The following is a 57,671-nucleotide window of genomic DNA, read 5'->3' as shown; positions in this document are numbered from 1 at the left end:
GGCCATGCCATTGGCACCATCAAAGATACGCAGGCTGAACGTATTCTTACCGAGAATGCCAAGGTTCAGCTTCGGACGTATGATGAAGAAACCGATGCGTTCATGGATCTGGCAAACGGACGCACGGATGCCATTCTGATTGATGGCCCCATTGCCAAATATTACGGTGATACCAACCCAGCCCTGCAGGTGGTGGGTGAACCCATTGGCCGTGTTGAATATGGCATTGCTTTTGCCAAAGGGCAGAATGCCGCTCTGCGCACAAAAGTAAATGCAGCACTGGCAACCATGCAGCATGATGGCACGCTTCATCGTGTTTTGCTGCGGTGGGATCTGTGGACGCCAGAAATGGCGCAACTGACCAATGATCACACCACGTTAAACGTTACACCAGCGGCGTGGAACGCATATGTGGCGGAGCTGGAAGGTAAGGGCGGCTGGCGCATTAAGCTGGAACGCTATATCGGCTTTCTGCCGCAACTGGCAAAAGCCGCATGGCTGACTTTGCTGGTTTCCCTGTGTGCAATGGTGCTGGCTGTTGGTGCAGGTTTGGCTTTGGCGCTTCTGCGTTTGTATGGCCCTACACCGCTGCGGTGGGCGGCGACCACATATGTGGAAGTGGTGCGTGGCACCCCATTGCTGATTCAGGTTCTGTTCATTTTCTACGGTCTGCCTGAATTTGGCATCAGTCTTACCCCCTTTCTGGCCGGTGTTGTCAGCTTGGGTATGAACTATGCGGCATACGAGGCCGAAAACTATCGTGCCGGTCTGCAATCTGTTGCGCATGGGCAGATGGAAGCTGCATTGGCCTTGAACATGACGCACGCTCAGGCACTGCGTTATGTTGTGGTACCACAGGCTTTCCGTCTGGTTATGCCTGTCATGACGAACGATTTTATCTCGTTGTTGAAAGATTCGTCACTGGTCAGCGTGATTACGCTGACAGAATTGACCCAGACTTATATCCGTCTGTCCTCTTCCTATTTCGATTATTTTGGAACAGGGCTGATGGTTGGTGCGGCTTATCTGCTGCTGGGGCTGCCTTTTGTGCGTTTGGCACGTATGGCAGAAAAAAAGTTGGCACAGCCGCATATGCGGCGCCGGTAAAACCTGTTTGGGATATCTGTTCCGTCTTGCGAGACAAATGCAAGTGCATCTGTCACATGGCGGAACAGAGCCTGACGGATGTTGTGCGACCAGCCAGCTTGTTCCAAAATTGTCGATAAATCAGGAATACGCGCAACATTAGATACACTTCTTGCTGGTAAGGAGTTGTAATGTAATGTGCGCGTGTTCGCAGGGACAGTGCTGGACTTCAATGGATCTTCTTTCCGCGCTTCACAGCTTTGTTCGCGTTGCGGCTACAGGCTCGTTTTCTGCCGTCTCGCGTGAGACAGGTGTTAGTCAGCCTACAATTTCCCGCCATATTGCGTTGTTAGAGGCGCATTACGGCACAACGCTGTTTGCGCGCACCACACGCAGCCTTACCATGACAGAAGATGGCAGAAGCCTTCTTCCGCATGCTTATGAAGTGCTGGAAATTCTGGAAACCGCAGAAACAGTGCTGGGCCGCCGGCGGGCTTCTGTTTCTGGCTTGGTGCGTCTGGGCGTAACCACAGCTTTCGGTCTGTGCTTGACTCGGCGGATCGGGGAGTTGCTGGAACGGCACCCTGATCTGGCTATTGAAGTGGTTATGCGCGATGCGTTTGGTGATCTGGTAGAAGAAGGGCTGGATCTGGCTGTGCGCGTAGGGGATATAGCCGAGGGTTCTCTTATCGCCCGTAAGTTGGGTGTTGTGCGCAAATGGTTGGTGGCTGCACCATCTTGCCTCAACCGTTGTGGCACGCCCATGCACCCGCGTGATCTACCGGAATACCCGGGAGTCGTCTATAATTACGGTTCCAGCAGGCTGGACTGGAATTTTGAACGGGATGGCGAAGAAAGCGTTATTGCCCCTTCTGCTGTTTTCCGTGCCAATAGCAGTGAAGCTGTGCTGTATGCGGTGGAATCTGGGTTAGGCATCGGCTTGCTACCAGAGTTTCAGGTGCGTGAGGCTGTTGCCAGTGGTCGGCTTACGCGCCTGTTTGCAGACTGGAACATTCCTTCTCTGCCGTTCTATGCCGTGCATACTGGCCCACGTACACTACCTTTGCGTACCCGGACAGTTCTGGATTTCTTGATAGAAGTTTCCGCAGATCTTCTGCGTGAAGGTAAGCTTCATCAGGCTGTTTAACGGCCTCCGATACCTTACAGAAAGCGTTCTAACGGGTGCTCAACCGTGGAACGCAGGATCTGCCGATACAGTGGTGGGCAGCGCAGTATCGGGAAGCTTGCTATCAAACCCTTGGCGCAGGTAAGGGCCCCATCCGCGTAGCCATGCGTTGGTGCGGTGGACAAAATCTGACACTGCAGACGAATCGGACATACCTGCGCGGGACCAGTTTTCTGGCGCACCCGGTACGGTTTTGCTGCCCGCTTCTGCCGGGCTTGTCAGCATGTGAACACTCATGAAATCCACACCTGGGCCGGATTTGCTTTTTTCAATCCGGTTCCATCCCGCGTCTACCAAAACTGGTGGCAGATCAAAGCCCATGCCTGTCAGGCGTTGCACTGCTGGGGGAATAAACATGGGGCTGCCCAGCAAGGCCTGTAATGCAGGGTTGGATGTCAGGAAAACGTTGTTCACAACCCGAATAGGGGATGTCATCCAGCATTCTGTATGCGTGCCATCCTGTGGCAAGGCTTCGGACATAAAGTTGAAGTTGCTGTGGCATTCATCTTGCACCAACTGCGTATCCGTAATGGGTAAGGATTGCGTGGTGGCCTGTGCAACCAAGAGGCCTGTGACAATGCCTTGTTCGGAACGCACATAAAGGGATGTCAGAATTTCCCCATGCGCAACATCATCCTGATAATTCAAAAGCGGGTGCCACTTGCCAGCGGGCAAGGGGAGCTGGCGGCCTGCAAAGGATAATGTGCCTTCAAATTGTGCATCCATAGGGGGTGCAGAAACGGTGCGCCGGTCTTCATCCGGCCGCAACGCATCTTCTGACGAATCGGTAGATGATGCACCGCTAGGCAGCATATGGCTGATTTTGGAGGTAAGCTTTGCATAGGCTGGCAGGCGTGATGTCAGCCAAGGGGCCGGAAACATCACGGAAAACACACTGCATGCGCCAGCGGTAAATAGTGCTACACGCCAAACAGGAGCGCGTTGCCACAATCGGGTAAAAGCAGACATGCAGAACAGCCTTGTGCCGGAAGAATAAACAGTAAGGGGCCGCTTATGGGATCAGGCGCGCATGAATGCCATCGCCTTCATCCGTGCGGTTATCCGCCACTTTTGCAACCACTGCGCCATCATCTTCCTTCACCAACCGCACCATATTGGCACCCTGCTGGCGGGCCACAATCAGGGATTCGCTGATCATATCTTCAATGGAGCGCACCAGATCGCGGGCAGAAGCTGCATCCCCCATGCGGCTCTGGCGGCGCATCACATCCATCAGCAGGGTGGCATCAATCCCGCCGGTTTCTACCTTCAGGCCGTAGCTTTCAATCATGGTTTCAATTTCCAGCGCAGCCACGCGGGCAATATCCAGCCCCTGTAGCGGACGGAAGACGAAAATGCGATCCAACCGGTTTAGAACTTCCGGGGCAAATCCGGCCTGACGCAGGGCTTCTACCGATTCGGCACGCATACGGTCCGGGTCATCATGCAGGCGGTCTGCAATTTCTGTGAGCGCATCCGTGGCGATGTTGGATGTCAGCACAAAAATGGCGCGTACGGTGGAAATCTGCTGCCCGGTAGAGGCTTCGGTAATGTGTCCGTCGTTCCAGGCTGTCAGGAACTTTTTGAACACATCAGGATGTGCTTTTTCAATTTCGTCCAGCAATACAACGGCATCGGGTTTTTCCTTCAGGCCACCAGTCAGCTTCCCGTAAGTATCTGAACCCACATAACCTTTGGGAGAGCCAAACAGTTGGGTTGCAGCGTGGGGGCTGCTCATCTGTGTCATGTCAAAATGCAGCAGGGGGCGTTCAAGCTGGCGGGCAAGCTGCTTGGCCAGATAGGTTTTGCCTGTGCCCGGGGGGCCAGCCAGCAGAAAAATGCCTACTGGTTTACCACGCACCTGCAAGGCAAGGCGGCGGCGCAACTGCACAGCCACATCCTCACATACCTGATCCTGCCCAATAACGCGGGCGCGCAGGTTGGCTGCCAGTTCTTCCGCATCAATGGTGGTTTCACGCTGCTCGCGCGCCATCATTTCTTCCAGTGCGGCGCGGTTGGTCAGTCTGGCAAGAACGTCCATGATGAATCCCCGTCGGCGTAAAAGCCCTTTGCGCGCCAGCTTTTCGGCGCGTGTTTCAAACAGCAGCCCTGCTACTGTAAGTATAATGCCACTTACGGCTAAAATCGGCCATGCTGGAGCGCACCACTGCAAAACATGCGTAATGGAATGCAGGGAAAGATGCAGGCTGAGGGCAATCTGAATACTGGCAAGCACCAGAAAGATGACCATCATCAACGGCATCAGCCGGTTTAGGGCGGGTAGCAGTCCCTTCATTGCGCAATCACCGTTAGTGGCAAAGTATCCCCTTTATACATAATCGGCAGTGTTTGTGGGCCAAATACCGTAATGGCACCGCTACCAATACCCGCAGGCCCGGGGTCTGATGCTGGTATGATATCAACATTGCCACTTATCGTAATGGGTAGAATGACGGTTTGCGGAGTAGGGGACAAATGCACAGTTTGGTGCCATGCTCCGCAAATAAGCGTAATGGTGCCACCAGCGCCTGTGGCATCGTAAACAGGCATGGCTACCAAACGAATATCCCGCCGCTTTATGCCTGCCAGAATATCCGCCTGTTCCTGATCCGTGTAATTGGATTTGGCTAAGGTTTGGGCCGCTTTTTGCGAGGCAATCAGCGTGAGGGGAATCCCCATTCGGTTCGCGCTGTTATCATGGTCTTGCGTATTGTTTTCTGCAGCAGGCGTGGCGGTATTTCCATGCCCGCCTCCCATAAAATGCACGCCAGCTCCGGCCATGATCACGCATGTTGCCAGCCCTATAAGAGCCATGCGCACGCCAGAGGGTTTATCTGCAGCCTGAGGTTGCGGCTGTGGCTTCCACGCGGGTTCTGGCTCTTTGTGCATCTTCGAAGGTCAGCCCTTGCAGTGTGGAGGATGGCAAATATGTCGCAATAGAGTTAATAAAAGCATGTCCGGCGTGCCCTGCAATGTGCAATTTGCATCCAGCCTGTAAAATTGTTTTTTATAAAGGATAAAGATTTGCATGGCGGGCAGCAGCTTTATTCTGCCCTTGCGGTTTCAGTCTGCATACCTTACATAAAGAGCCATCCTTCTCAATTTGTTTTACGTTTCGGGGGGTGGCCTTGACGGCCGCCTTTTTTGCATTGGATACAGACCTTTCTACTCACTCTGGCCTAGAAGCCCGCGTTGCTGCGCTGATAGCCCCTGCCGTTGAGGATATGGGTTATGAGATCGTACGTGTTGCTGTGCTGGGGCGTGAGCGTCCGACCGTGCAGATCATGGCGGACCGTAAAGATGGCTCCCTGATCAATGTGGAAGATTGTGAACGGATCAGCCACGCGGTAGGTGCCGTGCTGGATGTTGAAGACCCTATTCCCGGGGCGTGGACGCTGGAAGTTTCCTCTGCCGGGATAGATCGGCCCCTTACCCGTGCGAAGGACTGGAACCGCTTTGCCGGGCACCAGGCCAAGGCAGAAGTTCTGCTGCTGGTAAATGGGCGCCGCCGCTTTTCCGGCACGGTTCTGGGGTCTGATGGAACTGTTGCGCGGATGCGTCTGGATGATGGCACGGAAGTTGCCTTGCCGCTGGAAGAACTCCGGCGTGCACGGCTGGTGCTGACAGATGCTCTGATTGAAGCTAGTGCCCGTATGGTGCAATCTGCGCCCGGCACTGATCCCGCCCAGAAGAATGACGACGATTCTTCCGGGCCCAAGGTGCATTGATAAAGCTGCCTGTTTTGGAGAGCTGAGAGTATGGATACCTCTGTTTCCCGTCCTGAACTTTTGCTGGTTGCAGACGCTGTCTCGCGCGAGAAAGGTATCGAGCGTGAAGAAGTGCTGGAAGCCATGGAACAGGCGATCCAGAAAGCCGGACGCGCCAAATATGGGCACGAAAAGGACATTCGTGCCACCATCGACCGCAAGACAGGCGATGTGCGCCTGTCCCGCTGGACGGAAGTGGTGGACGAAGTGGAAAATGAAGATACGCAGATTGCGCTCTCCATTGCCCGCAAGTTTCGCCCTGAAATTCAGGCAGGCGAATACCTGATCGATCCACTGCCCCCGATCGATTTTGGCCGTATTGCCGCGCAAACCGCCAAGCAGGTGATTGTGCAGCGCGTGCGTGAATATGAACGCAAGCGCCAGTATAACGAATTCAAGGATCGCGTTGGCGAAATCGTAAACGGCACCGTCAAGCGGACCGAATACGGCAATCTGCTGGTTGAAATTGGTTCGGCAGAAGCACTGCTTCGGCGTGATGAGCTGATCCCGCGCGAAACGTTCCGTAACTCAGACCGCGTGCGTGCTTACATCTACGATGTGCGTGATGAGCCGCGTGGTCCGCAGATTTTCCTTTCCCGCACGCATCCGGCCTTTTTGGCCAAGCTGTTTGCGCAGGAAGTGCCGGAAATTTACGATGGCATTATTGAAATTAAAGCCGTTGCGCGTGACCCGGGTTCTCGCGCCAAAATGGCTGTGATTTCTCGTGATGCTTCTATTGATCCTGTTGGGGCTTGCGTAGGTATGCGCGGTTCCCGTGTGCAGGCCGTTGTGGCCGAACTGCAGGGTGAAAAGATTGATATCATCCCATGGAGCCCGCAGGCCGCTACTTTTGTGGTGAATGCGCTAGCACCTGCTGAAGTCAGCAAGGTGGTGATGGATGAAGAAGCTGGCCGCGTAGAAGTGGTTGTGCCGGATGAGCAGCTTTCTCTTGCTATTGGCCGCCGTGGGCAGAACGTCCGTCTGGCGAGCCAGTTGACGCGTTGGGATATTGATATCCTGACAGAAGCAGAAGAATCCGAACGTCGTCAGGAAGAGTTCCGTCGTCGGACAGCGCTGTTCGTTGAAGCGCTGGATGTGGATGATGTGATTGCAGGTCTGCTGGTCACAGAAGGTTTCCATTCTATCGAAGAACTGGCTTTTGCAGATCCGGATGAGCTGATCGGCATTGAAGGTTTTGACGAGTCGGTGGTTCAGGAGCTGGTGCAGCGCGCAGAATCTTACCTCGTTCAGCAGGAACAAAAGCTGGATGATCGGCGGAAAGAGCTGGGTGTTGTGGACGATATTGCCGATATGGGCGTGTTTACAAACCAGATGCTTGTGACATTGGGTGAAAAAGGTGTAAAAACCTTAGACGACCTTGCAGATCTGGCTGGCGATGAGCTGGTTGAGATCTTGGGCACCGATGCCATTGAGGAAGATGCCGCCAATGAAATTATCATGGCAGCACGTGCTCATTGGTTTGAGGATGAAAATCAGCAGCCTTCCGATACCAAGGAAGGTGAGGCCAACGCCTGAGGCCTGATATAAAGTGGGTGGTGATTTCTTGCCAGAAACAGAAGAGAAAGGCAGCCTTCGGAGGTGCGCGGTAACGCGTGAAGAAGGCGAACCTTCTTTAATGATCCGGTTTGTAATTTCACCATCTGGTGAAGTGGTGCCTGATCTGGATGCACGTCTGCCGGGGCGGGGAATATGGTTGAGCCCCCGCCGGGATGTGATAGAACAGGCGCGTGCTCGGGGCGTTTTTTCACGCGCCGCACGCCAGCAGGTTAAGGTGCCGGAAGATATAGTGGCCCGTGTAGAAACGGGGCTGCTCCGGCGGATGAGTGAACTTGTAGGGCTGGCTCGCAGAGCTGGTCAGGCTACAAGTGGATTTATGAAGGTGCGGGAATGGCTGGTGCAGCGTAAAGCTGCCATTGTTGTTCATGCGCTGGATGGAAGCAGGGAAGAGCGGGAGAGGCTGGTTTCCGGCCAACGCGATATTCCTGTCGTTGAGGCGTTGTCATCTGAAGATCTGGCAAAGATTTTTGGGCGGGAGCGAGTGGTGAACGTAGCGCTTTCAGCCGGTGGGCTGGCACAGCGCTTACGTTGTGAGAATAAGCGTTTTACGGGGGTTGCTGAAGGCGGCCCTCGCATGCCCCGGACCTTTCCGGCGCATGGGTGTGAACAGGCGGGTCAATGAGCGAAGGCAAGGATCAGGATCAGGGTAAGGGGCGTTTGTCCCTTCGGCCGGCAGGGCGTTCGGAGGTCGGACGGACGGTTGATGCCGGGTCCGTGCGGCAGAGTTTCAGTCATGGCCGCTCCAAGGTTGTGCAGGTTGAAGTGCGCAAAAAACGTGGTGCCGGGCCGGGTGGCTCTGGTGGACGTGCCGGTGGAGCGCGCGGTGGCGGTCGTACGCTAACAGCCGCTGAACTGGCCATGCGTCAGCGTGTGCTGGCGGAACAGAAAAAAGCAGCGGAAGAAGCCGCCCGGCGTGAAGCCGAGCAGCGTGAAGCTGAAAAAATTCGTATTCTTTCTGCTGCTGAAGAAGCACGCCGGAAGGAAGAGGAAGATAAGCGCGCGGCTGAAGAAGCCGAAGCCGCAAAGGCTGCGGCTGAAGAGGATGAGCGCAAATCGCGCATTGAATCCATTCAGCCTATCGCCGTGAAAGAGCCAGTTGTTTCTGCTGTGCCCATTCCGGGTGAAGTAACGCTGGCTCCGCCGGTCGGGCGTCTGCGTCCGTTGGCTGAACGTGCGATTATGCCAGCCAAGCCGCTGAAACCTGTTCCTTCACGCTCTCAGCCTGCTGAAGCCAAGGAAAAAGAACCAGCGGCTGCGCAAACCCTGCGTCTGCGCAGTGGCCGTGACATGGAAAGTGACGATGCGCCGCGCCGTGGTGCATCTCGCAAGGCACCTCCTGGCAACCATCGCAAAAGCGGTGGTGGGCGTAAGTCCGATGTTGGTGGTGGCCGCCGTGCAGGCCGTATTGACGTGCAGGCCGCGATTGAAGGTGATGACGACAAGACGCGTTCACTCGCATCTGTCCGTCGCCAGCGCGAACGTGAACGCCGTCAGGCTGAACTGGAACGTCTGCGTTCCGATCAGGTGAAGGTCGTACGTGATGTGATTCTGCCGGAAAACATTACCGTGCAGGAACTGGCCAACCGTATGGCAGCCCGTCAGGGTGAAGTTATCAAAGCGCTGATGAAAATGGGCGTGATGGCAACTGTTACCCAGACCATTGATGCTGATACGGCTGAACTGATTGTTGAAGAATTCGGCCACCGCGTGCGCCGCGTTTCTGAAGCAGACGTTGAACTGGGGATTGAAGGTGTGGAAGACGCACCAGAAGCTCTGCGTCCGCGTCCGCCAGTTGTGACAATCATGGGCCACGTTGACCACGGTAAGACATCCCTGCTGGATGCTCTACGCACAACAGACGTTGCGGGTGGAGAAGCCGGCGGTATTACCCAGCATATCGGCGCTTATCAGGTTACTCTGCCTTCTGGTTCCAAGATCACATTCCTGGATACCCCGGGCCATGAAGCCTTTACGGCCATGCGTGCTCGCGGCGCATCCATTACGGACGTGGTGGTGCTGGTTGTGGCGGCTGATGATGGTGTTATGCCTCAGACGGTTGAAGCCATTAAACACGCCAAGGCTGCAAACGTGCCGATGATTGTTGCTATCAACAAGATCGACAAGCCGGGTGCCAAGCCTGATCGGGTGCGTCAGGAACTTCTGAGCCACGAAATTGTGGTGGAATCCATGGGCGGTGACGTTCAGGATATCGAAGTTTCCGCGCTTAAGCGTATTGGTCTGGACAAGCTGGAAGAAGCTATTCTTCTGCAGGCAGAAATTCTGGAACTGAAAGCAAACCCGGATCGGGCTGCCGAAGGTGCCGTTATTGAAAGCCGTCTGGATCGTGGCCGCGGTTCTGTTGCTTCTGTGCTGGTGCAAAAAGGCACGCTGCATAAGGGCGACATCGTGGTGGCTGGCACTGAATGGGGCCGGGTACGTGCTCTGCTGGATGATCGTGGCCGCCAGGTTACGGATGCAGGGCCTTCCATGCCGGTTGAAGTGCTGGGTCTTTCTGGTGTGCCATCTGCCGGTGCTCCGTTCGTGGTGGTTGAAAACGAAAACCGCGCCCGTGAGATTTCCGAGTTCCGTCAGCGTAAGCTGAAAGAACATCAGGTGGCTGGTCAGGTTGCTGCTCGTGGCACGCTGGATCAGATGCTAGCCCGTATTCAGGCGGGTGATCAGAAAGAAGTTTCTGTTCTGATCAAGGCAGACGTTCAGGGTTCTGCAGAAGCTATCCAGACAACCGTGCTCAAGCTGGCAAATGAAGAAGTGGGCGTTCGCGTTCTCAATGCTTCTGTTGGTCAGATCACGGAAAGCGATGTGCAGCTTGGCAAGGCATCGGATGCAGTGATTATTGCATTCAATGTGCGTGCTACAGCGCAGGCGCGTCAGTTGGCGCAGCGCGAAGGTGTTGATATCCGCTACTATTCCATCATCTATCAGGTTGCTGATGATGTGGAACAGCTTGTGCGCGGTAAGCAGGCACCTAAGCATCGTGAAAAGTTCCTTGGCTACGCCGAAATCCGCCGTGTTTTCGAAATCAGCAAGGTGGGCAAGGTGGCTGGTTGTTACGTTACGGAAGGCGTTGTCAAACGCGGCTGTGGCGTGCGTCTGCTGCGTGATGGCGTAGTGGTTCATGAAGGTGACTTGAGCCAGCTCAAGCGCTTCAAGGACGATGTGAAGGAAGTCAGCAAGGGTTACGAATGTGGCCTTTCCTTTGCAGGCTATAATGATCTGCGCGAAGGCGACGTGGTGGAATGCTTTGAAAGTGAGCTGGTTCCAGCATGAGCCGTAAGAACGGATCAGGCAGTAAAGTAGCAGGGCCGGCGGGGTATCTCGCCGGTCTTGCTCCATCTGGCCCCTCTCAGCGTCAGTTGCGGGTAGGGGAAGAAGTGCGGCGGGTGCTGGCAGAAGTTTTTGCACGCACCACGTTTCGTGATCCGGATCTGGTAGATGTTGACCTTACGGTAACAGAAGTTCGGCTTTCTCCAGATTTTCGTCATGCAACGGTTTTTATTACCCGTTTGGGGCGTAGCGATGTTGCGGAACTTCTGCCCGCTTTAAAGCGTGTGGCTCCGTGGTTGAGAACACAGCTTGCGCATAAAATACGTGCGCGTACTGTGCCGGAACTGCATTTCCAGCCAGATACAGCACTGGATACGGCCATGCATATGGATACACTGCTGCGTTCTCCGGAAGTGCAGCGTGATCTCAATGCGGTATCAGAAGATGAAGAGTCGGAAGACTAGGTAGTCAGCTACATTTGCCCTGTTGTACAACGGGGCGAATGGCAAAATTGCTTTGAATACGCACTACACCCGGCATGCGGGATAATTCTTCTTTGTGGATACGCTCGTAATCCTGCATGTCTCGGGCTTCTACACGTAGTAGATAATCTGCATCACCTGTCATCAGGTAACATTCCTTAACATCAGCACATTCTTTAATGCGGCTTTCAAAACGCCGAAGGCATTCCTCTGTCTGCTTTTCTAGCGTGATCTGCACAATAATGGTGGCAACTGCCGGGCTTTTCTGCCGGGCAATAATGGCGTGGTAGCCTTGTATGGTACCCTGCTGTTCAAGCATGCGCACACGGCGCAGGCAGGCGGATGGAGAAAGGCCAACTTTTGCAGCCAGTTCCGCATTGCTAAGGCGGCCATTGTGTTCAAGCTGTCGCAAAATGGCTTCGGTTACACGATCTGGCATAATCTGTCTTTTGCGGTCTAATATTGAAATTTTATTCTAAAATACAGGAAAAATAGTATGTTCTGCAACACACAGGCAGGATATCTTATAAAATACCTGCTAAAATTTTGGAATCGAAACAAATAAGGGTGGCGGTTGTGAATACTGTTTCGTCCTCAGCCAGAACATTGTGGCCGGCATCTCGCGCGGGGGCTGTTCTTACAGTCAACCTGTCTGCCATTGCTGAAAATTACCGCTATCTTAAAAGCCGACTAGGCAAAACAGCGTGTGCCGCAGTGGTTAAGGCAGATGCCTATGGGCTGGGTGTTGCGCAGGTGGCGCCTGTTTTGGAGAAAGCAGGTGCAGAACATTTTTTTGTTGCGCATGTAGATGAAGGACTTGCCCTCAGGCCATTTCTCTCTCCTCACACATCGGTAACAGTGTTGCATGGGCCTAGGCCTGATGCTGCTGAGGTATGTGTACGCAACAATTTGCGGCCTGTTCTGAACAGTTTGGAACAAGTTGCTGTTTTGCGAGATCTGGCAGCCAAAATGGATAAGCCTCTGGATGTGGCTATTCAGCTTGATACGGGCATGTCTCGTTTTGGGCTTTCAGAGGCGGATATTCATAAACTGGTGGCGTATCCAGAGCTTCTGAAAGGCTTATCTGTCAGTCTGGTGATGAGTCATCTGGCTTGCGCAGATACACCGCAAAATCCAGCAAACACCATGCAGCGCGAACGGTTTGAGGCATATGCCCACATGCTGCCGCAAGCGGCATTAAGCCTTTCTGCATCATCCGGCATTTTTCTGGGGCCGCAATTTCATTTTGATCTCGTGCGCCCCGGTGCTGCTTTATATGGCGTGGCACCACAGAATGAGGGTGATAACCCGCTTAAGCCTGTGGTTGGCCTGCAAGCGCATATTCTACAAATTCGTCATTTATCCAAAGGAGACCGGATCGGTTACGGGCTGACATGGCAGGCTCATGGTCCATGCCGTGTTGCCACTATTGCTACCGGTTATGCAGATGGTTTTGTCCGTGCCGGGGCTGCCGCTGGGTGCGCTTGGTATAAGGGCTATAGGCTGCCAATTCTGGGCCGAATTTCCATGGATTCCATGACTGTTGATCTTTCTGCAGTGCCCGAGGGTCTGTTGGAAGAAGACAGCATGGTGGAACTTCTGAATGAGTCGTACGGCGTAGATGCTGTGGCCAAAGCAGAAGGCACAATTGGCTACGAAGTACTGACATCTCTGGGGCGGCGTTATCATCGCGTTTACGCAGCGGCTGCCTGAACAGTTTACCCAACAGAAAGATAAGCAGAAATGAAAATTCTGGTTCTGGGAAGTGGTGTTGTAGGGGTTACATCTGCCTGGTATCTGGCTAAGGCCGGGCATGAAGTTACAGTGGTCGACCGCCAGCCGGAAGCTGGCATGGAAACCAGTTTTGCCAATGCGGGGCAGGTTTCCCCCGGTTATTCTGCGCCTTGGGCCGGGCCGGGTGTGCCGCTTAAATCCATTAGCTGGCTGCTGATGAAATATCGGCCATTTGTGTTTTGGCCAATGCCAGACCCGCATTTGTGGAAATGGCTTTTTCAGATGCTGGAAAACTGCACGGCTGCTGCGTATGATCGCAACAAGGGCCGTATGGTGCGTTTGGCTGAATATAGCCGTGATGTCATGCAGGATTTACGTGCGACAACAGGTATCACGTATGATGACCGCCAGCAGGGCACGCTACAGGTTTTTAGAACCCAGAAGCAGCTTGATGCAACAGCCAAGGATATTGCTGTTCTTAAACAGTATAATGTGCCCTACGAACTTTTGGATGTAGATGGCTGCGTAGCGGCAGAACCGGGTCTTGCAGCATCTCGCCAAAAGATTGTTGGTGGTTTGCGTTTGCCGGGTGATGAAACGGGAGATGCCTTTAAATTCACACAGCGTCTGGCCAGTATGGCGCAGGAAGCTGGTGTAAAATTTCTGTATGATACAGTTGTGCGTCGCATTCGCTCAGAAAGTGGACGGGTGACGGGTGTAGAAACCTCTCGCGGCGTATTGACGGCAGATTCCTATGTGCTGTCATTGGGCAGTTTTTCTCCCGCACTGCTACGGCCCTTGGGGATTGATCTTCCAGTTTATCCTGTAAAAGGTTATTCGCTTACAGCATCTATTCAAAATGCGGATGCAGCACCTGTTTCTACCATTATGGATGAAACCTTCAAAATTGGTATCACCCGCTTGGGGGATAGGGTGCGTATTGGGGGCACGGCAGAACTGGCTGGTTTTAGCCGCCGTTTGCGTAAACCCCGGCGTGAAACACTGGAACACTCTGTAACAGATCTGTTCCCCGGCTGTTGCGATGTAGAGCAGGCACTTTTCTGGACAGGCCTGCGCCCAATGACTCCAGATGGCACGCCGGTTATTGGGCGCACAGGTTTGGATAATCTGTTCCTTAATACCGGGCACGGTACGCTTGGGTGGACCATGGCATGTGGTTCCGGCAAAGTTCTGGCAGATCTTATGTCCAACAAAAAGCCTGATATTGATACGGCAGATTTGAATATCTTCCGGTATCGTCAGTCATAATTCTATCATCCAGAATTATTTTCAGGTGCGGGCGGAAAGCGCTATATGCGTTTTCCGCTTGTGCGCACCGCAAAAAATCTACCCTCAAAAGCATTGTTTTTGCATACGCTGTGTTTCATGCTCACATTTGTGGGAACTTTACACAGTTGCTGGAATGTTTTCATGCGTCTTGCATACAAGCCGTGGCAGTGCGGTTTTGTAACGTAATGGTCGGGACGGTCTGGGGTAACAATCGGATTTTTGGCGGTTATGAAAACAAAGTGCGTGCCTGATGTATGGAAAAACAAGAAGCCGGATCTTTCAGAAAAAAGAAAATCCTTTCTAAAAACAGGGGCTTTGCTTCTTGCCGGAAGCCTCTTTCTGGGTGTTGCCAATATCAGTGGGCAGGCTTATGCGCTTGCACCCTCTGCGCAGGCACCGCAGGCTTATACGCCCACCCCGGCAGATGTGGCGATGGTATCGGATCTGGAACAACGGACATTCCAGTGGTTCTGGGATTCAGCAGATCCGGCCACAGGGCTTATCCCAGATCGTTATCCATCAGATCAGAAGCAGGATAGTGTTGCTTCCGTAGGTTTTGGTCTTACAGCTTACGGTATAGGTGTTAAGCGCCATTATATTACGCGCCAGCAGGCAGTAGAACGTACGCTTACAACGCTGCGTTATATGTGGAAATTGCCGCAAAATGAGAGTGCGGATAAAGCCTCTGGCTATCACGGGTTTTTCTATCATTTTCTTGATAACCGCACAGGTTTGCGCCTGAACCCGGATATTGAACTTTCCAGTATTGATACCGCATTATTAATGCAGGGTGTGCTGTTCTGTCGTAATTTTTATACGCAGGATACAGCACAGGAAAAAGAAATTCGTCAGCTTTCAGACCAGCTTTTCAATAGGGTGGACTGGAAATGGATGGAACGTCCAGACCATCGGTTGAGCATGGGGTGGTCACCCGAGCATGGCTTTCTTCCTAATTATTGGGAAGGCTACAGCGAAGGGATGATGCTGTACATTCTTGCTTTGGGTGCTCCCGAGCATGGGTTACAGCCTGTTTCCTGGCAAGCCTGGCTGGCAACAAATGATAAGCGCTGGGGTGACGAATACGGGCAGACATTCCTGAACTTTGCACCATTGTTTGGGCATCAGTATTCCCACGCATGGATAGATTTCCGAGGGATTCAGGATAACTGGATCAGCAGCAAGGGCATTGATTATTTTGAAAACAGCCGGCGTGCTGTGTATGCGCAACGTAATTATGCTGTGTCCAACCCCGGAAAATGGCAAGGTTACGATGCCAATACATGGGGTCTAACAGCCAGTGATGGCCCTGGTGATGTGACCAAAACAGAAAATGGGCAGACGCGTCACTTCCTGTCTTACAGTGCGCGTGGTGTTGGGCGTGATTATACGCAGGACGATGGCACCATTGCCCCAACGGCCGCTGGTGGCTCTGTGGCGTTTGCGCCGGAAATTGCCATTCCGGCACTGCGCACCATGAAAAGCAAATACGGAAACCATATTTACGGCAAATATGGTTTTGCAGATTCGTTCAACCCCAGCTTTCATGATGAGAAGCAGGATTACTGGGCCGATAATACTTACTTGGGTATCGACCAAGGGCCCATTTTGCTGATGGTGGAAAACTGGCGCAGCGGCCTTGTGTGGGACACAATGCGGCAAAGCGCTGTTATTCGCCGTGGACTGCTTCAGGCTGGTTTTCATGGAGGGTGGTTGCAACAGGTCGCGCAGCAGCCCTCATCAGTTGTGCGGCGTAAGGGCTGAAAGTAAAAAGCCTCCCTCTTTTATAAATTTTAAAGAGGGAGGCTTTTTTTTAACCTTGATAAGATGCAATTTCGATCAGATTTTCATCCGGATCATGGCAGTAAACGGATGTAATGGGACCTAGTGCACCAAGGCGTGCCACAGGGCCTTCTACAATTGTTACGCCGCAGGTTTTAAGGTGTTCGCAAACATCTTCACTGGTAATGGCGGTTACAAAGCATAAATCGTTTCCGCCGGGCAGGGCGTGCGTGGCTGTTTCCCACCCTTCGGCATTGTAAGCACGCAGGTTCAGCTTCTGGCCCCCAAAACGCAGCGCAGTGCGATTGTTGCGGCCGTATTCTTCCCGGTCCATCCCCAGCACGCGCTGGAACCATGAAGCGGAAATTTCTACATCCCTTACAGTCAGCACCACATGGTCTAACCGATCTACTGTAAAACGCATGAAACCGCATCGCTCCCTTGCTGTTGGCCCCTTTGCAGCAAAGGGGCCAAGGCTGCTGTCTTACAGCTCAGCGTAGAAGTCGTTGCCCTTATCATCAATAACAATAAACGCAGGAAAATCTTCTACCTCAATTTTCCATACGGCTTCCATGCCCAGTTCAGGGTATTCCAGCACTTCCACCTTGCGGATGCAGTCTTTGGCAAGCCGTGCGGCAGGCCCACCAACAGACCCCAGATAGAAGCCCCCATATTTCTGGCAGGCATCTTTTACAGCCTTGGAGCGGTTACCCTTGGCCAACATAACGTAGGAACCACCATTGGCCTGAAGTTCCGCCACGTAAGAATCCATACGGCCAGCCGTTGTAGGGCCAAAGGAACCTGTAGGCATGCCAGCAGGCGTTTTGGCCGGTCCAGCGTAATAGACGGGATGATCTTTCAGATACTGCGGCAGACCTTCACCTTTTTGCAGGCGTTCGCGGAACTTGGCATGGGCAATATCACGTGCAACTACCACTGTGCCCGTAAGGGCCAGACGGGTTTTGACAGGATATTTGGAAAGCTCTTTGCGGATTTCATCCATCGGCCGGTTCAGGTCGATCTTGATGGCTTCGCCTTCCAGATGTTCATCTGTAGTTTCTGGCAGGAAGCGGGCAGGGTCATGCTCCAGTTGTTCCAGAAAGAAGCCCTCCGCCGTTACACGTGCCTTGATCTGCCGATCTGCCGAGCAGGAAACCCCAATACCAACCGGCAGTGATGCACCGTGCCGGGGCAGGCGAATAACGCGCACATCGTGGCAGAAATATTTACCGCCAAACTGTGCACCAATTCCCAGCTTGCGGGTAAGTTCCAGCACCTTCTGTTCCATCTCAACATCACGGAAGGCGTGGCCTGTCATATCCCCTTTGGTCGGCAGGGAATCATACCAGTGGGTAGATGCCAGCTTAACTGTTTTGAGCGTCTGTTCAGCAGACATGCCGCCAATAACAATGGCCAGATGGTAAGGTGGGCAAGCGGATGTGCCGAGTGTCTTGATCTTGGTGTCCAGCCAGTCCAGCAACTGCTGTTCAGACCCCAGAAGAGCGCGTGTTTCCTGAAACAGGAACGTTTTGTTGGCAGAGCCACCACCCTTGGCCACGAACATCAGGTCCATCTGCTCATCGTGCTCACCAGCGGGGCTGGCAAAAAGATCGCACTGAACGGGCAGGTTGGTGCCGGTGTTCTTTTCCTCAAACATGGTCAGCGGCGCCATTTGGGAATAGCGCAGATTGGTGCGTGTATAGGTTTCATACACGCCCTTGGAGAAGGCAACTTCCTCGTTCCCTTCCACCCAGACACGCTGGCCTTTTTTGCCGAACACAATGGCAGTGCCGGTATCTTGGCACATGGGCAGCACGCCACCAGCGGCAATGCAGGCGTTTTTCAGCAGATCAAGCGCCACAAAGCGATCGTTATCTGAAGCTTCGGGGTCTTTCAGAATAGAAGCGAGCTGCGTCAGATGTGCGGGACGCAGAAAATGCGCCACTTCATGAAAAGCCTGCGCTGTGAGTTCGGTAAGGGATTCGGGCGTAACGTGCAGCACGGTTTTGCCACCGCACTGTGATGTGCTCACACCTGCAAGATCCAGCTTGCGGTAGGTGGTTTTATCCTCCCCCATCGGGAACAGGGGAGAATAGGCAAATTCCGGCACCGGGGGGCGAGGGGGCTGGCTGGTCATTTCTTCGTGTCTTCTCCGTCAACCTGGTCCCGTTTGCACCGGGGCTTCAGGCGGGTGATGGTCCTTTCTTGCGGAAAGCGTCAAGACTCACGACCTGTGAGGACGAGTCGCTTTCCTCCGGCCCGTCCTGTTCGGGCTGGCCAGTGGTGGGTTCTTCCGGCGCGGGTTCCTCCGTTGGCTCCATGGCAGCAAAATGCAGGCTGAACCTTATGGCAGGATCAGCAAACCCAGTAATAGCCTGCACAGGAATAACCAGTATGGAGCCAACACCCCCAAAGGAAAGGCCGACAGAAACAGTTTTTGCTTTCCGGTCTACCTTCAGATCCCAGAACTGGTGCTGGAGCACGATGGTCATTTCATGCGGATACTGGGCGCGAAGTCGGGCAGGAATATCCACGCCGGGAAAATCCGTAAGGAAAGTCAGATAGAAATGGTGCTCTCCTGCAAGCCCTTCACGGCTCACATGTTCGAGCGCATTCAACATCACACTGCGTGAGGCCTCATTCAGCCAGCGTTCATAAGGCAGCAGGCTGGGAGCCGGAAAAAGAGAGTCGTCCTGTGTGGGGTCGTGGTCATCAGCCATATTATTTGCTCCTTGCCGCCACCGGGGTTAGCCCGGCTTTTTGATCAGTACTTATATAACGCAGGGATGCGCGAAAGATCACGCAAGCGCAAGCACGCCGGGCATGTTTGTTGCAACACCAGCCATGCAGGCCGGAGTATAACGTTTTAATACGAAGCTGAGCTTGGAAAATGAGGTGGGAGGGCTTCTGTTGCCCGGTGCCCTCCCGAACCGCGCTTATCGCTTATGCAGCGACAGCGAGCACCTCAGTGTTATCATTGGCACTTGTAAAAATAGCCCGATAACGGTGGTACAATACCGGGCAAAAAGAACATCTTTACTGCGCGTGTCGAGCCTATTTCGTCCCCATCTGTCCAAACCTTTGCAAGGCCGGATGATTGGTGGAGACGCCGGGTACCGCCCCCGGGTCCACTACGCCTATTCCATATCCCGTTTATTGCCATAGTCAGAAGCGAACTTCTCACACCCCAAACATAGGCAGGAGTGTAAGGCTGCGCAAGGTGTTTACGCCAAGAAAATTACAACGTGTGGCAGTGGTATCTGCGGGCTGGCATCCAAGGGGCGCTATGGAGTATGGAGGTCTGAATTCAGACCACGGTTAGGAATAAGGCGGCATGGCACTTACGGAAGAACAGCGGGCGGAAATAGCAGCTCACGGGCAGGAAACCTTTGCCACGCGCAGGCCTACCGTGCCGGCGCTGGAAGCTATGCTGTATGAACCGCAGGAAGTGCTGGATCATGGGTTCTTGCGCGTTATTGACTATATGGGGGATGATGCCGCCATTGTGCAGGCGGCCCGTGTTTCATACGGTCGGGGCACTCGCAAGGTTTCAGAAGATGCGGGGCTGATCCGCTATCTGATGCGCCATCGCCATTCCTCACCGTTTGAAATGTGCGAGATGAAATTTCACGTCAAACTGCCCATCTTTGTGGCACGACAGTGGATTCGCCATCGTATGGCCAGCGTGAATGAATATTCTGCACGTTATTCCATTCTGGACAGTGAATTTTATCTACCCGCCCCAGAACATATGGCCGCACAGAGTGAAGTAAACCGTCAGGGCCGGGGGCAGATTCTGGCTCCAGAACAGGCAGCCGAGGTTCTGGATATTCTGCGCGATGATGCCATGCGGACGTATCGTGATTACGAAAAAATGCTGGATGCAGAAAACGGGTATGGGCTGGCGCGTGAACTGGGCCGTATTAACCTGACCCTGAATACCTATACCCAGTGGTACTGGAAAATAGATCTTCATAACCTCATGCACTTTCTGGCCCTGCGGATCGACCCGCATGCGCAGTATGAAATCCGGGTTTATGCAGAAATCATGCTGAAAATTCTGCATGCATGGGTGCCGGTAACAGCCAGCGCTTTTGAAGAATATCGCCGTGGCGCAGTCACATTCTCTGCAACTATGATGCAGGTTCTGCGTCGTATGTTGGCCGGAGAGAATGTGGAGCAGAAAGGCTCTGGCCTGAGCCGTCGTGAATGGGATGAAATGTTGGCGAGCCTGAAAGGCTGATTGCTAGAGCGTTATCCTGACCATGACAAACAAGCCGGATGAAACAAACGCATTCAAAGGGGAAACACCCCTCTTTGAGCAAATTGTGCAGAAAGGTTCACACGGTAAAAAGTTACGGCAACCTTTTAAGCCTACATATTTGCCGCCATTGTGGCCTTTCGTGGTTGTTGCTGTTGTGCTGGTGGTTATATGGGGTGTTTTGTTTTTGAATGCCCCAGCCACCAAAGATAATTGGCATTTTCAATTCTGTGATAAGGCGCAGGGTGGAATGAAAAACATTTGCCCTAAGCTCGACCCGTAAGAGCAGCTTGTTACAGATAATTGGCAATTTCTGAAATTTAATGGGGGATAGAATGACAAATTTTATGCAACGTATCTCTATAGTGTTTTCTGGGGTGGCTATGATCGGTCTGGCGTATCCTGCTCATGCTGACACATTGCGGGAAAAGCAGACAGAAGCTTGCAAAGGGGATGCTCTACGTCTTTGTGCGCTGGCTATTCCCAATGAAAAGAAAATCACACAATGCATGGAGCGTAAGCAGGATAAGCTCAGCCCCAAATGTCGTGCTTTTTTCAAAAAAGGTACAAAAGCACCTCCGGCACATAAGCCAAAATCCAAATAACCACGTGTTCAATGTGTAAGAAAACCGGTCTCCCGTTGCATAAAGGGAATGACCGGTTTTTCTGTTAAAATTGTTTACTTTTGCAGTTGTGGCCGCAGCATTTCTGCAACTGTATGTGCAATGTGGCGCCATGCTTTGGCACCTTCACCATCCGGGTTTTCAATAATACCGGGCACGCCTTTGTCTCCGCTTGCGCGAATGTCTGCCAATAGTGGAACTTCGCCGAGGAAAGGCACACCCATGGCTTCGGCTTCTTTCTTGGCGCCGCCATGGCCAAACAGTTCTGTATTGTGTCCGCAATTCGGGCAACAGAAGTAGGACATGTTTTCAATAAGGCCCAATACGGGCACATTTACTTTTTCAAACATTGTCACGCCGCGGCGCGCATCAATCAGTGCGATATCCTGCGGGGTAGAAACAATAACCGCGCCGGTTAAAGGCACTTTTTGTGTAAGAGAAAGCTGTGCATCACCGGTGCCGGGCGGCAGATCCACCACCATCACATCCAGATCTCCCCAGGTTACATCCGTCAGCAGCTGATTGATGGCGCCCATCACCATGGGGCCGCGCCAGATCATGGCGGCTTTTTCATCTACCAGCATGCCGAGGGAAACTGCCTTGATGCCCCATGTTTCAACAGGTTGCAGCTTGCCCTCTATAACTTCAGGTTTGCCCGTTGCGCCCAACATGCGGTGCAGGGAAGGACCATGAATATCTGCATCCAGCAGACCAACTTTTAGGCCTTCCAAACCAAGCCCAACGGCCAGATTGGTTGCTGTGGTGGATTTGCCCACACCGCCTTTGCCCGAGGCCACGGCAATAATGGTTTTTACACCGGGAAGAATGGGGGCATTGCCATCAGCCGGTGCCACACCTCCTAAAGGACGATGCCCACCAGTTGCGGCCTTGGGTTTTGCTGCAGCTCCGGCTGGGCGATGTGCGGTAAGAATAATACTGGCACTTTGCACACCCGGAAGGGTTTCGAGCTGACGGGCCGCATCATCACATAAAGCAGAAATGGTTTGGGCGTGTTCCCGCGCGACTGCAAAGGCCACGGAAAGTTTGCCCTCCGTAAGTGAACAGCCTTCCAGATGCCCATAAGCCAGCAGGTTTTTGCCCGTTTGTGGGTCTTTTACATTTTCCAGAACACGCGCGATGTCCTGAGAGGAAACGGAGGGAGGCTGGGCCACAATTTTGCTCCTGTTAAAGGTGATGAGGTCTGTTGTGTTGGCAACAGCAAGTATGGCTTGCCGTCAAGGGGAGGGCCTGCGCGGGACGTTGTGCAGGTTTGGCGTGGTTTCTGTGTGTGACAGATTTTTTCTGGCACAGAACAGACGAGGCCGGTAGATGACGCACATGGTAAATGCAGTGGCGGATGGCCGGGTGGAAAAAATGACCTCACAGGCTGAAAAAACTTCAGGATCTGGTGTTGTCTTTGCACAGCCACCCAAGCCTGTTGCAGGCCGAGGGCGAGATCATCGGATTGATGCCATGCGTGGTGTGGCGCTGCTGATGATGTTTATAGACCACATCCCTCAAAACCTGCTCAACCGTTTTACCATGCGCAATGTCGGGTTTGCAGATGCAGCGGAAGTGTTTGTGCTGCTTGCGGGCTATGCATCATGGTTGGCATATGGGCGCGGCTTTAGAAAATATGGTGTGCCCACAATTCTAAAGCGGATTTTCCGCCGGTGTGTGCAGCTTTACATTGGCCAAACCATTATGGTGGCGGCTTACGTCTTCACCGTGCGGGCATGGCGCCATTTTACGCCAGTTTCAGTCGATTATCTGGAGCCAGAACTGGCGCATGGCATGGGCTGGGTCTGGCGTGTGATGATGTTTGATGCCTTGCCCAGCAACCTTAATATTTTGCCCCTGTATATTGTTCTGCTGGGTGGGTTTCCGCTTTTTTATGTGCTGATGCGCGTGCATCGTTCCCTTGCGCTCGTGCTGTCTGGCGCTGTGTGGCTGTTTGTCAATTTTGATCCGGAAATCAACTTTCCCAACTGGCTGGACCCAGACGGATGGTATTTTAATCCATTTGCATGGCAGTTTCTGTTTGCGCTGGGGCTGACGGCTTCTGCCGAAACCGAACGGCGCGGGGGTGATCTGCCACAGAAGCGGTTACTGGTGATCGCCAGCATTTTGTATCTGGTGTTTTCTGCCATTCAGGCATTCCCCTGGACGTTGTGGGGGTTGCCAGATTTCCGCCCGTTTGGAGATTCCATAGCGCCTGCCAAAACATGGCTTTCTCCGTTTCGTCTGCTGGATGTTGTGGCCATTTTTTATCTTGTTCAGTCTTCAGATAAAGCGCGGCAGTGGGCAGCAGAAAGCAAACTGGGGCAAATTCTGGCACGGGTTGGCCGTCATTCCCTGGAAATCTTTGTGGTGGGCACGGTGCTGGATTTATACGCACGGCTCATTTTCAGCACGTTTGGTGAAGGTTGGGGTTTGCAGGTGGCGGTCAACATTGTGGGGCTGGCTGTATTGTTCTGGCTGGCCGCTTGGTTGGATGCCCGCCGCACACGCCAACGTGCTGCGTTGGCGGCCAGTAAGTAACGCAGAGTTGGTTGCATCATAAAGGAAACATCATGCCCTTAACGAAGCTTTCTACCCTGCCGCATGTGGCCCGACTTTTGCAGTATAAAAAGCCTGTAAAAATTACGTTGTTTGGCTCTTCCTCTACGGAAGGCGTGGGCGCTTCATCCATTGCGACCAGTTACGCAGGCGTTTTTGAGCAAACATTGCGTGCTGCCGTGCCGGATAAGCTGGAAGTCATTAATCGTGGTATTGGTGGGCAGGGGGCTGTGCAGATGCATGACCGCTTGGCGCAGGTTCTGGCAGACAAGGCCGATCTTGTAATCTGGCAAGGCGGTGTAAATGACCCGCTAACAGGCGTAAATCTGACAGATTTTGAGCAGATAACGCGCGATGATCTGCGAGCGCTGCGCGAAAGCGGAGCAGACGTTGCACTCATGGATTTGCAATGGTGCCGTTTGCTGGATGAATGCCCTGTGGCACCGGCTTTTCAGGCTTCTGTGCACGCACTGGGGCAGGAGCTGGAAATGCCAGTATTCCCACGTTTTGAGATGATGAAGCAGTGGAGCAAAACATACGGTTTAGGGCGCGAAGACCTTTCGCCCGATGGTATCCATATGGGGGATACTGGTTACCAATTGTTAGGTGAGGCCGTTGCGACGTGGGTGCTGGAACTGGCGGAGGGGTAACGGCTTTAAATTAGGCTGATATGGGCAGAACAAAAACCGCATGTGTAAAGCGGGCTGACCTTTCAGCACGTTCATGCCATAAACTCAGAATACATTTTCCTGCCGCTGTCTGACAGAAAGACTGTTTCTTCATGCGTATATCTGTCCGTTTTGCCCGTGTTTTTTCTCTGTCTGGCCTTTTGCTGGCGGGTGCAAGTTTTGTGCATCCTGCACGGGCAGATCAGGCTGCTACGGCTACACCGCCTGTAGTGGTGGCGCAGCGCGTGCCGGAAAGCTTTGCAGATCTGGCGGCAAAGCTTTTGCCCGCTGTGGTGAATGTGTCCACCACCCAGACCGTGCGGGCAGATTCGGACGATGATGATGAAGATGACCAACTGCCACAGATGCCCAATTTTCCGCAGGGCTCTCCGTTCGAGAAATTCTTTCATGATTTCATGAACAGGCAGACCGAGCCAGATGCACCACCTCGGCGGATGCAGGCACTGGGTTCTGGCTTTATTATTGACCCTACCGGCTACATTGTGACCAACAACCACGTTATCCGTAAGGCAGACCGCATTACGGTCACCTTGCAGGATAATACGGTGCTAACGGCCAAGGCTGTTGGCCATGATGACAGAACAGATCTTGCCCTGCTGAAGGTGGAAAGCAAAAAGCCGCTGCCTTTTGTGCAGTTCGGTAATAGTGACAGCCACCGGGTAGGGGATTGGGTGCTGGCTATTGGCAACCCGTTTGGTTTGTCCGGCACCGTTACGGCCGGTATTATTTCCTCACGCGGGCGCAATATTGACCAAGGCCCGTATGATGATTTTATCCAGACAGATGCGCCCATCAACAAGGGCAATTCCGGTGGCCCGCTGTTTGATATGAATGGGCAGGTTATTGGCGTAAATACAGCCATTTATTCGCCCTCTGGCGGCTCTGTTGGTATCGGGTTTGCCATTCCTTCCAACGAGGCCCGCAATGTGGTCGAACAACTGCGTAAAACCGGAAAGGTTTCACGCGGGTGGCTGGGTGTAAGAATCCAGAATGTCACGCAGGATATTGCTGATGGTCTGGGGCTTACACCTGCACGCGGCGCTTTGGTGGCCGGTGTGGAAAAAAATGGCCCAGCAGCCAAAGCCGGATTGCAGACTGGGGACGTCATTCAGTCACTGAACGCACAGCCCATTGAAGGCAAAGCATTGCCGCGTCTTTCTGCCCAACTGCCCGTAGGAAGTGTGGCGCATCTTGGCGTATGGCGGCATGGCAAAACTCTGGATCTGCCAGTTACCATTGCAGCTTTGCCAGAACCTGCGGATGAAACGCCTCAGAAAACAACGGCTCCATCTAAAACCAAAGAAACCGTCAGTTTTGCAGATTTTGGTTTTTCTGTTGGCATCATTGATACGGCAGCCCGGCAGAAATACGGCCTGTCTGCCAATCAGAAAGGGGTGCTGGTTACATCTGTGCAGGAGGATGGTCTTGCCGCAGACCGAGGGTTAAAGCCCGGAGATGTGATTACCGAAGTGCAGCAGGCCGAGGTGAACACACCGGCAGATCTGAAAAAACGGATTGAAGCAGCCAAGAAGGACAAAAAGCGTTCTGTTCTGCTGCTTGTGCATGATTCAGATGGGTTGCGTTGGATTCCGTTTTCCTTAACGGGTGAAGATACGTCTCAATAAATGATTCCATTTTCTATTCAGGCGCCATGGCTGAACAACGCTGTGGCGCGGCAGACCGTACGGCTGCTGAGTGCCGTCGGCCTTTCTGGTTTTATGGTGTGGCTGACCAATCTGCAGGAACCAGGTTGGGCCATTATTACGTCCGTTATTGTCACGCAAAACAGTATTACGGATACCATTTCCAAAGGGCGAGATCAGATTGTTGGCACCCTTATTGGTGCAGTTGCCAGTATTGTGCCCATTACGCTGATGATGTTTTTGCGCTGGCCGTTGTGGGAGGCCTTTGCAATTGCCTTTATTCCATTGGCCGTGTTGGTCAGTTGGAAGCCCGAAGCACGCATGGGTGTGGTCACACTCATGATTGCCACTTTGTTTCCCTCAGAGGGAGATCCGTACCTCCGTCCTATTGAGCGTGTGCTGGCTATTTTGATCGGGGTAGGGGTTTCCACATTGGTGACATACGTTGTGCTGCATGAACAGGCACGGCGGGATGCCTTCCGCAACGCAGCGGAAACAGTGACGCAAATTGTGGCCATGTTGCAAAAAGCCCGTTCTGGAGACACAGATTGGGTGACCATTCAGGACATGAATGATGAGTGCGCGGCGTCTTTGCGCAAGGTTCAGGCCGCGTTGGAAGAGGCACGGCGTGAACATTGGAAGCCGCTAGAGCAACGAGACCCCATGCTGGCGCAACTTCCCAAGGAAGTGCGGCAATTGCAGATGGATGCATTGGTGGTGGCACGTGCCATGCTGCGTTTTCCACATTCCGGCGCCACTATTCCCCCACAACAGGTGGCCACAATTAGCGCGGGCCTTCTGCGTGGGTTTCAATGGGTTATTCAGCGTTGCAATGATGAAGCCACGGCCCGTTCAGGGGATGACAGCCGCGTGGCAGCAGAAGTTATTTCAGCCCTTCCGGCAGAAGATGAAACGGCAGACCCGATTATACGTTTTGTTGTGGGAATCCTGCTGACTGATCTGAAGCATATTATCAGTTTTCTGGGTGAGGATGACGCAGACAGGCCCTGACTTTCAGGAAGGTAGGGCCGACATGTTTGGAGCATTGTAAACCTGTCTGGCTGCCGTTGTGCTTGGGAAGATGACGGAGGGCTATGCAGCGGACAGCAGAAAATGAGGCAAGAAATGGCAAGCGATCTCAACACAGTCGTGCGTGTGCATCATACAGGCCCACCGGATGTATTATGTGTTGAAACTCTTCCTGTTCCCCAGCCTCAAAAAGGGGAAGTGCTTCTGCGGCAGGAAGCCATAGGCGTTAATTTTATAGATACCTATTTTCGCTCTGGCCTGTATCCGTTTCCCGCTTTGCCAGCCATTCCCGGAAACGAGGGAGCGGGCGTGGTGGAAAAAGTGGGCGAAGGTGTGCAGCATCTTCAGCCAGGTATGCGGGTTGCCTACGCAGGAGTTTTGGGGGCTTATGCCCGTTATCGCACCATTGCGGCAGACAGGCTGGTGGTGCTGCCTGATACTATTCCATTTGATATTGCGGCTGCTGTCACTTTACGGGGCCTTACAGCCCATATGTTGTTGCGCCAAGTGTACCATGTGCGTGCAGGGCAGGATATTCTGGTTTATGCCCCGGCCGGAGGGGTCGGGCAGCTTATCTGCCAGTGGGCACGGCGTTTGGGCGCGCGTGTAATAGGTGTGACATCTACAGAAGAAAAAGCAGCTATTGCCAAGGCTTGCGGGGCTACGGATGTTGTTATTGGTACATCAGATTTACCTGCGCGGATAAGAGATCTGACTGACGGGAAAATGGTGCCCGTTGTGTATGACAGCATTGGGCGAGATACTTTTGAAACCAGCCTGAACTGCCTTGCCCCACGTGGGCTTATGGTCAGTTATGGAAATGCATCCGGGCCGGTTACGGGTGTATCCGTAGGAACTTTAAGTGCACATGGCAGCTTGTATCTGACACGTCCTTCTCTGACGACATATATTGCAGATCGCAAGGAACTGGAGGCCAGTGCGCAGGAACTGTTTGCAATGGTAGAGCAAGGGGTGTTGAAACCCGAAATTGGTCAACACTTTTTGCTAAAAGAAGCCGAACAAGCGCATAGGGCGCTGGAATCGCGCCGCACAACCGGCAGCACGATTCTAACAGTTTAGCTTTTTGCGCAGCTGTCATGAACATATGCCAACATGCGTTTCAATGGCATGACGTGCAGGCCCGTATAGGGTAGGATAACGTATCTGCCTGATTGTAACGGGTGGAATAGATCAAGGATAACAGAACATGTCCAAGTGTGCGGTTAAGTGCCCGAAATCTCCGTGTGTGCGTGGCCTTCTGGTTGCCGGACTGATTGCAACAGTGGTGTATTTCCTGCGTAAGAAGAAGTCCTGCGCATAAAATTTGCTTCTTGCAGATTTCATGCAGCAAAGCCCGTCTGGTCTGCCAGACGGGCTTTCTGTTTTCTGATCGCGTCGTTGTCAGACCCCATAACATGGCGTCATGGCTTGTGTTATGGTGAAACCATTGTATCACGGGCATTAAAATAACCCAGTGTCTGGCGCATGGCTGCATCAGACTGATGTTGGAAAGGATTAAGAGCGTTGCATCCTCTCGTTTCCCGTATGTCTTCTTTGGTCACAGGTTCAGTGGCCGTGTGCACGCTCGCTGTAGCTGGCTTGGCTGCTGCTCCTTCCGCAGCTCATGCTCAGGCTTCCGTGCTTCTGAAAAACCAGACCGCAACCGCTGTGGTTGAAACAGTGGACCGTGATGCGCGTGAAGTGCTGCTGCGTGAAGGCAATGGGCATCTGATCACCGTTGAATACGGTAGCGCTGTGCGTGACCTGCCGCACCTGCATGAGGGTGATCACCTCAAGATTCGGTTTGTAGAAACACTGGGCGCACAGATGGCGCCGCCTGATAGCCCGCTGCCCGAATCCACGCTTACAACAGCACGTGGTTATGCGCATGGTCATCCACGCGGCGTGATTGCAGCTTTCAACCGTGAACGTGGCACCATTAAGGCGATTGACCTGAATACCCACACGGCTTCCTTTGTTACGGACGACGGCGCGTTGCATGTTGCTGTTCTGCGTACCCAGGCCATGCAGGATTTTCTGGCGACCCTGAAAATTGGCGATGTGGTGGATATTACGCGTGCGGAATCCATCTCCTACGTTATCACCAATGAAAACGTGCTGCAGCCGCCAACCAATGGGCAGCAGCTTGCTGTTCCGGCTGGTGATAGCGTAGCCGCTACTCCTGCTCCGGCAACACAGACAGCTCCTCCGGCAGCTCCGCTTGAAGCGCCTCCAGTAGCTGGTCAGTAAGATTTTAGCTGCTTGGATATCATCTTTTTGGGGTGATATCCGGCACGGTTAAAACGCAACAAAAAGCCCCGGTGGAAAATATCCACCGGGGCTTTTTGTTATTTGATGTGTTGAGAAACCGTGTCTTAACGAGGCGTCCGCCGCGTAAGCTGGCTAACATCTCTTACGGCACCACGGGCAGCACTGGTGGTGAGGGCTGCATAGGCCTTCAGCGCGTTGGAAACCACGCGGTCACGCTTGGGCTGCCATGCCTGATCCCCCAGATCATCCATACGGGCGCGGCGGTCAGACAGTTCGCTTTCTGGCACCGCTACAGCCAGTTTACGGTTCGGGATATCAATTTCAATAATATCACCTTCCTCAACCAAGCCGATCACGCCACCTTCGGCGGCTTCGGGGGAGATATGGCCAATGGAAAGGCCAGAGCTACCGCCTGAAAAACGACCATCCGTAATCAGGGCGCATTTTTCAGCCAATCCTTTGGATTTCAGATAGCTGGTGGGGTAGAGCATTTCCTGCATGCCGGGGCCGCCTTTGGGGCCTTCATAGCGGATCAGCACCACATCACCGGGTTTGATTTTGTCGCCCAGAATGGCGGAAACTGCGGCATCCTGGCTTTCAAAAATACGGGCCGGACCAGAAAATGTTTCCAAACCAGCGGCAACACCTGCTGTTTTAACAATGGCACCATCTTCGGCCAGATTGCCGTATAGAACAGCCAAGCCGCCATCCTGATTATAGGCATGTGCCCCGCTACGGATGGCGCCGTTTTCCGTATCCATATCCAGTTCATGATATTGGCTGGACTGAGAGAAGGCTTCCGTAGTGCGCACCCCGCCCGGAGAGGCACGGAAGAAGTCTCGCGCTGTGGTGTTGGTTTCAGCACCCGGTGCGCGAATGTCCCATTTTTTCAAGGCTTCGGGCAGGTTGGCGGAATGCACCATCGGCACATCGCGGTGTAACAGGCCTAGCCGATCCAACTCACCCATAATGGCCGGAATGCCACCCGCGCGGTGCACATCTTCCATATGTACATCCGGGCGGGAAGGGGAAACCTTACACAGATGCGGCACCTTGCGTGAAAGGCGATCAATGTCCTTCATGGTAAAGGGCACGTTGCCTTCATGCGCAGAGGCCAGAAGATGCAGCACGGTGTTGGTGGAACCACCCATGGCGATATCAACTGACATCGCATTTTCAAACGCATCCATGGTGGCAATGCTGCGTGGCAGCACAGAGGCATCTTCCTGCTCATAATAACGGCGGGCCATATCCACAATGCGCTGCCCAGCTTCTACAAACAGACCACGGCGCGCGGAGTGTGTGGCTACAAGGCTGCCATTGCCGGGCAGGGAAAGGCCCAGAGCTTCTGTCAGGCAGTTCATGGAATTGGCGGTGAACATGCCGGAGCAGGAACCACAGGTAGGGCAAGCCGAACGTTCAATGGCAAGCGAATCGGCATCGCTCACATTCGGGTTGGCCGCAGAAACCATGGAAGTGACAAGGTCTGCCCGCTGTTCAATATCCGCCAGTGTTACACGTCCGGCTTCCATCGGGCCGCCGGAAACAAAAATGGTGGGGATATTCAGCCGCATGGCGGCCATAAGCATGCCCGGCGTAATTTTATCGCAGTTGCTGATGCAAACCAGCGCATCCGCACAATGTGCGTTCACCATATATTCCACGGCATCGGCAATCAGCTCGCGCGAGGGCAGGCTGTACAACATGCCGCCGTGGCCCATGGCAATGCCATCATCCACTGCAATGGTGTTGAATTCACGGCCAATTCCGCCAGCTTCGGCAATGGATTGGCACACAAGCTGGCCCATATCCTTAAGATGCACATGGCCGGGCACAAACTGGGTAAAGGAGTTGGCAACCGCAATAATGGGTTTGCCAAAATCGGAGTCTTTCATCCCGGTGGCGCGCCACAGGCTGCGAGCGCCTGCCATGTTGCGCCCGTGTGTGGTGGTGCGGGATCTGTAACCGGCCATGGTGGGGTCTTCTCTCTGGTTTCTGTCTGCTGTGTGGTTCCGGAGCAATCTGGCGTCCGCCAGATATATGGGGGCTGCACATTAGACTACAAAGAAACTTCTGTCAGGCCGGGATTGCGGCCTAAGGGCGGATAGTGGTTTTTCCTGCTACAGTTTTGTGACAAATCTGCTTTTACCCAGCTTTCTTGCGGGGATTATGTTGCAGGAGACGGAGGCGTTCAGTATTCCTCCTCGCATCCGGCGGACGTTCGGAACGGAGAGCAGATGGAAATTTCCGCAAGGCAGCCCCTGCCCGCAACAAAAAAGAACCACCCAGCCGGAGGTGTTCGCACAGCAGATCCTTTCTTCAGGATGCTGGTGATGGCAACCGGTATTGGTGTTCTGGTGGTGCTGGGGGCCATTATTGGTGTGATGGCAGTAGGGGGCTGGAAAGCCTTTGCTGTTTTTGGCCCTGAATTCCTTATATCTGCGGTGTGGAACCCTGTTACCCAGCATTTTGGGGCAGCGGCACCCGTTTTTGGTACCATTGTCAGCAGTGCGATGGCACTTGTTGTGGCGGTGCCGTTGGCTTTTGGTACCGCATTCTGGCTTGCAGCCCTTGCCCCTCCGGCTGCGGCAGCTTTTATTGGCATGGCTGTGCAGCTTCTGGCTGCTGTGCCTTCCATTATCTTCGGGATGTGGGGCTTTTTTGTGGTGGTGCCATTGGTTGCCCATTATGTGCAGCCTACGGCCCGGCATCTGTTTGGGCACGTGCCCGGGCTTTCCGCGCTTGTAGCTGGCGCACCATTCGGCACAGGTTTGTTCACCGCCAGCCTTATTCTGGCAATCATGATTACGCCTTCCATTACCGCCGTTATGCGGGACGTGTTTGTTTCCATGCCAACGGTATTGCGTGAAAGCGCTTACGGTTTGGGCGCTACGCGGTGGGAGGTTATGCGCAACGTGGTGTTGCCGTGGTCTCGGCAAGGCGTGATTGGCGCGGTTGTGCTGGGCATGGGCCGCGCCATGGGCGAAACAATGGCAGTGACCTTTGTGATTGGGGATAGCAACCATATTGGTTGGTCGCTTTTCGCACCGGCTAACACCATTGCTTCTCTTATCGCTTTGGAATTCCCTGAAAGTGCGGCGGGTAGCCTGAAGTTGGCGTCTCTCATGGCGCTGGGGGCTATTCTGATGGCAATTTCGTTCCTGACACTCTGGTTCTCTCGCTGGCTTCTGGCCCGTGGGCAAAAAGCTGCGGGAGATTAAGAATGGCTACGTCACGTTCTCTCCTTCGGTCCGATCGTTCTGCTTCGCTTCTGTTGCGCAGAAAAATCACCGACAGAATGGCAACCGGCCTGAGCTGGCTGGCCATGCTGATTGTTGTGTGTGTTCTGGGGTCCATTTTGTGGACACTGGTTAAAAACGGGTTGGCTGGGCTGAGCATTAACCTGTTTACGCATTCCATGGCGGCACCCGGCCAGAATGGCGGGCTGGCAAATGCCATTATGGGCAGCCTTCTGCAAACCGGGCTGGCCATTTTGCTGGGCACACCGGCTGGGCTGCTAACAGGTATTTATTTGGCAGAATACGGAGCGAACAATGTGCTGGCGCGCACGGTACGCTTTGTGTCTGACATGCTGCTTTCTGCCCCATCCATTCTGATCGGTCTGTTTATCTATATGGTGCTGGTGGCACCGCTGGGGCATTTCTCTGGCTATGCGGGGTCTTTGGCCCTCGCCATTCTGGCTATGCCTATTGTGGTGCGCACAACAGAAGACATGCTTTACTTGGTGCCCGTTGCCATGCGTGAGGCTGGTATTGCGCTGGGGGCGCCAAAGTGGCGGGTTATCCTGTTTATCTGCTTACGTGCGGCGCGCGGGGGCATTCTTACAGGTGTTTTGTTGGCTGTGGCACGTGTGGCAGGTGAAACAGCACCGCTGCTGTTTACATCACTGGGGAACTCCGAGTGGTCTGTTGATATGAACAGGCCCATGGCCAGCCTGCCCGTAGCTATCTACCAGTATGCAGGTTCCGCTTATCAGGATTGGATGCAGCAGGCTTGGACAGGCGCGCTGCTGGTTACACTTGGTGTATTGGTCATTAATATTGTGGTGCGGGTAGGAACCCGTGGAGGACGGACATGAGCGTAGAGGTCCAAACGGAAACCGTTGCCGCAGAGCAGACAGTGACTGTTGCTGAGACAGAAAAAGATGCCCGCCCGATTGCTTTGCAGGTGCGTGATCTGAATTTCTATTACGGCAAGTCACACGCGCTGCACGATATTTCTCTTAATTTTCCCGAACGCAGCGTAACGGGCATGATCGGCCCATCAGGGTGTGGTAAATCCACCCTGCTGCGCGTGTTGAACCGGATGTATGACCTGTATCCGGGCCAGAAAGCCACGGGTGAGGTGATATTCGATGGCCAGAATATTCTGGCCACCGGGGTGGACCTGAACGTGCTGCGTTCACGCATTGGCATGGTGTTTCAGAAACCCACGCCATTCCCTATGTCCATTTACGATAATATTGCTTTTGGTATTCGGCTGCATGAGCGTGTTTCCCGTTCAGAAATGGATGGACGGGTAGAAGATGCCCTGCGGCGCGTGGCTTTGTGGTCTGAAGTGCAGGACAGGCTCAGCAGTTCTGCTACGGCCATGTCTGGCGGCCAGCAACAGCGTTTATGTATTGCGCGCACAATTGCTGTGCGGCCTGAAGTTATTCTGCTGGATGAACCTACAAGTGCGTTGGATCCAGTTTCCACTGCCCGTATTGAAGAACTTCTGGATGAACTGAAAACCGAGTTCACCATTGCTATTGTAACGCACAACATGCAGCAGGCTGCGCGATGTGCGGATCAGGTGGCATTTTTCTATATGGGCAAGCTGATTGAAGTGGACAGCACAGCACGCATGTTCACAACCCCGCGTGAGCAGCAAACGCAGGATTATATTACCGGCCGCTTTGGGTGAGCAGAAAGGAACACGTTATGGGAAACGAACCCGCACATACCGTTACCCGATACGATCAGGAACTTGATCGGCTGCGTGGAATTGTTGCCCGCATGGGTGGTTTGGTGGAACGCCAGACAGCGCAGGCCATTGCCGCAGTGGTGGATCAGGACGAAGAAGCCGCGATTGAACCACCCGAACTGGATACGGAGGTGGATGCGCTGGAACGTGAGGCAGAAATGCTGGCGATCCGCATTCTGGCCCTGCGCGCACCAATGGCGGTGGATTTGCGTATGATTGTTGCCGTTCTGAAAATGAGCGGTGACCTGGAACGTATTGGCGATTACGCCTCCAGCATTGCCCGCCGCGCCATGAAGGTGGAGCCGCTGGATGGTGCATTTTCCTTTAGCCCGTTACGGGCCATGGCGCGCCTTGTGCAGGAAAACCTGCACAAGGCTATTGAGGCCATGGTGGAAAATGACAGCACCCGCGCCATGGAAGTGTGGAATGCGGATACGGCTGTAGATGAGCTATATACGGCCATGTTCCGCGAACTGGTGACGTATATGATGGAAGACCCGCGCAAGATTGGCCCGTGTATCCATCTTCTGTTTGTTGCAAAAAATCTGGAACGCATTGGTGACCACGCCACCAACATTGCAGAGCGTGTTTACTACGCTGTAACCGGCAACATGCTGCCAGCAGTGCGCCCACGCGGCGGTGCAGCCAGAAAAGACGCTCATAAAGATTCTTGATTTTGTAGAACTAAAGGTTGGCGCGTATTAGCCCGTAAAGGTGCGTGCCAATCCTTCCTGCAGATCTATGGGCTGCACGCCTAACAAATTCTGCATCGGTGCAATATCGAAGTTCTTGTTTTCAAGCAGGCGGCGGATTTCGTCCGGCCCGATTTCAGGCAGCCCCGGAACCCGAGAAGTTATACGGGCACATGCCATAAGCAATTTGGCAGGTAATGAAACAAAGGGGCGCGGGCGTAATCCGCTGGCCTGTCCCACCAAAGTTACAAACTGTTTGTAGGTTACGGCGTTTTTCCCGGCAATCACAAGGCTGCGTGGGCCATGCCATGTTTGTGCAAGTGCAGCCAGAATACTGGCGGTCACATCTCCCTGCCAGATAGGCTGCACCAAAGCTGTTCCGCCATTGGGCAAAGGAATAACGGGCAAAAAGCGCAGGAGTGCTGCCAGGCGCTGCACATTATTTTCACCCTGAGCACCATAAATCATGGTGGGGTGTAAAATAATGCCATCCCGCCCGGAGTCCAGCAGGGCTTTTTCACCTAACAGAACACCATTGCCGTGAGCATCGGGCCAGTGTGTGAATTTACGCGTACTGCCGAGACATACCAGTTTGGCAGAAGCCGGCGCAGCAGCCAGCAAGGCTGGGATATTACGTGCATGCGCTGTGCAAACAATGCGCGTGGCATCTGCCAATACAGGTTTTACCATCCCCGTCGGGGCTGTTAAATCGGCAATACGGATATTTTCTAACCCGGTTGCCCGGCTGGCGTTACGCACAATCGGAACAACGGGAACACCCTGTGTCAGTAAAGCCTGACACACAGCTCGCCCAGAACGGCCTGATGCCCCAATAACATGAACAGGGTCTGCCATCGGCTGTAGCGTATGAAGGGGCAACATTACGGCGTATGCAGGGAAAGGCCGACCTGCTGTGCAATTTGTGGCGCCACACCTACAGCTCCCAAAGACGCCAGAACTGTCATGAGAGGGAGAGGGCGCTGCGGCTGAATATAGATATCCAGCGGGCCTTTTTCAGGGTGCAGGGCATAGGTAAGTGCCTGGGCCAGAATCGGGTTGTTGCCCTGCTTGATCTGTTCCTGCCAGCCGGACAGCATATCCTGCAGGTTCATGTTGCGTGCCTTGGCAGCCTGATCCAGTATTTTCGGCACAAGCCCATGATCCATATAGTTCATGTGCATGTGTAAAACCTGCATGTCTGCATTTGCGGCTACAACAGCGTGGGAACCTGCCTGCGCAAAATCGCCATCCAAGTGCAGGCGGCCCATCTGGGCGGCATCTACACTCAGTTCTTCAATATGCAGTTTGTCTGTTTTCAGATCGTGCGTATCGTTGAGAACCAGAGAGGCGCGTAGGTGGTCATAACCCAAGGTGGGCAGCCATCCGAGATTCGGTAAGCTGGGCCAGAGTTCTGCATCCTGCACGCTGGAAACCTCCTGCTCGGCGGTCTCAGACTTGCTGGAATGAGAAAGAATTTTCACAGCGCGTAAAAGCGGGCTGTCACCATCAATGGCAAGGTGGTCAATCTGGATGTCACGGGTGCCATTGCGGCCGGTATAAGCTGCGCCGGTTGTAAGGCTATTGTACAATCCAGCCAGATCCAGCCCATCAATGCCAACATGGTCAGCAGAAACATGGCGGGCAGGGGGCACATCCGCAGAAAATTGCAGCTTTGTGGCCTCAAGGTGTGAGGCCATGCTTTCTCCAAAGTCATCTACCGTAACGGTATCGGCAGCAATGTCGGATTGCAGGCTATCAATAAACCCATGCAGTTTTGTGGCCTCTGCATGTTGGATGGAAAGCGTATGCGCTGGTGTGTGCACATCTTCCTTTACAGGCAGAGTTACGCCTTCCATGGCCAGTTTTGCCAGGTGCAGGCTACCCGCCGTATCTGCCATCTGAAAGTTACGGAAGGAAAGGTGCTCAATAAGCGGGGACTCGGAGCCTTTGGTAACGGGTTTGGAAACCTCGGCTTCATCTGCAGTTATGGTTTCTGGCCCCTGGCGGAACACAAGGCTGGTAAACTTTACACTGCGCCCCAGAACGCCGGGTGTGGCTTTTTTATATGTAAAAGAAGCATCAGGCCCCAATGTTTGCCTAAAACGCTCTATGCTTTTGTCCAGCATAAGATGTTCGGCATGGCGTGCACCAAGCCAACCAATGCCACCTAGAATGGCAATGCCGGAAATCATGACCAGAACGTTCTTCTTCACCCGTTGGAAATCCTACTGTTTCGGGACACAAAACCAGCTTTAGTGCATGGTGGATGGGGCTGCAAGCGCCGATGCGGTAACATATTACCTATAGAAAACCCCCTGAAAATACAGACATCAACGCAAAGAGTGCTTGACGTTTTGTTTTGGGCACCGCATAAGGCGCCATCTTGGATACACAACTGTTCTAGTATGGAATCAGTGTCATGAAGACCACCCTCTCGCTGAAGCCCGCGGAGGTGACGAAGAACTGGATCCTGATCGATGCCGAAGGTCTCGCTCTAGGTCGTCTCGCCGTCATCATTGCCCAGCGCCTGCGCGGCAAGCATAAGCCTCAGTTTACTCCGCATGTTGATTGCGGTGACCACGTTGTTGTCATCAACGCGGAAAAAGTTGCCCTGACAGGCCGCAAGGCTGATCAGAAGCTCTTCCACTATCACACCGGTTACCCCGGCGGCATCAAGGAACGCACTGTAAAGCAGCGCCTTGAAGGCAAGAATCCGGGTCAGCTGGTTGAAAAAGCTGTGGAACGCATGATCACACGCGGTCCGCTGCAGCGTCAGCAGATGCGCAGCCTGCATGTTTATGCTGGTGCAGAACACCCGCATGCTGGCCAGAACCCCCAGCAGCTTGATGTTGCGGCCATGAACCGCAAGAACGTTGTTAACGTGCAGAAGGGCTGAGCAGAATGTCTGAAACTCAGGAACGTACAGGCACGCTGGCCGATCTGAAGACCGTGGTTCCAGAAATTGCTTCTGACGCCCCGGTTTATGAAGCCAAGCGTGACGCTCAGGGCCGCTCCTATGCAACCGGCCGTCGTAAAGACGCAGTTGCTCGCGTGTGGATCAAGCCTGGCAAGGGTGAAATCACCGTTAACGGTCGCCCGGTTGGCACCTACTTTGCGCGCCCTGTGCTGCGCATGCTGCTGACCCAGCCTTTTCTTGTGTCTGACCGCTACAACCAGTTCGATGTGGTTTGCACCGTAACAGGTGGTGGTCTGTCTGGTCAGGCAGGTGCTGTTCGTCATGGTATCAGCCGCGCGCTGACACATTACGAACCAGAACTGCGCAGCATCCTTAAGGCTGCTGGCTTCCTTACGCGTGACTCTCGTAAGGTTGAACGTAAGAAATACGGTCGCGCCAAGGCTCGTCGTTCCTTCCAGTTCAGCAAGCGCTGATCTGTCGGGAAAAACGGTTTACCGTTTGGCAAAAACGGGTGGGGAAGAAATTCCCCACCCGTTTTTTTATGGTGTCATGAATGTTTTGGCATCCTGCGCAAGGGCTGCGCGGCTGTCTGCCCGGATGTAAAGCATATGTCCGCCAGGGTAAGTGTGTAGGGCAATGCGGTTTCTGCCTACCGGAATATGCTCAGCTACCCAGCGGGATGAGGCAAAGGGGCAAACCAGATCATAATACCCATTGGCAATAAAAACCCGCAGGGTTGGGTTCAATGCCAAAAGGCGGCGAAGTGTCGGAATAGGGCGGACAATAGGGCTGCCACCATCCCGATAATCCCACGCCTCATTTACCTTCATGTTCAAAAGAGAATAGCTTAGCGGTGTGCGGAAGTTCAGGCTTGTTGCAGCATACTGTTCAAATGCGCTGCCATAGGCGCGGGTAAAGCCATCCAGAATGGGGTCCGGGCTGGCACCATTTTCCACACCTTCGGGGAATGGGTCTGCAATGGAAAACGTACTATCGTAAAGGGAATAAAGGCGCCCATTACGGCTGCGCACATCGTGGGCCTCTGGCTGCAACATGCCGCGTTCTTTTGCCACAGTCTCAAGCGGGATGCCTGAATGTGTGGCAACGTCTTCGTAAAAATCCTGCGCGGCATTTCCGGCAAGTGGCGCATTGGCCAGCGTGCTGAGGTATGGGCCAATGGCGTAATGGTATGCGCTATCCAAATGCCCGGCAGCGTTTTCTGGTGTCAGTTTATGTTGCAGTGCAAGCTGGGATGCTTCCAGAGAGGGCAGGACAAAACTGGTTGCCAGAATATCATTGGCCGTATCCAGCAATGTCATATCCAGTGCTGGGGAGATCATGATGATCCCATTCACCAGAATATTTTGATCCTGCGCGAGGGCATCGGCGACTTCAATAGCGCGGAGGCCACCGTAGCTTTCACCTACAAGATAACGTGGAGAAATCTGCCGGTTATTGCTTTGGGCCCAAAGCTGGATAGCTTTTGCAAATGCGTGTGCATCCTGTTTAACGCCGTAAAATGCCTTAGCGGCTTTTTTGGCATCTGTAGGGATAGACCAGCCAGTGCCCGGTGCATCTATAAACACCAGATCTGCTGCAGCCAGCCAGCTTTCCGTGTTGGGTGTGAGCTGTGCATTGGCACCATCTGCCGGGTTGCCATTAGGGAAAGAGAGAACAGAAGGGCCAGCCGCGCCCAAATGTAAGTAAGCCGTGCCTGCGCCGGGGCCACCATTAAAGAAATAGGCAACAGGCCGATGAGCCGGATCTACACCATCCTGCGTATAGGCAACGTAAAAAACACGCGCCGTAGGGGCACCTTCATCATCCCGTAAGGTCAGGGTACCGGTATGGGCTGTGTAAGGGATTTTGCGCTTATCAAAAATGCCAGTGTGATGCGTGATGGCGTCCTGAGGCAGCAGGGCTGCTTCATTGTGAAATGTATCTGTTTGCGTTTGTGCCGGAGCTGGGCCTGTTACCGGTGGTGTGGGCTTGGCTGGCGGTGGTGATGGTTCGGTTGCGGCTATGGCTGTGGTGGATAGGCTAAGGGCAACAGCTAAAGAGCAAGCAAGCTTTAGCTTGCTAAAACTTGGCCATTTTGCCGGGTAGAAAACAGGTTTCATCACGATACGCATGATCCTTGAGTTTATCGAAAATACTTGTCGCTATGCTGCGTCTGCAATCGTGTTCTCGCAAGGGCCGGGGTGGACTATTTTTTGCCAGAATTACATGTCTAAAAATTCATCAACGCTCCACTTCGTGTGGACAGAATTGAAGAAAGAATAGGTTATTATGAGGTTTATTCAGAAATTTGCGGTGATGAGTTTATCTGTGGCAGCGTTGGCTGGCACGGCATCTTTGGCACATGCTGATCCGTGCCTGTCTCTGACGGGTTGCCTGCAGCAGGACGCACAGGACCAACTGAATGCAACGCGTGATAGCGTGCGCAATGATGCCAATAATCTGACATCTGGTTTTAGAAATAGCGGGCAGGCTGCGCGAGATCAGGTGCGCAATAGTTGGAACAATAGCACTGAAGCAACGCGTGAACAGCTACAGGCGCAGCGCGATCGTGTTACCAATGCAGAAAAGAACGTGCGTGACCGCTGGAACAATAGCGGTGAGGAAGCACGTGAGAAACTGCAGGCACAGCGAGACCGTGTCACCAATGCGGAAAAGAACGTCCGGGATCGCTGGAATAACAGTGGTGAGGAAGCACGCGAAAGGCTGCAGGCGCAGCGTGATCGTGTAACCAACGCAGAAAAGAACGTTACAGACCGTTGGAATAATGCGGGGGAAAATACGCGTAAGGCTTGGAAAGCCCAGAGAGACCGGGTTTCTTCAGACCTGCGCGATGCAACCACTCTGCCACCTTTGTAAGGTTGGCTCAAACTGCATCAGGCCGCTTGAAAGCGGCCTGATGGGTTGATGAGTGTAAAGTTTATTTTGATTTACGCTTGCGGGAAGAACCGTTTTTGCTAGGGCCTTCCCGACGAGGCGCAAAAGAACGGCCACCTTTGGGTTTCCGATCAGCATAAGCAGGGCGAGGTCCGCCACCACCGCCACCTTTGCGGGGTGCTGCTGCTGGTTCCACTGTAATTTCATCCGGGTCCGTGGCAGAGGCGCAAGACGCAAACTGCTCAGCTTTATCGGGAGAAATTTCAACCAGTGTGTGGTCCTGCGTAATACGGATAGAGCCGATATCCTGCTTTTTAATGTTCCCCAAGCGGCACAGCATGGGCACCAGCCATTTGGGGTCTGCCCGATCTTCACGGCCAACAGAAAGGCGGAACCATTTGCCATCCATCGCAGGTGCACGTTCTCTTTCGCGCACAGGGCGGTTTGGATCACGCTCACGCGGGGCACGACGCGCATCTGGAGTGATGACGCGTACAGAAACAGGTGCAGGCAGGCTTTTATGCCACAGGCCAACAAGTGCTGCAGCCAGTTGTTCTGGCGTGTGTTCAGCAACAAGGCGACCGATCAGCGTTTGTGTTTCTGCATCTTCCGGTGCCGGAGCAGAAAGGAATGGAGCACCCAAAAGGCGCTCGGCATCGGCTGTGGCAATGGCCGCCGGGGTAGGGGCACCACTCCATTCTGCGGTGACCTTGGCGGCCTGAAGCAGGCGTTCTGCCAATCTTCTGCGTGCCGGTGGCACCAATAACACACAGGTACCTTTTTTGCCTGCACGGCCTGTACGGCCGGAACGATGCAGCAAGGTAGCTGGGTTGGAGGGCAGGCTGGCATGGATAACCAGCCCCAGATCCGGAATATCAATACCGCGGGCGGCTACGTCTGTTGCTACGCACACGCGGGCTTGGCCATGGCGCAGGCTTTCTATGGCGCGGCTACGTTCGTTCTGTCCCAGATCACCTGAAATGGCGACGGAGGAAAAACCGCGTTCTGTCAGAATCGCCTGCAACTGGCGCACAGCTTCACGCGTATGGCAGAACACGATGGCAGCGGAGGATTCCATCAGGCGCAGCACGTTTACAACCGTGCCAGCCATATCGCCTTGTTCGGTCAGAACAGCACGGTAGGTAATATCGGCGTGGGGAGTATTTGTCCCTACCGTATCAATGCGTAGGGCATCCTGCTGATATCGGCGTGCAAGGGCTGCAATATCGCGTGCAATGGTTGCGGAAAACAGCAGGGTGCGCCGCTCTTTTGGCATGGCGTCCAGCAGGGTTTCCAGCTCATCACGGAAGCCCAGATCAAGCATTTCATCTGCTTCATCCAGCACCACGGCTTTCAGGTGTGAAAGATCAAGCGCACCGCGGCGCAGATGGTCACACAGGCGGCCAGGGGTGCCCACAACAATGTGGCAGCCAGAGGCAAGGGCTCGGGCTTCCTTGCGGGGTTCCATGCCACCAACGCAGGAAACAATGCGTGCACCGGTTTCGGCATACAGCCATTCCAGCTCACTACGCACCTGCAAGGCAAGTTCACGCGTGGGGGCAATAACCAGAGCGATAGGTGCGCCAGACGGCACGCAGCGGCCTGCATCATTCAGCAGCAGGTCAGCCAGCGTCAGGCCGAAAGCAACAGTTTTGCCAGATCCGGTGCGGGCTGAAACCAGCAGGTCGCGATTTTTGGCATCATCGGCCAGAACGGCGGCCTGAACAGCGGTAGGAGCAGTAAAGCCACGTGCAGCAAGAGCACGAGCGAGAGGGGCAGGAGCATTCTGAAAAGGCATACAATCCGGATCCGGGCAACGGGAATAGAAATGCGAGATAAAGGTTCCTGCCCGGAAAAGCTAGTAGTTTGACGGCAGAACCCTGTACTGCATGATTTTATAGCACAGGAATTATGCGCTTTTACTGGAAAGGAAGATAGCGGAAATCCATAAAAACCTGGCTCATACCAGCACTTGGGGCGCCGCCCAGCCCTTCCCAGGCCTTGCGGCGGGAATACGCAAGCTGCAAACCGGCTTCCACAGTGCCGTAATGGCCCTTGAAGAAACGATACCACGCGCCAACGGTTGCTTCCATGACGCTGCGGGTATTGCCTGTGCAGCCAAGAGTGGAAAGTTCTGTGGCCATTTCAACATTACAGCCGCTGTTATCAAACGATGGGTTGCCATACCCATAGGCAGAGCCATTGGCATCAAAGTAGCGACGGCCTGCCTGTTGATATCCAAAGTAACCATACACATCGATAAGCGGGTTAGGGTGGGCAATAACGCCAGCCGTACCTTGTATGGATGGAATGGGTGAGGGCTCACCTTTGGAATTAAGCGTGGCATCTGGCAGCAACACAGACCCGTAACGGCCAATGCCTACCCCAGCCAAGCCTGCAAGCCGCACTTCCACCTTGTGCGGCAGAACGGGAAGCACAACAGAGCCACCACCACCGCCAGCAATGGCAGTATGGTTGCGTCCGCCACCAAGTTCGGAAACGCGGGTATGCGGAAAGTGCAGAATCCCCTCAATTTCGTAGTGCCCCCAGTGGGGGTCCCATGCCAGTTTACCAATAATGTCTGGGGCAATTTCGTTGGGGAAGAGGGCATCGTTTGTCAGGCCCGTGCCGTCATACCCTACAGTTGCAATCCGTCCGTTTGGCAGGCGTACCTGCCCGTCTGTCACGCTCGAAAAGCTATCAACATTATAAAGGGTGGCCGAGTTTTCGATGGAAAGGCCAGCCCACAGCCTGTGCTGGAAGAAGTCTTTTACAAAGCGGAACTGTAGCTGCCGTGCCCATGTCTGGCCTGCCAGCATGGAGGATTCGATGGTGAGAGGCAGATTTTCCTGACGGGGAATAATACCCACGCGGCCAGGTGTCAGCATGCTCCATGCTTGCCCGGCCAGAAAGTGAAAGTTCAGAGCACTGTTATCGTAGGCCATATAAAGTTGGCGCATACGGAAGGTGTAACTGTTACTTTCATACGGATCTGTTGTGGAAGCGCCCGCCCCGAAGTCCATTTCATAAAAACCGGAAATGGTGGAGTTTTTATCCACGTTGCCGCGGGCCATAAGGGAAATACGGCTGTAACGTGCGCTGCCTTCAAAGTTATCGGTATGGTAACGCGCATCACCCTTGTAAGGCATGTCCGCCCAATAGTTGAAGGTGCCGGTGGATGTGTGGCGGTTTGATTCCACCGCCGCTGCATCCAAAAAGCCACCCAAAATAAGGGTAAGTGGCCCAAGGTGGAACACGCCATGGTCGCCCAGCGCACCGGCGGCCTGTGCGCCAGCTGTTTCACGTTGGTGCGCGCCCACTTGGTTGTCCGCAATACGGGCAATCATGTCTTCTGCACGGTGGCCAACAACAGATTCCACTTCGGGCGTATCATTTTTGCCAGAAAATACAGGTTGGGCATCTGGACCAATGGCATGACGCATAGAGCGTGTGGAGGCTGGTGCGCTAATACCCGGATCTGTGGAGGCTGTGCTGGCGATTGTACCATCCTGCATGGCAACGGTAACACCAGAGCCAGAACTGGCAACGGCATGGTGGCTGCCAGAAACAGCCCTTGCTGTAGTGGAGCTGCCATTACTGGCGTGTACAGTGCCGCGGCGCTGGGCAATCTGTTTTTGCACGCTTACGAGTGCTTTTTGCAATTCGCGCTGTTCGGTTTGAATGCGCGCAATCTGCTGTTCCAACGCATCAAGCGAGGCCGCATCATCCGCTGCCGCATAGGCGTAGTTCATGGCCATTCCGCCAGAGGCCAGTACAGTGCCCATGCATAGGCCTGTTTTAATATGATGTGCCATGCGGCAGGAAAACTGGCGGAAGATGCGCATTCGCTTTTCAAATATTGTTGAAGTGGTTCTTATATGAATGTGAACCATTTTCCTTGGCTTGCCGTAAAGAGCTCTCTCCTTAAAAAATAATTTCAGGGAAAAAAGATGTGCGTTAAGCACAGGCGTTGGTTTTTATTATGCTCTGTTTGGTAAAGGAATGTTTTTATGGCCAAGATGATCCACAGCATGTTGCGGGTGTTGGACGAGGCACGTTCCACGCATTTTTATGCAGATACGCTCGGCATCAAACCTGTCGGCCGGTTTGAATTTGAGAGTTTTACATTGGTGTATCTGGCTAATGATGAGCAGACTTTTGAGCTTGAACTTACAATCAACCACGGGCGGACAGAACCTTATGATCTAGGGGAAGGTTACGGCCATCTCGCTGTGTCTGTTGCGGATGTGCAGGCAGAACATGATCGTATGGAAGTAGCTGGGCATCCGGTTACGCCGGTTAAAACGCTGGAAAATAAAGGCCAAGTGGTAGGGCAGTTCTTTTTTCTGACCGATCCGGATGGTTATAAAATTGAAGTATTGCAGCGTGGTGCTCCGGGGCGCTTCCTGTAAGCACGTTACAATTATGCCAGTAGAGCGCGGAAAAGACCGATTTCCGGGCCTGCTGGCTGCTTTCTCTCATGGCATCAGCGCTTAAAGTGGCGTATAAGCCACGGCATGCTGACATCTTTCCGTAAAATGCATGGTCTGGGGAATGATTTCGTCATTCTGGACGAGCGCAATGGGCATTTGTCCCTTACGCCAGCCCGTATAGCCGCTTTGGCGCATAGGCGCCGTGGTATTGGGTGTGACCAGTTGGTGACGCTGCGCCCGGCCTGTGCGGAGGGGGCAGATGTTTTTGTGCGTTTTTTCAATCCTGATGGATCAGAGGCCGGTGCGTGCGGAAATGCTTCGCGCTGTGTGGCTGATCTGATCTGGCGGGAAACAGGAAACAGAACGCCTGTGCTACAAACGCGCGCTGGATGCCTGCCTGCGCGGATAGAAGAAAACGGTCTGATTACGGTAGATATGGGTGAACCCCGCCTGAACTGGCAGGATGTGCCTTTGGCGGCGGAAATGGATACCCTGCATCTGCCATTGGAGGGTGACCCTGCCGCGGCATCTATGGGGAACCCGCACGCAACGTTTTTTGTGGAAGATTTTGTGCGCCTTTCCCAAGGGTATGCGCTGGAGCATGACCCGCTTTTTCCCGAACGCGCCAATATCGGCTTTGCGCGTATTGATGGGCCAGCACGGATGCGGCTCAAGGTGCATGAACGTGGTGCCGGTGTAACAGAAGCCTGTGGTTCTGGCGCATGTGCCGCAGTGGTAAATGCAGCACGGCGCGGTCTGATCGGCCGTGTGTGTGAAGTGGAACTGGATGGTGGCATTTTGCGGATTGAATGGACAGCCAACAATCATGTGCTCATGACAGGTTCTGCAACAACAGCTTTTGAGGGGACGGTTGATTTGGCCGCGTACCCGGAATGAGCAAGCCAGAAATTCTCACATTTGGCTGTCGTCTGAATACATGGGAAAGTGAAGTGATGCGTAACCACGCAGCTTCACTGGATAATGTAATTATCGTGAACACCTGTGCCGTTACGGGAGAGGCAGAGCGGCAGGCGCGGCAGGCTATTCGGCGCGCGCATCGTGAAAATCCGGATGCCCGCATTGTGGTCACAGGATGTGCAGCCCAGATTAACCCAGAAAGTTGGAGCGATCTGCCCGGCGTAGCCCGTGTACTGGGGAATGAGGAAAAGCTGAAGGCCGAGAGTTGGTCTGCATCTGCCTTGTCTGAGCCGCTTGCTGTGTCCGATATTATGGCAGCCAAGGAAACGGCCGCACATCTGGTGACGGAATTTGCAGGCCGCACACGGGCTTTTGTGCAGGTTCAGCAGGGGTGCAATCATCGGTGCACGTTCTGCATTATTCCTTTTGGGCGCGGGCCATCTCGGTCTGTCCCCGTGGGGGCTGTAGTGGAGCAGGTACGTGCTTTGGTGCAGTCCGGGTATCGGGAAGTGGTGCTGACCGGGGTGGATATGACATCCTGGGGGGAAGACCTGCCCGGCAAGCCAGTGCTTGGTCAGCTTTGCCGCCGCGTGTTGCGCCTGGTGCCAGAACTGGAGCGCATGCGCCTTTCTTCGGTAGATCCGGTCGAGATTGATGAGGATATCTGGCAGCTTCTGGCAGAAGAGCCACGTTTTATGCCTTATCTGCATCTTTCCTTGCAGGCAGGGTCTGACCTGATTCTCAAGCGCATGAAGCGGCGGCATTTGGTGGCAGATGCTGCGCGGGTTGTAGAACGTGCACGAAAACTGCGGCCAGATATTGGCATTGGCGCTGATGTTATTGCGGGCTTCCCAACTGAAGATGAAACGCTGTTTGAAGAAACCCGCAGTTTTCTTGCCCAGCAGGCGCTGCCGTATCTGCATGTGTTTCCGTATAGTGAGCGGCCTGGAACGCCTGCAGCGCGTATGCGTGCAGTGCCTGTGCCCGAGCGCAAGGCGCGTGCTGCGCAGTTGCGCGAAGTGGGTGCAGCCTCTGCTGCCCGATATTATGAAAGTCTTGTAGGTCAGCCCCTACGCGTGCTGATGGAAACCCCAACCACCGGCCATAGTGAGCAGTTTGCGCCGGTGCGGCTTGCGCAAGGTGAAGCCGAAGTGGGGGAAATTATAACCCTTCAGCCCACAATGGCCGAAAGTGCAGGGCTGGTGGTGGAAAGGATCTGAGATGGCGCTTGGTTTTTTCTCTCGTCTCAAGCAGGGATTGTCACGTTCTACCCAAAAGCTGGGTGGAGGCATTACGGGCATTTTCACCAAGCGCAAGCTGGATGACGAAGCACTGGAAGAGCTGGAAGATCTGCTGATTACAGCAGATATGGGGCCGGCTGTTGCAGAGCGTATTATCGAATCCTTCCGATCCTCCCGTTTTGGCACTGAGGTGACGGACGAAGAAATTCGCAACACCTTGGCGGACGAAATTGCCACCATTCTGGAACCTGTTGCCAAGCCTTTTGAGCCTGATCCCGCACACAAACCGCATGTTGTATTGGTGGTGGGTGTGAATGGCGTGGGTAAAACAACCACTATTGGCAAAATGGCCCGCTTTTTTACCGAGGAAGGTAAGAAGGTGATGATGGTGGCGGGCGATACCTTCCGCGCCGCAGCCGTGGAGCAATTGCAGATTTGGGGCGAAAGAACCGGTTGCCCGGTTATTGCTGGCCCCCCCGGTGCAGATGCAGCCGGTTTGGCCTTTGAAGCACTCAAGCGTGGCAAGGCAGAAGGTGCTGATCTGCTGTTTGTAGATACGGCCGGCCGCCTGCACAATAAAAGTGCGCTGATGGAAGAACTTGCCAAGATTATCCGCGTCATGCGTAAGTTCGATGAAACGGCGCCACACTCCGTGTTGTTGGTGCTGGATGCCACAACTGGCCAGAATGCTGTGGAGCAGGTGCGGGTGTTTCGCGAACTTGTGAATGTGACCGGTCTGGTGGTGACAAAATTGGATGGTTCTGCCCGTGGGGGCATTGTGGTGGCGCTGGCTGATCAGTTTGGGTTGCCCGTGCATGCCGTGGGTGTGGGTGAACAGGCAGAAGATCTGCGACCTTTCTCCGCAGTGGATTATGCACGCGGTTTAGTGGGTGTGGCTGACACAGTCTGATTTTTTGTGGAGAATTATGGTGGAAAAGACAGATTTTGATGCATCTATCCATCATGGTTTCTTGACAGGATATGACAGCCCCGTTAGCAAGCGCCTGCACCCCTCTGAAGGGGCGAAGAATGAGTAAGAACGGTGACGATTCCTTCGATGCTCGGCTAAAGGCGGCAGAACGCCGCTCTGGCCTAGAGAAAAAGGAAGATTCAGCCGAGAAAGAAGATGCTATAGAGCAATCTCTTCCTGGGCTGGCGCTTAGAGCTGGGGCAGAAATGCTTTCAGCACTGATAGTGGGCGTTGCAATTGGGTGGGAGCTGGATCACTGGCTGAAAACCCGGGCAGTTTTTCTCGTTATCTTCGCGCTGATGGGCGGAGGTGCTGGCGTGCTGAATGTTTGGCGGCTGGTCAAGTCGATAGACGGCAAGTAAGAAGCTGTAATCCGATACGATTCGGATGCGGTAAAGGGTTTTAGGAGAGCGGTTGTGGCGGGCGGTTCCAGCATCAACGTACTTGAACAGTTTGAGCTTCATCCCGTTCTTGGTGGGCTGGGCGAAGCATTGCGTTTCAGCCAATCCCCCCTGTACATGATTGTGGCAGTGTGTCTGGTTCTGGCATTCCTGTATTTTGGTATGCGCCCAGCAGCAGTTGTTCCCGGTCGTTTGCAGGCAGCGGCAGAAGTTTGTTACGAATTTATTCATAACATGGCGGTTGATACGATCGGGCCAGAAGGCACGGCTTTCTTCCCGTTCATCTTCACGCTGTTCTTCTTTATTCTGGCCGGTAACTATATTGGTCTGCTGCCGTTTTCCTTTACGTTTACCAGCCATATTGCCGTAACCTTTGCGCTTGCCATGATGGTGTTTGTGCTTACGGTTATTGTCTCCCTTAAGGTGCAGGGGCTGCGTTTCTTTGCGCACTTCATGCCGGAAGGCGCTAGCCCGTTTCTGGCTCCGCTGCTGATCCCGATTGAAATTCTTTCTTTTCTTTCGCGTCCTGTCAGCCTCTCCATCCGACTGTTCGCCAACATGGTTGCCGGGCATGTCATGTTCGATATTTTCGCAAGCTTTGTTATCATGCTCGCCGGTTTTGGTGTGGTGGGTGACGTGTTTGCGGTTGGGCCGATTGCCATTAACGTGGCACTGATGGCTCTTGAGTTGCTTGTTGGTGTGTTGCAGGCCTATGTGTTTGCCATTCTGACGTGCATCTACCTGCGGGAGGCCGTGGCTCACTGAGGAGCTGCTTTGCCCGTTTCGTTTGAACTGTACTTGAAACAAGGAAGTGACTGATATGGACATCGCTGCAGCCCGGGAAATCGGTGCAGGTATCGCCGTGATCGCCCTTGCCGGCGTTGGTATCGGCCTCGGCAACATCTTCTCCACGCTGGTAAGCAGCATTGCGCGCAACCCGGCTTCCCGCCCGCATGTGTTCGGTCTGGGTATGCTCGGCTTTGCTCTGACAGAAGCTATCGCTCTGTTCGCGCTGCTGATCGCGTTCCTGATCCTGTTCGTCTGAGAAAGCTTTCAGGAAAGAGGAGAACATTCCTGTGGGTGTGATTAAGAAGATGCTTCGTGCCGGCCTGTTGGCAACGGTTTCCGGTGTGTCTCTTCTGGCCGTTTCCGCGCCTGGTGCATATGCCACGGGAATGCCTCAGCTAGATTTTGCCAACCCCCTTGTAACCGGTCAGGTTATGTGGGGCGCGGTAATTTTCTTCGTCTTTTATATGGTGCTCAGCAAAGCCATGCTGCCCGGTATTACCCGGGTGCTGCAAGACCGTAGCAAGCGTATTTCCGGGGATCTGGAAATTGCACGCGCGGCTAAGCAGGACGCCGATAAAGCTGTTGCTGAACTTCAGCAGGCCCGTAAAGATGCCATGGCAGAAGCTCAGGCGCATCTTGATCAGGTTCTGGCAGAAGAACATAAAGCTGCCGAACAGCAGATGCAGGAAATTAATGCGCGGGTAACAGCAGAAATTGCTGATGCCGAAAAACGCGTGGCTGAGGAAAAAACGCGTGCATTGAGCGCGCTTAAAGAAATTGCAGGTGATACCACGCAGGCTCTGGTTCAGCGTCTGACAGGTATTGTGCCTGATGCTCAGCTTGTTGCCCAGAAGGTTGAAAGCGCTTCGGCGCACAGCACTATCTGACCAGCTCCGGGGGAATTTTCGTCATGTCTGGCATTTTTCACGAAGCGGGTTTCTGGGTCGCTGTTTCGTTCGTTTTGTTCTTTGTGCTGGTTGGCAAAAAGATTTGGCTGCCTATTACCACCGTTCTGGATAGCCGCGCCAACCGTATCCGTGAAGAACTGGATGAAGCTGCCCGCTTGAGAAGAGAAGCTGAGCAGATGCTAGAAGATGCCACGCGTGATCGTGAGCAGGCACTGGCAGAAGCTAAGTCTTATGTAGAGCAGGCGCATCAGCAAGCCGCTGAAATGGCCCAGAAAGCACGCGCAGAGGCAGAAGCCGCTGTGCAGCGTCATGAGCAAATGGCGCGTGATCGTATTGCTGCTGTAGAACGCGCTGCTGTTAAAGAAGTGCGCCAGTTGGCAATTGATGTGGCCGTACAGGCTGCCAACGGTGTTATTCCTCAGACGCTTGATGAGCAGAAAGCCGCAGGGCTTGTTGATCAGGCGCTGGCTGGTTTGCCTGCCGCTCTTGCGCGCAAGGCAGCCTGAAACATTATCAGCTGAATGGTGAATACGTGACAGGTCTGGTTTCAGCCACACCGTCACAGCATAACGATGCTCAGTGTGAACTGAGCATCGTTATTGCTGTTTTGGATGAACAGGATAATCTGCCACAGGTTTGCCGGGAACTGGCCGAGGCCATGCAGCAATTGCCTGCGGTCGAAGTGGTTTTTGTAGATGATGGCAGCCAAGATCAAACCGTAGAAGTTTTGCAACGTTTGCGGGATGAATGTTTGCCAAGTTTACGCATTCTTTCTCATGATCGGCGTTGCGGTAAGTCTGCTGCCCTACGCACAGGCATTACAGCTGCCCGAGGAACATGGATTGCCACTATTGATGGTGATGGGCAGGATGACCCACGTGAGCTCGGTAATTTAGTTTCTCTTGCGCAAGCGCAGGCAACCAAGGGGAGGGCCCCACTTGTTGTGGGGGTGCGCACGCGCCGTAAAGATGGTTGGTCCCGCCGTTTTGCAACGCGTTTTGCTAACGGGTTGCGGCAGAAACTTTTAAATGATCAGTGCCCGGATACAGGCGCACCTATCAAAATTTTCCAACGAGAAGACTTCCTGCGCTTGCCGCAGTTTGAGGGCTTGCATCGTTTCCTTCCGGCGTTGTTCGCATCTTACGGTGTGCCGTTGGTGTGCCACCCTGTTACGCATCGGCCGCGTTTGCATGGGCAGTCTAAATACACCAACTTTAATCGTGCAGTGGTTGGCGTGCGTGATCTGCTGGGCGTGATGTGGTTGCGGAATCGTACGCATCTTCCAAAATCGATTCGTGAATGCTGAATCAGAAAAACGGTCACCAGCCACTTTCTCTTAAAGCTCTGCTGCTTTTAGGCCTTGCTGCTTTTTTGCTGTTTCTGCCAGGGCGCGCTGTTACGCCACCATTTGATCGGGATGAACCCCGATACATGGAAGCCACAGCGCAGATGCTAGAATCGCACAATTTTGTAGATGTGCGCTTTCAGGACAAACCGCGTTATTTGCAACCGGCTGGTATTTACTGGCTGGAGGCTGCTGCTGTTTCTCTTACAGGAATGCAGCATCAGCGTGTTGTTTGGCCGTATCGTATTCCCTCACTTCTGGCCATGTCTGCTGCTGTTGTTCTTACAGCACTTATTGGCTCCATGCTGTTTGGGGCTTCGGCCGGATTGGGTGCGGGCTTGTTGTTTATGGCTTCTGTGCTGGTTGCAGCAGAAAGCCGTATGGCCACTATCGATTCCTGCCTGCTGCTTACAGTTTTGCTTGCGCAGTTGGCGTTAACAGGCGCTTTGCGAGATCGCCAGCAAAGTGTGGCCACGCCCATAAAACGTGCTTTGCTGTATTGGGGTGCCATTGGCTGCGGCCTGATGTTGAAAGGGCCGGTTATTCTTATCCCATCTCTTGCGACACCCTTGGTGTTGGGGATGTTAGAACGAGATTTTGGTCTGTGGCACAGAATGCGCCCGGCATGGGGCTGGCTTCTGTCCACAGCTATTCTGGTGCCGTGGTGTGTAGCTATTGGGGTTGTGAGCCACGGTGAGTTTTTTCGGAATGCTGTAGGTACCAACTTTTTAGGCAAGGTGGCCTCTGGGCAGCAAGCGCATGGGTTGCCACCAGGCTACCACCTGTTGGTTTTTTTGCTGGCGTTCTGGCCAGGCTCATTTTTTGCGGCCTGCGTGGCACCTTTGGTTTGGCGTGCGCGTAAGCAAGAAACAGTGCGCTATTTGCTGTGCTGGATTATTCCGCATTGGGTGGTGTTTGAAGCGATTGCGACAAAGCTCCCGCATTACGTGCTACCTACTTATCCTGCTATTGCCATTCTTACCGCAGCGTTTCTGGCCCAAGGTGGGGACGTATGGCGTAATTGGCCTGCGCGAGTTTGGGGCAAGGTGCTGCTCAGTATTTATGCTGTCGCGTGGGCTCTGGTGGGCATTGCCTTGGCCGTTGCTGGCCCAACCCTTGTCTGGGTGTTGGAGCACCAAATATCCGCAGCTGCTATTGTTCTGGCCTTGGGTGTATTGCCGTTGGTTGGCCTTGCAACATGGTATATTTCACGTGCACGCTTGCAACAGGCCGCTTTAAGCAGCGTGGCAGCGGCTGTGCTGCTCTATGTGGGACTGTTTACGGTGGTGGTGCCACAGTTGCAGAGCATCTGGTTGGCCCCGCGTCTGACAGCACTGGTGCAAGCACACCAACCGTGTGCAGAGTCGCATGTGGTGTCAGTATCATTTTCTGAGCCCAGCCTGGTCTTTCTGCTGGGTGGCAAGGTGTTGCTAACGGGTGCAGAAAATGCTGCAGCAGCTGTAAAGGCAGATGCAAAGTGCACGGTGGCACTTGTTGATCAGCGCGATACACCCGCATTTATGGCAGCGCTGGGGAATAAAACAGAAGATGCCGTTAGCCTTGGTACAGTAGGTGGGCTGAATTACTCCAACGGCCATCATTTGCTCATAAGTTTGTACAAGCTGAATACGCCGCCAAAGCAGTAAAACTGTTTGAATGGACGGATATAAAACGCATTTTTACAGCGCAATGCAAAAGTGGGTTCAGTATTTTGGGAAGTGCAAAAGGAAATGCCCGCTGGCGGATTCGAACCACCGGCCCCATCATTACGAATGACGTGCTCTACCAACTGAGCTAAGCGGGCACATTTTGTTTGCGGGGCGGTGACTATCATGGTCCCTGTGCCTACGCAAGGGGAAAACTGCAATTTACCTAGCAGTTTGGGCAACAACAAAACGTCATTTCTGGCTTTAAGCAGGGGTGCCATTCTGTTTTGAGTGTGACGGAACAGTTTTTTCGTTTTAAGAACTATCCGTATGAACATGTCGCAGTTATTTGGCTTGGTGCGGGAGGCCCTTAATCCCGGGCAGAATGTTCCGGTTGATGAAAAGCGGCATGTTCGGCTTGTGCAGGGCATTGTGGAATGCCCTTGCTGTGGCCATTACCAGCATCTGTCAGAACTTAAACCCGGAACACAGGCACGCTGTTGCCGATGCGGGCAATTGCTGGATCGGCGCAATCGCACTTCTCCTATCGCAACGCCTCTGGCTTTTTGTATCAGTTCGGCTTCTCTCTATTTGGCCATGCTGCTTTCCACATTGATGATGCTGGATCTGTATGGGCGGGAGAGAACCGTAGATATTCTTACTGGCCCGATAGAATTGTTGCATGAGGGGTGGGGCGAAATTGGCGTGCTGGTGGCCATAGCCACCATTATTGTGCCGGGGCTTGTTATCAGCATGATGATGCTGGTGCTGGTTGGTGCGCTTCAGCCCAAGCTGCCGTTCTGGGTGCCGCATCTTCTTAAGTGGTATGAACGCTTGCGCCCGTGGTCGATGGTGGAAGTGTATATTCTGGGCGTCTTTGTGGCCTACACCAAGCTGTCAGATATGGCTTATGTGCAGGTGGGGGCGGCAGTTTTTCTGGTCGCTTCACTTATGGTCACCATGTCCGCCACAGATGCCACGTTGGATACGGAATTGATCTGGCGGCGCAGGCAAACAGATACCAGCTTGCGGCGGATGGATAATCAGCGCGTACGTCTATCCTGCGAGGAAATCGGGCCGGATGACCAGATACCGCCACCCAGCCATATGGTTTCCTGCCTGTCTTGCTCTGCTGTGCTGTTGTTTGATGAAAAGCTGGATCAAACAGCTCCGTTAGGGTTTTGCCCTCGCTGCGGGCATGTGCTGCGCCAACGCAAGCCAGATAGCATTGCCCGCACGGTGGCGCTGCTTGTTTCCGCTGTGGTGTTTTATCTGCCTGCCAATATCTACCCGGTTATGACCGTTATCCGGCTGGGCGCAGGCACGGGGCATACCATTGTGGAAGGGGCCATAGAACTGTGGGAAAGCAACATGATCCCGCTTTCCCTGCTGGTGTTGTTTGCCAGTGTGTTGGTACCCGTTCTTAAAATTATCGGGCTGATGTTTATGGTGATCAGCACCAAATACCATTCTGCGCGAAATCTGGCTGCCCGATCCAGGCTTTACAGGCTGGTAGATGTTATCGGGCGCTGGTCTATGATTGACGTATTCATGGTTTCCATTCTGGTAGCCATGGTGCGCTTTAGCAGTATGGCTAGCATCAGTGCCAATGGCGGTGTGGTATGTTTTGCCGCCGTTGTGGTGCTGACAATTTTTGCAGTGCATGCATTTGACCCTCGGTTGATGTGGGATGCAGCGGGCAAAAACGGCGATACGGCCCCAGCCGATGCCGGGCAAAATTGCCCGGCAAAAATTGAGGCTGCTGCATATTGGGACAACATGGAGCCGGACAGGGCGTGAACGGACACAGTCATAATCATTTCTCTCCTCCAGAAGGGGAAAGTGCTCAGGATGCTCTGGTAAGGCGCATTCGGTTTTCCATTATCTGGATTATCCCCATTGTTTCCGTGCTGATTGCGGGCTTTCTGGTCTGGCGCAGTTTTATGGACAATGGGCCAGAAATTACCGTTGTATTTGATACAGCCGATGGCCTGACCAGCGGCCAGACACAGGTAAAAAACAAATCTGTGGTTCTGGGCACGGTGGAAGGTGTTTCGCTGACTGATGATCTGCGGCATGTCAAAGTGCGTATCCGTATGAATAAGGGTACGAATGATATGCTGACAGATAGCGGCCGGTTCTGGGTTGTGCGTCCGCGTATCAACGGGGCAAGTATTACCGGCTTGGAAACCCTGATGTCTGGTGCGTATATCGCGTTTGATCCGGGGCTGAACAAGAATGGCCACCCTGCAGGTAAACGCACCACAACGTTTGAAGGGCTGGAAGCTCCTCCGGGTGTGAGGTCAGATCAGCCGGGTCGTATTTATACGCTGGTAGCTGGCAATATCGGGTCTATCGGGCAGGGGGCGCCTGTTTTCTTCCGTGATGTGGATGTGGGGGAAGTGCTGGGTTACACCATGCCACCCGGCGGCCGTGGCCCGGTGATGATCCAGATTTTTGTGCGCGAACCCTATGATCATTACCTGAACACCAATTCCCGTTTCTGGAACGTTTCTGGCGTTAAGGTTGGGTTTGGCGCCGGTGGGCTTAAGGTGCAGTTACAATCCCTGCAGGCTTTGTTTTCTGGTGGCGTGGCTTTTGGTCTGCCGCCTGTTGCAGAAAGCCGTTTGCATCCAGCTTCAGAAGCGCCAGCCAATACGGTTTTCAAGCTGTATGATACCCATGAGGATGCAGATAACGCAGGCTATCGTGAGCGCGTGCCACTTGCCACTTATGTAATGTCTTCTGTCAAAGGCTTGGATGTTGGCAGCCAGGTCACGATGTTTGGGATTCAGGTGGGCAATGTAACCAGTGTAAAGCTGGATCTAAGCTCCAACCCGGGCCATCCGCGTGTGCGTATTGGCATGGAAGTTCAGCCTGAACGCGTGCTGTCTCCGGCTGAACTGCGGAATAACAATCTGACAGATATGTTCCGCACTCTGGTGGCGAATGGTCTGCGTGCTTCAACAGACAGTGTGAGCTTCCTGACGGGTGAGGGGATGATTTCCCTGAACTTCATCAAGAATCCCGCACCAGCCACAACCAGCATGGAAGGTCCTACGCTGGTTATTCCAAGTCAGGCCGGTGGGATGGGCGGAATTATGGATTCGCTGTCCACCATTACGTCTCGTCTGGCGGCTATGCCGTTTGAACAGATTGGCACAAACGCCAATAATCTGCTGGCACATGCGGATCAGACACTTGTGAGCCCGGATGTTAAGCAGTCTCTGATTGGACTGCGCAATTCCATGCAGAACCTGCAGGCGCTTACGCATGATCTGCGCAATGGTATGGCACCGCTGAGCAAGCGTCTGCCAGAAATGGCACAGCAGCTTGATCAAACCCTGCAGAATGCCAACCGCCTGCTGGCCAGTTATGGCGGCAACAGTGATTTCCATCGGAATCTGCAATCCATGGTGGTGCAGTTGGGGCAGACAGCGCGCTCCCTGCGGTTCCTGTCAGATTTCCTGACCAACCATCCTTCTGCGCTGCTTTCAGGACGATAAGATCATGACGCAAACTGGTTCTTGCAAGCCCATGAAAACCCGTCTTGACCGGCGTATGTTGCTCCGCCTGAGCGGTGTGGCCGGGCTGGGTGTTATGGCCTTTACGTTAACGGCCTGCTCTGGTGGGAGTCCCTCCCTTTACACATTGGCGGTTACACCCGGCCAACCGCAGCCAGGTGGACCACGTTTTGTAGAAGTGCGCTTGCCTACTGTGGCATCCGGTTTGGATAGAGACCGGATTGTTACGGTAGATAGTGGTTATAAGCTTACAGTTTCTGCTGCTGATGCATGGAGCGATTCCCTGCCGGCCCAGATCAGCCGCGTTATGGCGGGGGATCTGGCGCAGCGCCTGCCGGGCACAGGCGTGTTTGTAGAGAATGATACTGTGGCGACTGAGCCGGAAGCCTATGTGGATATGTCCATCAGCCGCTTCTCAACCGGCCCGTCAGGCAACGTGGAGCTGGATGCCACGCTTTCCATCCAGCCCGCATCTGCTGGTGCTCCTGGCAAGGATGAGCAGTACTATATGCAGAACTTTACACTGCAGGGCACACAGGCCAGTGCCACCATGCCAATGGTGCAGGTGTTAAGCCAGTTGCTGGGCCAATTGGCGGATGTTGCTGCCCAGCAGTTGCGCCAGCTTCCTTCTGGTCAATCCACTGGGCGACACACCATTGTGCGGAAGAAAACACAGCACGGGTGATATTGTTCTACAGCGTGTCGTCAGTTAAGCAGGATGATGATTGAGGCGAACTGCACGGC

General features: G+C 53.7%; 54 protein-coding genes, 1 tRNA gene and 1 other RNA gene (1 of these 56 running past the window's edge). 40 read left to right on the top strand and 16 right to left on the bottom strand.

The genetic code is table 11. The annotated features are described in order from the left end of the window. On the top strand, positions 1-1,107 hold the 3' portion of the coding sequence (locus APA10_RS01045; protein WP_014457545.1) for an ABC transporter substrate-binding protein/permease. 453 nt of this gene lie to the left of the window's left edge; 1,107 of the gene's 1,560 nt are visible here — the last part of the coding sequence; the start codon falls outside the window, past its left edge; the stop codon is at positions 1,105-1,107. 211 nt (positions 1,108-1,318) lie between these two features. After that, positions 1,319-2,233: a LysR family transcriptional regulator gene (locus tag APA10_RS01040; protein WP_003629511.1), complete on the top strand. Its 915-nt coding sequence runs from the start codon at positions 1,319-1,321 to the stop codon at positions 2,231-2,233. Positions 2,234-2,272: 39 nt separating this feature from the next. Here the strand turns inward: APA10_RS01040 and APA10_RS01035 are convergent, their stop codons facing one another. The 3 genes from APA10_RS01035 to APA10_RS01025 are packed head-to-tail and all read right to left on the bottom strand — an operon-like array spanning position 2,273 to position 5,161. Beyond that, positions 2,273-3,241 (bottom strand): hypothetical protein, encoded by a 969-nt coding sequence (locus tag APA10_RS01035; protein WP_003629512.1) that lies wholly within the window; start codon positions 3,239-3,241, stop codon positions 2,273-2,275. Between the two features lie 43 nt (positions 3,242-3,284). Next, a complete protein-coding gene (locus APA10_RS01030) occupies positions 3,285-4,568 on the bottom strand; it encodes an AAA family ATPase (RefSeq protein WP_014457543.1) in 1,284 nt (427 codons plus the stop codon). Continuing rightward, on the bottom strand, positions 4,565-5,161 hold the full coding sequence (locus tag APA10_RS01025; protein ID WP_003624599.1) for a hypothetical protein: 597 nt from the start codon (positions 5,159-5,161) through the stop codon (positions 4,565-4,567). Before APA10_RS01025 ends, APA10_RS01030 begins: the two co-directional genes overlap by 4 nt. Positions 5,162-5,394: 233 nt before the next feature. On the opposite strand from APA10_RS01025, the gene rimP reads away from it, so the two are divergent. From rimP to rbfA, 5 genes are read left to right on the top strand one after another with little or no spacing between them, the layout of a single operon-like run. Then, positions 5,395-6,000 (top strand): ribosome maturation factor RimP, encoded by a 606-nt coding sequence (rimP, locus tag APA10_RS01020; RefSeq protein ID WP_003629514.1) that lies wholly within the window; start codon positions 5,395-5,397, stop codon positions 5,998-6,000. A gap of 30 nt (positions 6,001-6,030) precedes the next feature. Continuing rightward, complete coding sequence (gene nusA / locus APA10_RS01015) at positions 6,031-7,575, top strand: transcription termination factor NusA (protein ID WP_003624601.1); 1,545 nt, start codon at positions 6,031-6,033, stop codon at positions 7,573-7,575. A gap of 13 nt (positions 7,576-7,588) precedes the next feature. Then, complete coding sequence (locus APA10_RS01010; protein WP_003629516.1) at positions 7,589-8,239, top strand: RNA-binding protein; 651 nt, start codon at positions 7,589-7,591, stop codon at positions 8,237-8,239. After that, positions 8,236-10,905, top strand: a complete 2,670-nt coding sequence (gene infB, locus APA10_RS01005; protein WP_003624603.1) for a translation initiation factor IF-2 — start codon at positions 8,236-8,238, stop codon at positions 10,903-10,905. Before APA10_RS01010 ends, infB begins: the two co-directional genes overlap by 4 nt. After that, positions 10,902-11,366: a 30S ribosome-binding factor RbfA gene (rbfA, locus tag APA10_RS01000; RefSeq protein WP_003629518.1), complete on the top strand. Its 465-nt coding sequence runs from the start codon at positions 10,902-10,904 to the stop codon at positions 11,364-11,366. The genes infB and rbfA overlap by 4 nt, the downstream gene beginning before the upstream one ends. Positions 11,367-11,370: 4 nt before the next feature. Here the strand turns inward: rbfA and APA10_RS00995 are convergent, their stop codons facing one another. After that, positions 11,371-11,823 (bottom strand): Lrp/AsnC family transcriptional regulator, encoded by a 453-nt coding sequence (locus APA10_RS00995; RefSeq protein ID WP_003629519.1) that lies wholly within the window; start codon positions 11,821-11,823, stop codon positions 11,371-11,373. A 128-nt stretch (positions 11,824-11,951) separates the two neighbouring features. On the opposite strand from APA10_RS00995, the gene alr reads away from it, so the two are divergent. The 3 genes from alr (at position 11,952) to APA10_RS00980 (ending at position 16,169) form a co-directional block, all read left to right on the top strand. Beyond that, the gene (gene alr, locus APA10_RS00990) at positions 11,952-13,097 is read left to right on the top strand and encodes an alanine racemase (protein ID WP_003629520.1); all 1,146 of its coding nucleotides are present in this window, start codon (positions 11,952-11,954) and stop codon (positions 13,095-13,097) included. Between the two features lie 30 nt (positions 13,098-13,127). Then, on the top strand, positions 13,128-14,387 hold the full coding sequence (locus APA10_RS00985) for a D-amino acid dehydrogenase (RefSeq protein ID WP_003629521.1): 1,260 nt from the start codon (positions 13,128-13,130) through the stop codon (positions 14,385-14,387). A gap of 249 nt (positions 14,388-14,636) precedes the next feature. Next, positions 14,637-16,169, top strand: coding sequence for a glucoamylase family protein (locus APA10_RS00980; RefSeq protein ID WP_003629522.1), 1,533 nt, complete (start codon positions 14,637-14,639; stop codon positions 16,167-16,169). A gap of 49 nt (positions 16,170-16,218) precedes the next feature. On the opposite strand, the gene APA10_RS00975 is transcribed toward APA10_RS00980, so the two are convergent. From APA10_RS00975 to ssrA, 4 genes are all read right to left on the bottom strand, one after another. Further along, positions 16,219-16,611, bottom strand: coding sequence for a VOC family protein (locus APA10_RS00975; RefSeq protein ID WP_003624614.1), 393 nt, complete (start codon positions 16,609-16,611; stop codon positions 16,219-16,221). 60 nt (positions 16,612-16,671) lie between these two features. Next, the gene (locus APA10_RS00970; RefSeq protein ID WP_035365812.1) at positions 16,672-18,324 is read right to left on the bottom strand and encodes a fumarate hydratase; all 1,653 of its coding nucleotides are present in this window, start codon (positions 18,322-18,324) and stop codon (positions 16,672-16,674) included. Between the two features lie 46 nt (positions 18,325-18,370). Next, the gene (locus APA10_RS00965) at positions 18,371-18,907 is read right to left on the bottom strand and encodes an SspB family protein (protein WP_003629524.1); all 537 of its coding nucleotides are present in this window, start codon (positions 18,905-18,907) and stop codon (positions 18,371-18,373) included. Between the two features lie 176 nt (positions 18,908-19,083). Next, positions 19,084-19,410: a transfer-messenger RNA gene (ssrA, locus tag APA10_RS14370) on the bottom strand. A 111-nt stretch (positions 19,411-19,521) separates the two neighbouring features. On the opposite strand from ssrA, the gene thyX reads away from it, so the two are divergent. Genes thyX through APA10_RS00950 form a run of 3 tightly spaced genes read left to right on the top strand, consistent with a single transcriptional unit; the run spans position 19,522 to position 21,053 of the window. Continuing rightward, positions 19,522-20,430 (top strand): FAD-dependent thymidylate synthase, encoded by a 909-nt coding sequence (gene thyX / locus APA10_RS00960; protein ID WP_003629525.1) that lies wholly within the window; start codon positions 19,522-19,524, stop codon positions 20,428-20,430. 22 nt (positions 20,431-20,452) lie between these two features. Continuing rightward, complete coding sequence (locus tag APA10_RS00955; protein ID WP_003629528.1) at positions 20,453-20,731, top strand: hypothetical protein; 279 nt, start codon at positions 20,453-20,455, stop codon at positions 20,729-20,731. 40 nt (positions 20,732-20,771) lie between these two features. Beyond that, positions 20,772-21,053: a hypothetical protein gene (locus APA10_RS00950; RefSeq protein WP_014457537.1), complete on the top strand. Its 282-nt coding sequence runs from the start codon at positions 20,772-20,774 to the stop codon at positions 21,051-21,053. A gap of 74 nt (positions 21,054-21,127) precedes the next feature. Here the strand turns inward: APA10_RS00950 and APA10_RS00945 are convergent, their stop codons facing one another. Continuing rightward, positions 21,128-22,243 (bottom strand): Mrp/NBP35 family ATP-binding protein, encoded by a 1,116-nt coding sequence (locus APA10_RS00945; RefSeq protein ID WP_003629531.1) that lies wholly within the window; start codon positions 22,241-22,243, stop codon positions 21,128-21,130. 157 nt (positions 22,244-22,400) lie between these two features. Between APA10_RS00945 and APA10_RS00940 the strand changes: the two genes are divergently transcribed. The 6 genes from APA10_RS00940 to APA10_RS00915 all read left to right on the top strand — a co-directional run bounded on the left by APA10_RS00940 (position 22,401) and on the right by APA10_RS00915 (position 29,241). Further along, positions 22,401-23,612: an OpgC family protein gene (locus APA10_RS00940; protein ID WP_035365813.1), complete on the top strand. Its 1,212-nt coding sequence runs from the start codon at positions 22,401-22,403 to the stop codon at positions 23,610-23,612. A gap of 11 nt (positions 23,613-23,623) precedes the next feature. Then, a complete protein-coding gene (locus APA10_RS00935) occupies positions 23,624-24,280 on the top strand; it encodes an SGNH/GDSL hydrolase family protein (protein ID WP_080587102.1) in 657 nt (218 codons plus the stop codon). A 131-nt stretch (positions 24,281-24,411) separates the two neighbouring features. Beyond that, entirely contained in the window at positions 24,412-25,944 is a 1,533-nt protein-coding gene (locus APA10_RS00930) for a DegQ family serine endoprotease (protein ID WP_003629535.1), read from the top strand. Next, positions 25,945-26,973, top strand: coding sequence for an FUSC family protein (locus APA10_RS00925; protein WP_003624626.1), 1,029 nt, complete (start codon positions 25,945-25,947; stop codon positions 26,971-26,973). A gap of 102 nt (positions 26,974-27,075) precedes the next feature. Further along, complete coding sequence (locus APA10_RS00920; RefSeq protein WP_003629536.1) at positions 27,076-28,071, top strand: quinone oxidoreductase family protein; 996 nt, start codon at positions 27,076-27,078, stop codon at positions 28,069-28,071. A 465-nt stretch (positions 28,072-28,536) separates the two neighbouring features. Beyond that, positions 28,537-29,241, top strand: coding sequence for a hypothetical protein (locus APA10_RS00915; RefSeq protein WP_035365814.1), 705 nt, complete (start codon positions 28,537-28,539; stop codon positions 29,239-29,241). Between the two features lie 125 nt (positions 29,242-29,366). Here APA10_RS00915 and ilvD read toward each other — a convergent pair whose 3' ends face one another. After that, positions 29,367-31,235, bottom strand: coding sequence for a dihydroxy-acid dehydratase (gene ilvD, locus APA10_RS00910; protein WP_035365815.1), 1,869 nt, complete (start codon positions 31,233-31,235; stop codon positions 29,367-29,369). A gap of 264 nt (positions 31,236-31,499) precedes the next feature. On the opposite strand from ilvD, the gene pstC reads away from it, so the two are divergent. From pstC to phoU, 4 genes are read left to right on the top strand one after another with little or no spacing between them, the layout of a single operon-like run. Continuing rightward, entirely contained in the window at positions 31,500-32,483 is a 984-nt protein-coding gene (pstC, locus tag APA10_RS00905) for a phosphate ABC transporter permease subunit PstC (RefSeq protein WP_003629539.1), read from the top strand. A 2-nt stretch (positions 32,484-32,485) separates the two neighbouring features. After that, complete coding sequence (pstA, locus tag APA10_RS00900) at positions 32,486-33,361, top strand: phosphate ABC transporter permease PstA (RefSeq protein ID WP_014457530.1); 876 nt, start codon at positions 32,486-32,488, stop codon at positions 33,359-33,361. Beyond that, positions 33,358-34,188, top strand: a complete 831-nt coding sequence (pstB, locus tag APA10_RS00895) for a phosphate ABC transporter ATP-binding protein PstB (protein ID WP_003629541.1) — start codon at positions 33,358-33,360, stop codon at positions 34,186-34,188. The genes pstA and pstB overlap by 4 nt, the downstream gene beginning before the upstream one ends. Positions 34,189-34,205: 17 nt before the next feature. After that, positions 34,206-34,922 (top strand): phosphate signaling complex protein PhoU, encoded by a 717-nt coding sequence (gene phoU / locus APA10_RS00890; protein ID WP_003629542.1) that lies wholly within the window; start codon positions 34,206-34,208, stop codon positions 34,920-34,922. 27 nt (positions 34,923-34,949) lie between these two features. Here phoU and APA10_RS00885 read toward each other — a convergent pair whose 3' ends face one another. Both APA10_RS00885 and APA10_RS00880 read right to left on the bottom strand, forming a co-directional pair. Continuing rightward, positions 34,950-35,822 (bottom strand): SDR family oxidoreductase, encoded by an 873-nt coding sequence (locus APA10_RS00885; RefSeq protein ID WP_174714363.1) that lies wholly within the window; start codon positions 35,820-35,822, stop codon positions 34,950-34,952. Further along, positions 35,822-37,153, bottom strand: a complete 1,332-nt coding sequence (locus APA10_RS00880) for a hypothetical protein (protein WP_003629544.1) — start codon at positions 37,151-37,153, stop codon at positions 35,822-35,824. The genes APA10_RS00885 and APA10_RS00880 overlap by 1 nt, the downstream gene beginning before the upstream one ends. 206 nt (positions 37,154-37,359) lie before the next feature. Between APA10_RS00880 and rplM the strand changes: the two genes are divergently transcribed. After that, positions 37,360-37,836 (top strand): 50S ribosomal protein L13, encoded by a 477-nt coding sequence (rplM, locus tag APA10_RS00875; protein ID WP_006115057.1) that lies wholly within the window; start codon positions 37,360-37,362, stop codon positions 37,834-37,836. A 5-nt stretch (positions 37,837-37,841) separates the two neighbouring features. Beyond that, positions 37,842-38,330, top strand: coding sequence for a 30S ribosomal protein S9 (gene rpsI, locus APA10_RS00870; RefSeq protein ID WP_003624653.1), 489 nt, complete (start codon positions 37,842-37,844; stop codon positions 38,328-38,330). Positions 38,331-38,396: 66 nt separating this feature from the next. On the opposite strand, the gene APA10_RS00865 is transcribed toward rpsI, so the two are convergent. Further along, positions 38,397-39,989, bottom strand: coding sequence for a S10 family peptidase (locus APA10_RS00865; protein ID WP_003629545.1), 1,593 nt, complete (start codon positions 39,987-39,989; stop codon positions 38,397-38,399). A 184-nt stretch (positions 39,990-40,173) separates the two neighbouring features. Between APA10_RS00865 and APA10_RS00860 the strand changes: the two genes are divergently transcribed. Continuing rightward, a complete protein-coding gene (locus tag APA10_RS00860) occupies positions 40,174-40,734 on the top strand; it encodes a hypothetical protein (protein ID WP_231111152.1) in 561 nt (186 codons plus the stop codon). A gap of 61 nt (positions 40,735-40,795) precedes the next feature. Here APA10_RS00860 and APA10_RS00855 read toward each other — a convergent pair whose 3' ends face one another. Together APA10_RS00855 and APA10_RS00850 are read right to left on the bottom strand one after the other, a co-directional pair. Next, positions 40,796-42,550 carry a DEAD/DEAH box helicase gene (locus APA10_RS00855; protein WP_003629547.1) on the bottom strand — a complete coding sequence of 585 codons (1,755 nt, stop codon included), beginning with the start codon at positions 42,548-42,550 and terminating at the stop codon, positions 40,796-40,798. Positions 42,551-42,671: 121 nt separating this feature from the next. After that, the gene (locus APA10_RS00850) at positions 42,672-44,717 is read right to left on the bottom strand and encodes a hypothetical protein (protein ID WP_035365816.1); all 2,046 of its coding nucleotides are present in this window, start codon (positions 44,715-44,717) and stop codon (positions 42,672-42,674) included. Positions 44,718-44,762: 45 nt separating this feature from the next. Here APA10_RS00850 and APA10_RS00845 point away from each other — a divergent pair, with 45 nt between their 5' ends. The 11 genes from APA10_RS00845 (at position 44,763) to APA10_RS00795 (ending at position 53,403) form a co-directional block, all read left to right on the top strand. Next, positions 44,763-45,164: a VOC family protein gene (locus APA10_RS00845; protein ID WP_035365817.1), complete on the top strand. Its 402-nt coding sequence runs from the start codon at positions 44,763-44,765 to the stop codon at positions 45,162-45,164. Positions 45,165-45,269: 105 nt separating this feature from the next. Then, on the top strand, positions 45,270-46,082 hold the full coding sequence (gene dapF, locus APA10_RS00840) for a diaminopimelate epimerase (protein WP_003629553.1): 813 nt from the start codon (positions 45,270-45,272) through the stop codon (positions 46,080-46,082). Continuing rightward, on the top strand, positions 46,079-47,323 hold the full coding sequence (mtaB, locus tag APA10_RS00835; RefSeq protein ID WP_003629556.1) for a tRNA (N(6)-L-threonylcarbamoyladenosine(37)-C(2))-methylthiotransferase MtaB: 1,245 nt from the start codon (positions 46,079-46,081) through the stop codon (positions 47,321-47,323). The genes dapF and mtaB overlap by 4 nt, the downstream gene beginning before the upstream one ends. 1 nt (position 47,324) lies before the next feature. Then, complete coding sequence (gene ftsY / locus APA10_RS00830) at positions 47,325-48,254, top strand: signal recognition particle-docking protein FtsY (RefSeq protein WP_003624133.1); 930 nt, start codon at positions 47,325-47,327, stop codon at positions 48,252-48,254. 119 nt (positions 48,255-48,373) lie between these two features. After that, positions 48,374-48,676, top strand: a complete 303-nt coding sequence (locus APA10_RS00825; RefSeq protein WP_003629558.1) for an AtpZ/AtpI family protein — start codon at positions 48,374-48,376, stop codon at positions 48,674-48,676. 54 nt (positions 48,677-48,730) lie between these two features. Then, entirely contained in the window at positions 48,731-49,480 is a 750-nt protein-coding gene (locus APA10_RS00820) for a F0F1 ATP synthase subunit A (RefSeq protein WP_003624139.1), read from the top strand. Positions 49,481-49,535: 55 nt separating this feature from the next. Beyond that, the gene (locus APA10_RS00815; RefSeq protein WP_003624142.1) at positions 49,536-49,760 is read left to right on the top strand and encodes an ATP synthase subunit C family protein; all 225 of its coding nucleotides are present in this window, start codon (positions 49,536-49,538) and stop codon (positions 49,758-49,760) included. Between the two features lie 49 nt (positions 49,761-49,809). Further along, positions 49,810-50,391, top strand: coding sequence for a F0F1 ATP synthase subunit B family protein (locus APA10_RS00810; RefSeq protein WP_003629560.1), 582 nt, complete (start codon positions 49,810-49,812; stop codon positions 50,389-50,391). 23 nt (positions 50,392-50,414) lie between these two features. After that, the gene (gene atpF, locus APA10_RS00805) at positions 50,415-50,918 is read left to right on the top strand and encodes a F0F1 ATP synthase subunit B (RefSeq protein WP_003629562.1); all 504 of its coding nucleotides are present in this window, start codon (positions 50,415-50,417) and stop codon (positions 50,916-50,918) included. Positions 50,919-50,944: 26 nt separating this feature from the next. Then, positions 50,945-51,718, top strand: a complete 774-nt coding sequence (locus APA10_RS00800; protein ID WP_003629564.1) for a glycosyltransferase family 2 protein — start codon at positions 50,945-50,947, stop codon at positions 51,716-51,718. Then, on the top strand, positions 51,712-53,403 hold the full coding sequence (locus tag APA10_RS00795; protein ID WP_003629565.1) for an ArnT family glycosyltransferase: 1,692 nt from the start codon (positions 51,712-51,714) through the stop codon (positions 53,401-53,403). The genes APA10_RS00800 and APA10_RS00795 overlap by 7 nt, the downstream gene beginning before the upstream one ends. 85 nt (positions 53,404-53,488) lie before the next feature. Here the strand turns inward: APA10_RS00795 and APA10_RS00790 are convergent. Then, positions 53,489-53,561 (bottom strand) — tRNA-Thr (locus APA10_RS00790). A gap of 172 nt (positions 53,562-53,733) precedes the next feature. Here APA10_RS00790 and APA10_RS00785 point away from each other — a divergent pair. From APA10_RS00785 to APA10_RS00775, 3 genes are read left to right on the top strand one after another with little or no spacing between them, the layout of a single operon-like run. Beyond that, positions 53,734-55,203, top strand: coding sequence for a paraquat-inducible protein A (locus APA10_RS00785; protein WP_003629566.1), 1,470 nt, complete (start codon positions 53,734-53,736; stop codon positions 55,201-55,203). Next, on the top strand, positions 55,200-56,909 hold the full coding sequence (locus APA10_RS00780) for a PqiB family protein (protein ID WP_035365818.1): 1,710 nt from the start codon (positions 55,200-55,202) through the stop codon (positions 56,907-56,909). Before APA10_RS00785 ends, APA10_RS00780 begins: the two co-directional genes overlap by 4 nt. Positions 56,910-56,913: 4 nt before the next feature. After that, entirely contained in the window at positions 56,914-57,612 is a 699-nt protein-coding gene (locus APA10_RS00775; RefSeq protein ID WP_003629568.1) for a PqiC family protein, read from the top strand. The last annotated feature ends 59 nt before the right edge of the window (positions 57,613-57,671 follow it).

Source organism: Acetobacter pasteurianus subsp. pasteurianus LMG 1262 = NBRC 106471 (assembly GCF_000285275.1).
GTDB classification, from domain to species: Bacteria; Pseudomonadota; Alphaproteobacteria; order Acetobacterales; family Acetobacteraceae; genus Acetobacter; species Acetobacter pasteurianus.
Note: the sequence above shows the minus strand (reverse complement) of the source record. Positions and strands in the feature narration are given on the sequence as shown.

Bases quoted from the DNA above. Each gene is read 5' to 3' on its own strand.
- APA10_RS01040 (WP_003629511.1), top strand. From the start codon at position 1,319: ATGGATCTTCTTTCCGCGCTTCACAGCTTTGTTCGCGTTGCGGCTACA.
- APA10_RS01035 (WP_003629512.1), bottom strand. From the start codon at position 3,241: ATGTCTGCTTTTACCCGATTGTGGCAACGCGCTCCTGTTTGGCGTGTA.
- APA10_RS01030 (WP_014457543.1), bottom strand. From the start codon at position 4,568: ATGAAGGGACTGCTACCCGCCCTAAACCGGCTGATGCCGTTGATGATG.
- APA10_RS01025 (WP_003624599.1), bottom strand. From the start codon at position 5,161: ATGCACAAAGAGCCAGAACCCGCGTGGAAGCCACAGCCGCAACCTCAG.
- nusA (WP_003624601.1), top strand. From the start codon at position 6,031: ATGGATACCTCTGTTTCCCGTCCTGAACTTTTGCTGGTTGCAGACGCT.
- infB (WP_003624603.1), top strand. From the start codon at position 8,236: ATGAGCGAAGGCAAGGATCAGGATCAGGGTAAGGGGCGTTTGTCCCTT.
- rbfA (WP_003629518.1), top strand. From the start codon at position 10,902: ATGAGCCGTAAGAACGGATCAGGCAGTAAAGTAGCAGGGCCGGCGGGG.
- APA10_RS00995 (WP_003629519.1), bottom strand. From the start codon at position 11,823: ATGCCAGATCGTGTAACCGAAGCCATTTTGCGACAGCTTGAACACAAT.
- APA10_RS00985 (WP_003629521.1), top strand. From the start codon at position 13,128: ATGAAAATTCTGGTTCTGGGAAGTGGTGTTGTAGGGGTTACATCTGCC.
- APA10_RS00980 (WP_003629522.1), top strand. From the start codon at position 14,637: ATGAAAACAAAGTGCGTGCCTGATGTATGGAAAAACAAGAAGCCGGAT.
- APA10_RS00975 (WP_003624614.1), bottom strand. From the start codon at position 16,611: ATGCGTTTTACAGTAGATCGGTTAGACCATGTGGTGCTGACTGTAAGG.
- APA10_RS00970 (WP_035365812.1), bottom strand. From the start codon at position 18,324: ATGACCAGCCAGCCCCCTCGCCCCCCGGTGCCGGAATTTGCCTATTCT.
- APA10_RS00965 (WP_003629524.1), bottom strand. From the start codon at position 18,907: ATGGCTGATGACCACGACCCCACACAGGACGACTCTCTTTTTCCGGCT.
- thyX (WP_003629525.1), top strand. From the start codon at position 19,522: ATGGCACTTACGGAAGAACAGCGGGCGGAAATAGCAGCTCACGGGCAG.
- APA10_RS00955 (WP_003629528.1), top strand. From the start codon at position 20,453: ATGACAAACAAGCCGGATGAAACAAACGCATTCAAAGGGGAAACACCC.
- APA10_RS00950 (WP_014457537.1), top strand. From the start codon at position 20,772: ATGGGGGATAGAATGACAAATTTTATGCAACGTATCTCTATAGTGTTT.
- APA10_RS00940 (WP_035365813.1), top strand. From the start codon at position 22,401: ATGACGCACATGGTAAATGCAGTGGCGGATGGCCGGGTGGAAAAAATG.
- APA10_RS00930 (WP_003629535.1), top strand. From the start codon at position 24,412: ATGCGTATATCTGTCCGTTTTGCCCGTGTTTTTTCTCTGTCTGGCCTT.
- APA10_RS00925 (WP_003624626.1), top strand. From the start codon at position 25,945: ATGATTCCATTTTCTATTCAGGCGCCATGGCTGAACAACGCTGTGGCG.
- APA10_RS00920 (WP_003629536.1), top strand. From the start codon at position 27,076: ATGAGGCAAGAAATGGCAAGCGATCTCAACACAGTCGTGCGTGTGCAT.
- APA10_RS00915 (WP_035365814.1), top strand. From the start codon at position 28,537: ATGTCTTCTTTGGTCACAGGTTCAGTGGCCGTGTGCACGCTCGCTGTA.
- ilvD (WP_035365815.1), bottom strand. From the start codon at position 31,235: ATGGCCGGTTACAGATCCCGCACCACCACACACGGGCGCAACATGGCA.
- pstC (WP_003629539.1), top strand. From the start codon at position 31,500: ATGGAAATTTCCGCAAGGCAGCCCCTGCCCGCAACAAAAAAGAACCAC.
- pstA (WP_014457530.1), top strand. From the start codon at position 32,486: ATGGCTACGTCACGTTCTCTCCTTCGGTCCGATCGTTCTGCTTCGCTT.
- pstB (WP_003629541.1), top strand. From the start codon at position 33,358: ATGAGCGTAGAGGTCCAAACGGAAACCGTTGCCGCAGAGCAGACAGTG.
- phoU (WP_003629542.1), top strand. From the start codon at position 34,206: ATGGGAAACGAACCCGCACATACCGTTACCCGATACGATCAGGAACTT.
- APA10_RS00885 (WP_174714363.1), bottom strand. From the start codon at position 35,822: ATGTTGCCCCTTCATACGCTACAGCCGATGGCAGACCCTGTTCATGTT.
- rplM (WP_006115057.1), top strand. From the start codon at position 37,360: ATGAAGACCACCCTCTCGCTGAAGCCCGCGGAGGTGACGAAGAACTGG.
- rpsI (WP_003624653.1), top strand. From the start codon at position 37,842: ATGTCTGAAACTCAGGAACGTACAGGCACGCTGGCCGATCTGAAGACC.
- APA10_RS00865 (WP_003629545.1), bottom strand. From the start codon at position 39,989: ATGCGTATCGTGATGAAACCTGTTTTCTACCCGGCAAAATGGCCAAGT.
- APA10_RS00860 (WP_231111152.1), top strand. From the start codon at position 40,174: ATGAGTTTATCTGTGGCAGCGTTGGCTGGCACGGCATCTTTGGCACAT.
- APA10_RS00855 (WP_003629547.1), bottom strand. From the start codon at position 42,550: ATGCCTTTTCAGAATGCTCCTGCCCCTCTCGCTCGTGCTCTTGCTGCA.
- APA10_RS00845 (WP_035365817.1), top strand. From the start codon at position 44,763: ATGGCCAAGATGATCCACAGCATGTTGCGGGTGTTGGACGAGGCACGT.
- dapF (WP_003629553.1), top strand. From the start codon at position 45,270: ATGCTGACATCTTTCCGTAAAATGCATGGTCTGGGGAATGATTTCGTC.
- mtaB (WP_003629556.1), top strand. From the start codon at position 46,079: ATGAGCAAGCCAGAAATTCTCACATTTGGCTGTCGTCTGAATACATGG.
- ftsY (WP_003624133.1), top strand. From the start codon at position 47,325: ATGGCGCTTGGTTTTTTCTCTCGTCTCAAGCAGGGATTGTCACGTTCT.
- APA10_RS00825 (WP_003629558.1), top strand. From the start codon at position 48,374: ATGAGTAAGAACGGTGACGATTCCTTCGATGCTCGGCTAAAGGCGGCA.
- APA10_RS00815 (WP_003624142.1), top strand. From the start codon at position 49,536: ATGGACATCGCTGCAGCCCGGGAAATCGGTGCAGGTATCGCCGTGATC.
- APA10_RS00810 (WP_003629560.1), top strand. From the start codon at position 49,810: ATGCTTCGTGCCGGCCTGTTGGCAACGGTTTCCGGTGTGTCTCTTCTG.
- atpF (WP_003629562.1), top strand. From the start codon at position 50,415: ATGTCTGGCATTTTTCACGAAGCGGGTTTCTGGGTCGCTGTTTCGTTC.
- APA10_RS00795 (WP_003629565.1), top strand. From the start codon at position 51,712: ATGCTGAATCAGAAAAACGGTCACCAGCCACTTTCTCTTAAAGCTCTG.
- APA10_RS00785 (WP_003629566.1), top strand. From the start codon at position 53,734: ATGAACATGTCGCAGTTATTTGGCTTGGTGCGGGAGGCCCTTAATCCC.
- APA10_RS00775 (WP_003629568.1), top strand. From the start codon at position 56,914: ATGACGCAAACTGGTTCTTGCAAGCCCATGAAAACCCGTCTTGACCGG.